A 57671-nucleotide genomic window follows, 5' to 3' on the forward strand; every position below is an offset into this window, starting at 1 on the left:
GCCAGAACGGGCTGGACCAGCGGCCTGCCACGAAGGCGAAGTTGAGCCGCTTCACGCCGCCGTCGAGCAGCAGCATGATCGACATGTGGCCGATCACGAGCACGATCAGCAGCAGCCCGGAGAAGCGCATGAACAGCCAGGCGTACTTCTCGAAGTTGCTGCTCGCCCGGCCGCGCGGCGAGCGCGGCAGATCGAGGCTGGCCGGGCGGTCGTAGGACTTGCCGAGGACGGGTGCAGACATCTCAGTGCTCCGTGAAGAGGTAGAAGAACATCCGGCCGATGGCGCCGCCGGCCAGCACCGCGGTGACGCCGAGGATGATCCAGAGCATCAGCTTCTGGTAGCGCGGCCCCTGCGACCAGAAGTCGACCAGGATGACCCGCACGCCGTTCAGCGCGTGGAAGAGCACGCAGACGACGAGTCCCATCTCCATGAGCGCGACGAGCGGGTTCTTGTAGGTCTCGATCGTGTCGTTGTAGGCCTCGGGGCTCACCCGGACGAGGGCCGTGTCCAGCACGTGGACGAAAAGGAAGAAGAACAGCGTGACGCCGGTGATCCGATGCAGCGCCCAGGACCACATTCCGGGGTCGCCTCGGTACAGCGTCTTCCGCTTCGGCTGAGCCGGAGCTTCGATCGTGGTCATAGCGTGCGGTGCCTCCAACGTCGTTGATGGACCCGGTCACAGATCCGACGCCGGCTGCGTGGAGGGGGCGAATGCCCAGGTGGCTGCGCTCCGGCCCGCCGCCGGGAAACTGAACCGTTCTGCGATCGACTCTAATCCTCCGGGTTTGCCGGAACTAATTCGGCGTGCCGTGCGTTGCGCGACACCCGTTCGAGTTAGGCTTACCTTTGTCGCAGCGGAAAGGGTTGTCGTGCGGCCTCCGCACGCCCGCTTCCGGCCCGCCGGAGTGGGTGCTCCCGCCCCCGTTCCGGGGTCCAAATCCCCTGTACCGCAGGGAAAAATGGGAGTAAACCGGGATCGTTCCCCGAGTTCTCCGCATTCCGTTCCGGAAGCGGGGTGGTGATGCGCTGCTCGGTATTGCGGACCGGCGCAATGTGGAAAATGTCTCACCGCGTTGCCGCGTTCACCCGGAAAGCTACTCGGCGGTAATGGAGAAACCGAAAGTGGGTGCGGATGACGATCGACTGGACGGCCCTGCGCGCGAACGCACGCGACGCCATGGAACGAGCCTACGCGCCCTATTCGCGCTTCCCGGTCGGCGCGGCCGCGCTGGCCGGAGACCGGGTGGTCACCGGCTGCAACGTGGAGAACGTGTCCTACGGCCTCGGGCTGTGCGCGGAGTGCGTGCTGGTCGGCACTGCCGTCGCCACCGGCGCCGGGCGGCTGCGCGCGGTGTCGGTCTGCGACTCCAGGGGCGCGATCCTGATGCCGTGCGGCCGCTGCAGGCAGGTGCTCTACGAGCACGGCGGCGCGGAGCTGCTGATCGATCACCCGTCCGGGCCGAAACGCCTCGGCGAGCTGCTGCCCGACGCCTTCGGACCGGACGATCTCGCCGCGGGCGAGCGGCAGCGCTGAGCCCCGGCACCGGCGGCGCCGCTGTGCCACACTCGGCCGCGTGAGGGCACTCGACGCGGTTTCGATCATCACGGCCAAGCGCGACGGCGGCGAGCTCGCCGACGAGCAGATCGACTGGGTCGTCGACGCCTACACCCGCGGCGCGGTGGCCGACGAGCAGATGGCCGCGCTGGCCATGGCGATCGTCTGGCGCGGGCTCGACCGCAGGGAGACGGCGCGCTGGACCGCCGCCATGATCGCCTCCGGGCAGCGAATGGACTTCACCGACCTGCCCCGGCCGACCGTGGACAAGCACTCCACCGGCGGGGTCGGGGACAAGATCACGCTCCCGCTCACGCCGCTGGTCGCGGCCTGCGGCGCGGCGGTGCCGCAGCTCTCCGGGCGCGGGCTCGGGCACACCGGCGGCACGCTGGACAAGCTGGAGGCGATCCCGGGCTGGCAGGCCGACATCCCGGTCACCCGGATGCGCGAGCTGCTGGCCGACCCGGCGATCGGCGCGGTGATCTGCGCGGCGGGCGCCGGGCTCGCCCCGGCGGACCGCAAGCTGTACGCGCTGCGCGATGTCACCGGGACGGTGGAGTCGGTGCCGCTGCTCGCCAGCTCGATCATGAGCAAGAAGATCGCCGAGGGCACCGCGGCGCTGGTGCTCGATGTCAAGGTCGGGGCGGGCGCCTTCCTGCCCGACCTGGACGACGCGCGGGTACTCGCCCGCACCATGGTCGAGCTCGGCACCGACGCCGGGGTGCGCACCACCGCCCTGCTCACCGACATGGCGGCCCCGCTCGGCCGCACCGCGGGCAATGCGCTCGAGGTCGCCGAATCGGTCGAGGTGCTCGCGGGCGGTGGCCCGGAGGACGTGGTCGCGCTGACCCTCGCGCTCGCCCGCGAGATGGTCGCCGCCGCCGGGCTGGAGGCCGACCCGGCCGAGGTCCTTGCCTCCGGGCGGGCGATGGACCACTGGCGGGCCATGATCGCCGCCCAGGGCGGTGACCCGGACGCCGCGCTGCCGCGCGCGGCGCACACCGAGACCGTCACCGCCGCCGCCGATGGTGTGCTCACCCGGCTCGACGCCCGCGCGGTCGGCGACGCCGCCTGGCGCCTCGGCGCGGGCCGGGCCCGCCAGGGCGATCCGGTGCAGGCGGGCGCGGGCGTGGTCATGCACGCCAAGCCCGGCGAGCGGGTCCGCGCGGGCGCCCCCCTCTTCACCCTGCACACCGACACCCCCGACGCCTTCGCCCGTGCCCGGGCCGCACTGGACAACGCCACCACCATCGACCCCGAAGCGGGCGTCGCCCCCGCGGGTCCCCTGATCCTCGATCGGATCGACTGACGCCGCCCGCCGCCGCCGGACACCCGCCGACCGGGCGGTGCCCATCGCGCTCGCGGGGGGCGGGCGCACCCGCCGGCCGCGGGCGTGGCCGGAGCGCGCTCTGCGCGGTGACGCCGCGGCCAACCGGAACCGGCCCGGGGGCGAGCGCCCGGTGAACCAGCACTGCCACAGCCGGTAACCAGCGGTACGCGGGCGCCGTCGGCGGCTAACGTTGGGTCATGACAGGACCGATGCCGCTCACCCTCGCCTCGATCCGCCGCGCGCCGAAGGCGCTGCTGCACGACCACCTGGACGGTGGCCTGCGCCCCGCAACGGTGCTCGAACTGGCAGGCGAGTGTGGCTACGACGAGCTACCGGCCGCCGACGCGGCGAGCCTCGCCACCTGGTTCCGCGATGCCGCCGACAGCGGTTCGCTGGAGCGCTACCTGGAGACCTTCGCGCACACCGTCGCCGTCATGCAGACCCCGGACGGGCTGCGCCGGGTCGCCCGCGAGTGCGTCGAGGACCTCGCCGCGGACGGCGTGGTCTACGCGGAGGTGCGCTTCGCGCCGGAGCAGCACCTGGCCCGCGGCCTCACCCTGGACGAGGTGGTCGAGCACACCCTGGCCGGCTTCCGCGAGGGCGAGGAGCTGGTCGCGGCGGCCGGCGGCCGGATCACCGTGGTCTGCCTGCTCACCGCCATGCGGCACGCGGCCCGCTCGCGCGAGATCGCCGAGCTCACCGTGCGCTTCCGGGACCGCGGCGTCGGCGGCTTCGACATCGCGGGCGCCGAGGTGGGGTACCCGCCCACCCGGCACCTGGACGCCTTCGAGTACATGCGGGCCAACAGCGCGCACTTCACCATCCACGCGGGCGAGGCATTCGGGCTGCCGTCGATCCACGAGGCGCTGGCCTACTGCGGCTGCGACCGGCTCGGCCACGGGGTGCGGATCACCGACGACATCTCCGTGCCCGGCTCGGTCGCCGACGCCCAGCTGGGGCTGGTGGCGAAGTACGTGCGGGACACGAGGATCCCGTTGGAGCTCTGTCCCTCGTCCAATGTGCAGACCGGCGCCGTCCCCTCGCTGGACAAGCACCCGTTCGACCTGCTCGCCCGGCTCCGCTTCCGGGTCACGGTGAACACCGACAACCGGCTGATGAGCGACACCACCATGAGCAAGGAGATGCTCAAGCTGGTGCAGACCTTCGGCTACGGCTGGAGCGATCTGGAGCGCTTCACCATCAACGCGATGAAGTCGGCGTTCATCCCGTTCCCGGACCGGCTGAAGATCATCGACGACGTGATCAAGCCGGGCTACGCGGTGATGCTCGGCTAGCGGCTCACTTCCGCTGGTCGAGTTTGGTCTCGAACCAGGTCTCCAGCTCGCGCCACGCGGTGGCCTCGGCCTGGAACGGCGGGCTCGGGGCCAGCCGGGTCGGGTCCGGGTTGAGCAGGTAGGAGACGTACCAGCCGAGCGGGGTGGAGGGGGCGAGCGCCTTCTCCACCGCGTCGTCCTCGGCGTAGTCGGCGGCGTCGGTGAAGAGCTCGACGGCGAGGTCGAGCTGGTCGACGTCGACGGTGAGCGGGCCCTCGCCGAGGTCGTCGCCGAGACCGGGGAGCACGTAGACGTTCTCGTCGGTGACCTCGACCTCCAGCGAGCCGTCGGTGGCCGCGGTCTGCACCTCGTCGTAGGTGCTCACCCGGGCCAGGTCGTGCTCGTGGTCGTCGGCGAGGTGCCTGGCCAGGGCGCGCTCCGAGTCGAAGACCGCGATGGAGCCGTCGCGGCCGAGGAAGATCGGCTCGTCGTCGAGGTAGCAGCGCAGGGTGAACCAGGTGCCGTCGGCGGTGATGATCTTGACCGGGTCGATGCCGACCTCGGCCCAGAACGACTCGTCCTCGTCGTCGTCGCTGTCCTCGGCGTCCTCGTCGTCGGCCTTGGTCAGATCGACGGCCTCGAACTCCTCGCTGTCCGCGGCGTCGTCGGCGTCGACCACGTTCTCCTCGGCGGCGAGCAGCTCGGCCTCGGCCACCGCGACCGCGTCGGCATCCACCTCGGGCGACTTCACCACGCCGTCGATGGCGTCGAGCACGCTGTCCCAGCCCTTGGCGATGGCGGCGCCGATCTGGTCCCAGAGCTCCTCGCCGTCGCGCCCGGTGAAGGCGTTCGGCCCGCCGGGCAGCGCGCCGAGCACCGGGTTCCCGCCGAAGAACTTGGTGACGGTGTCCAGCTCGCAGACCTCGCCGATGTTGCGCACCATCTCGAGCGTGTCTTCCAGCTCGGCGACGGTGTCGGAATCCGGGTCGGCCGCGGCCAGCTCGGGCACCCCGACCAGGTCGAAGCTGTGCTCCTCCTCCGGCTCCAGCTCCGCCGCGGACAGCGCGGCCACGACCTTCCAGGCCGGATGCTCGACGAGATCGTTGTCGGAGTCGGTGCGGATGAACGCGGCGAGCTCCGCGACGGACTCGAATCCGTACAGGCTGTCCTCGTGCCCGAGGAACGCCTCCCACTCGTCGTCACCGTCCCGCCAGCGCGGTGCCCAGAGGGTGACGAGATCGCCATCGGTCAGACCGAGCTCGATCGGGACGATGTCTCCAGAAGCCATGGGCGGAAGCCTATCGACCTTCCGGCTCAGGCACTATCCCGCCTGCCCCGCCCCGCCCGCGGCACCGGGAGCCGGCTCGGGGGCGAACGACTCGTTCAGTGTCGCAACGACCTTCGAGCGCTGCCCGCCCGCCTCCTCCGCGGCCTGCCTGCACGCCCAGACGATGAGCCTGCCCACCTCGGCGGGGGAGAGCCCGGTGACGGCCTCGGAGAGCCGCAGCGCGGTGAGCGCGCCGTCGCTGTCCACCTCGACCTCGACCGCGCCGTCCTCGGTGGCGAACCGGCCGCGCACCTGCTTCAGCCCGTGCAGCGCCGCCTCCAACGCCTCCAGCTTGCTGGTCGCCTTCGCGACCAGCGCGTCCATCTCCGCGCTCATACCGGCCTCATCCAGCTCGTCGGGCCGGTGTCCGCGTCGTCCATCCGGTCGAGCTCGTCCACCGCCTGGTTACGGGTGGGCAGGCCGAGCCGGTCCAGGATGTCGGCGGGCATGCCCGCCTCGGTCAGCGCCTCGCGCCGCTTGGCCTTGGCCGCGATGGTGGAGCGCTTGGTGAGCCGCAGGATCTCGTCGGCGAGCGCCTGCGCGCCGTACCGGTACTCGCTGCGCTCGAAGCCGATCTCCACCGGCATGCCCTGATCGGTGGCGCGCACCGTGATGGTGCCCGCGCGATTGCTGCTGGCCGCCACGGTGACCGGCGGGACGCCGGGCCCCTGCTGCTCGCTCACGTGGTCGGCCTGTAGAAGCCGTAGAAGTCCATCCCCGAGTTCTCCGTTCGCACCGAACTGATCTGGACCGGGTCACCGGCCTCGACGAACTGGCCGTTGCCGATCACCATCGCGACGTGCCCGTCCCAGATCGCCAGGTCGCCCGGCATGAGGTCGCCCGCCGAGATCTGGGTGGCGCCGCTGCCCTGCTCGGCCGCGAGCCGGGGCAGCTCGACCCCGGCCTCGCCGTAGGCGTACTTGGTGAGGCCGCTGCAGTCGAGCCCGGCGCCGGGGGAGTTGCCGCCCCAGACGTACGGGGTGCCGACCGTGCCGAGCGCGGCCTGCACCGCGGTGGCGGCCTGCTCGTTCGGCGCCTCGACCTTGCTGCCGTCCGGCAGCGTGATCTCGACGCCGTCGCGGGTCGGCGCCGCGGCGCCCGGCTCCGACGGGGTGGTGCTCGGCGACGGCGTGGTCGCCGACGGCGTCGCCGCCTTGGACGCCTCGGTGACCAGCGGGTTGTTCATCACGGTGCTGAGCAGCGACCCGGCGCTGCTCGCCACCCCGCTGGCCCCGGAGAGCAGCTGCTGCGGAATCCCGGACGAGGCCAGCGTCGAGGCGAGCGAGGTGGACGGCGGCGGCGTCAGCCCGCTCATGCTCGCGGTGTGCGTGTCCAGCTCGCCCTGTACCCGCCCGACCACGCCGACCGCCTGGTTGATGTGGTCGATGGCGGAGCCGATCACCGCGGTGATCCCGGGCGGGGTGGCGATGGCGGGGCCGAGCGCGGTGGCGGTGGAGACGAAGGACTGCAGGATGCCGCTGAGATCCTTCTGCCCGCTCTCCACCTCGGCGGCCGCCTGGTTCACCACGGTCGCCATCTCGGTGTTGCTGTCCGAGATCGTCGCGGCCGAGGTCTGCACCCGGAGCGCCTTGGCGGTGGTGGCGTCGGCGGCGGTGCCGTCCCACGCGGTGTTCACCTGGTTGATGCTGGTGCGGCCGAGCTCGTGGATCCGGTCGACCGCGGCGGAGGTGGCGCGCAGCGCATCGGCCGGGCCGCCCGCGGGCAGCACGCCGGAGCCGAACGAATTCAGCAGGTCGACCAGCGGTTTCGCCAGTGCGTCGATGTCGATCACGCGCTCACCCGTTCGGATCGACGGGCGCGATGGCGGCCGCGCTGCCGAGCTCGGTGTCCGCGATGGCGCCCGCCGCCGCCGTCACCGCCCCGCCCATGCTGGTCAGCACCGCGGAGAGCTGGCCGATGGCGGCGACCTGGCCCGCGTGCGCCGCGGCGTACGCGGCCATGAAGTCGCCGCCGATCAACCCCATGATCGGGCCGAGCAGCGCGGGCCCGGCCCCCGCCGCCGACGCGCCCGCCGCGGCCATCTCCCCGGCCATGACTTGCGCGGACGCACCGTAGGCGACGATGCCATCGGTATCCGCCGACGTCTTGTCCATAACAGCCCCCCATCCGTTTCCCAGGCAGAGTACGTCATTCACTCTCTTCGACGCGCCCGCTCGGCCGCCGGTTCCCTGGCTCGGCGCCGAATTTCCCCGCGGCGACCTTATCGTTCCATCATGCGCACCCACACCGTGGACCATCCGCTGGCCGCCGCACTGCTCACCACGCTGCGCGACGCGCGCACCGTGAACGCCGAGTTCCGCTCCGCGCTGCGCGATCTCACCGGGATCCTCGTCTACGAGGCGCTGCGCGACGCCCCGGTCATCCGGTTCGACGTCACCACCCCGGTCTCGATCGCCGACGGCACCCGGCTCGCCGCGCCGCCGCTGCTGGTCCCGGTGCTGCGCGCCGGGCTCGGCATGGTGCACGCCGCCGCGGGGTTCGTGCCGGACGCCAGGATCGGCTTCGTCGGCATGGCCCGCGACGAGGCGACGCACCAGCCGGTGCCCTACATGGAGTCGCTGCCGGAGGACCTCTCCGACGTGCCGGTCTTCGTGCTCGACCCGATGCTCGCCACCGGCGGCTCCATGCGGCACACGCTGGAACTGCTGGTGGCGCGGAACGCGCGCGACATCACCGCGCTCTGCGTGGTCGCCGCGCCGGAGGGCATCGCCGCGCTCGGCGACTCGGGGCTGCCGGTGCGGCTGGTGACCGCCGCCATCGACACCGGCCTGAACGCCGACGCCTTCATCGTCCCCGGCCTCGGCGACGCCGGCGACCGCCAGTTCGGGCCGCGTTGATTTTGTCGCGCCTCCGCGCGACGGGGTTCGCGCCCTTCGGGGGCTCACGTCCGAGCGGTCGAGACTCGCGCCTTCGGCGCATGCGCTTCGACCGCTCGGACGCGAGCCGGGCGCGAACCCGGTGCGGGGGGGTGTGCGAGGACGGCATCGAGCCCGGTAGTTGCGGTGTTGCGGGGGTGTGGTCAGGTGTTGCGGGGGTGTGGTCAGGTGTTGCGGGGGTGTGGTCAGGTCGGTTGTAGGGCGGTGCAGAAGTCGCGGAGGGCGGCTAGGCGCTCGGCGGCGGCCTTTCTGATGTCGGCTAGGGCGGTGGCGTCGGGGACCGGGCGGACGACCTCGAGGTAGCACTTGAGTTTGGGCTCGGTGCCGGAGGGGCGTATCACGATCCGGTCGCCGGCGCCCTCGAGGACGAGGGCGTCGGTGCGCAGCGGGCCGCGGGTGGCGGCCAGGTCGGTGTAGCGCACCGGCGCGCCCGCGACCCGCTCCGGCGGGGCGGCGCGCAGCGCGGCGACGACGGCCGCCGCGGCCTGCTGGTCGGCTAGGCGGAGCGCGACCTGGTCGCCCGCGTGCACGCCGAACTCGACGGCGAAGCGATCCAGGTCGGCGAGCAGGGTGCTGCCCGCGGCGCGGCGCCTCGCCACCAGGTCGGCGGTGAGCACGGCGGCGGAGACGCCGTCCTTGTCCCGGACGGCGGCCGGGTCGACGCAGTGCCCGATGGCCTCCTCGTAGGCGTAGACCAGCCCGTCCCCGGCCCTGGCCAGCCACTTGAAGCCGGTGAGCGTCTCGGCGTAGCGGGCGCCGCGCGCGGCGGCCACCCGGCCGAGCAGCCGGGAGGAGACCAGGGTGGTCGCGACCAGGGCGTCCGCCGGGGCGGTGCGCAGCACGTCGGCGCCGAGCAGCACGCCGGTCTCGTCGCCGCGCAGCATGCGCCAGCCGTCCGGGCCGGGCAGGCCGACGGCGCAGCGGTCGGCATCCGGGTCGAGCGCGATCGCCAGGTCAGCCCCGACCCGCTCGGCCAGCGAGAGCAGCAGGTCGGCCGCGCCCGGCTCCTCGGGGTTGGGGAAGGCGACGGTGGGGAAGTCCGGGTCCGGCTCGAACTGCTCGGGCACCACGTGCACGTCGTCGAAGCCCGCCGCGGCCAGTGCGCGCAGCGCCACCGCGCCGCCGACGCCGTGCAGCGGGGTCAGCGCGATCCGCACCGGCGCGCGTTCGCCCGGCCCGCCGATCCGCTCCGGGATCCCGGCCACCCGATCCAGGTACGCGGCGAGCGCACTGCCGTCGGCGGGGGATACCGCGGTCCGCGGGATCGGCTCGGTGACGGCCCGGATGGCGCGCTCGATCTCGGCGTCGGCCGGGGCGACCAGCTGGGCGCCGCCCTCCAGGTAGACCTTGTACCCGTTGTCCGCGGGCGGGTTGTGCGAGGCGGTGATCTGCACTCCGGCCACCGCGCCGGTCGCGCGCACCGCGTGCGCGAGCACCGGGGTCGGCAGCGGCTCCGGCAGCAGCGTCACCGGGAATCCGGCCGCGGCGAGGATCTCCGCGGTCACGGTGGCGAACTCCGCCGACCCGTGCCTGGCGTCCCGGCCGACGACGACGCGCCCGCCGCCGAGGCAGCGCTCGCGCAGCCAGGCGGCCAGCCCGGCGGTGGCGCGCGCGACGGTCACCGCGTTCATGCCGTCCGGCCCGTCCCGCAGTGGGCCGCGCAGCCCGGCGGTGCCGAAGCGCAGCATCTAGAGCCGCTCCAGGATGCCGCGCAGCAGCTTGCCGAGCCGCGGTGCGGCGGCATTGCCCTCGGCCAGCACCTCGGCGTGCGAGAGGTTGGCTCCGGTCACCCCGGCGGCCAGGTTGGTGACCAGCGAGATCCCGAGCAGCCGGACGCCGAGCGCGCGCGCCGCGATCGCCTCCAGCACGGTCGACATGCCGACCAGGTCGGCGCCGATGGCGCGCAGCATCCCGATCTCGGCGGGCGTCTCGTACTGCGGGCCGATCAGCCCGGCGTACACCCCCTCGGCGAGGCTCGGGTCGACCTCGCGGGCCAGCGCGCGCAGCTCCGGATCCCAGGCGTTCACCAGGTCGACGAAGGCGGGGCCGGTGAGCGGGGTGCGGGCGGTGAGGTTGAGGTGGTCGGCGATGAGCACCGGCTCGCCGACGGCCATGCCGTCCCTGATCCCGCCCGCGGCATTGGTGAGCAGCACGGTCTCCGCGCCCGCCGCCACGGCGGCGGTCAGCGGGACGACCACCTCGGCGGGGGAGTACCCCTCGTACAGGTGCTGGCGGCCCATCAGCAGCAGCACGTCGGCGCCGCCGACCCGCACGGAGTGCACGGTGCCGACGTGGCCCTGCGCGGTCGGCATGCCGAAGCCGGGTAGCTCCGGCATCGGCACCGACGCGGCCGGCGTTCCGATCTCCGCGGCCGCGTCCTGCCAGCCCGACCCGAGCACCACCGCGACGCGGTGGCGCGCTACCCCTGTCCGCTCGGCGATCACCGCGGCGGCCTCTTCGGCAAGCATGGGGTCACGATAGTCGGGGGCGGTGCGCGCTTCGGCTCCGGTGTGGCGCCGGTCACCGCCCTATCTCGGCTACCCGTCGGTAGGGTCGCCCGGTTACGCTGCGCGCATGCCTTATCTGGAGCGCCGGGGTGACGTGTTCGTGCTGTACCTGGGATCGGAGGAGCAGAACGGGGCGGACGAGGAGAACCGCTTCCACCCGGACGTGCTCGCCCGGCTGAACGCGCTGCTCGACGAGGTCGAGGGCTCCGAGGGGCCCGCGGCGCTTGTCACCACCGCCACCGGCAAGTTCTTCAGCAACGGCCTGCACACCGACTGGCTCTTCGCCAACCCCGGCGAGATGCACGGCTACCTGGACAGCGTGCACGCGCTCTACACGCGGCTGCTCACCTTCCCGCTGCCCACCGTCGCCGCGGTGAACGGCCACGCCTTCGGCGCGGGCGCCATGCTCGCCACGTCGCACGACTTCCGGGTCATGCGCGCCGACCGCGGCTACTGGTCGCTGCCCGAGATCCACCTCGGCATGCCCTTCACCGTCGCGATGAACGCGCTGCTCACGCACCGGCTCACCAACCAGGTCGCGGTCAAGGCGATGACCACCGGGCACCGCTTCGGCGCCGACGAGGCGATCTCGGCGGGGATCGTGGACACCAAGGCCGGGGCGGACAGCGTGCTCGATATCGCGGTCGAGCAGGCCGCGGGGCTCGCGGCCAACCGCAAGCCGAACCTCGCGGTCATCAAGCGCGCCCTGCACGGCGCCGTCCTGGCCGACCTCGCCGCCCCCACCACCCCGGAGAACCTCGCCTTCGGTGTTTGATTGTCGCGCCTTCGGCGCGACGGGTTGCGCGCCCTTCGGGGGCTCACGTCCGAGCGGTCGAGACTCGCGCCTGCGGCGCATGCGCTTCGACCACTCGGACGCGAGCCGGGCGCGCAACCGTTCTGCGCACGCTGGGTTGAACAGGCGGTAACCGCGGGGTTAGTGCCAGACTGGTCGGCATGCCTGTGACCGACGCACCGACGGACGGTGCCGTCGCGCGGGTACACGCGTCGGTCGAGGCCGCGAAGGACCGGCTGGTCGGGCTCTCGCACGCGCTGCACGCCGATCCGGAACTCGCCTTCGACGAGGTGCGCAGCACCGCGCGGACGATCGAACCGCTGCGCGAGCGCGGCTTCGCGGTGCGCACCGGGGTCGCCGGGCTGCCCACCGCCTTCCGCGCGGTCTACGGCAGCGGCGAGCTGACCGTCGGGCTGTGCGCGGAGTACGACGCGCTGCCGGAGATCGGCCACGCCTGCGGGCACAACGTCATCGCGGCCGCCTCGGTCGGCGCCGGGCTCGCGCTCGCCGACGTCGCCGACGAACTCGGGCTCACCGTCGTCGTGCTCGGCACCCCGGCCGAGGAGAGCGGTGGCGGCAAGGTGATCATGCTCGACCACGGCCTCTTCGACGACCTGGCGCTGGCCATGATGGTGCACCCGGGCCCGTTCGACGTGGTCGGCGCGCGCTCGCTGGCGCTCAGCGACATCTCGGTGCTCTTCCACGGCCGCACGGCGCACGCCAGCGCGGCGCCGGAGCGCGGCCGCAACGCGGGCGACGCCGCCACCATCGCCCAGGTGGCGCTCGGGCTGCTGCGCCAGCACCTCGGCCCCGGCCAGCAACTGCACGGTATAGTCAACGACGGTGGCGTGGCCCCCAATATCGTGCCCGGACGTGCGGAATTGCTGTATTACCTCCGCGCGGCCGATTCCGCGTCACTCGACGATCTGACGCGCCGGGCGTCGGATTGCTTCGCGGCGGGCGCCCTCGCGACCGGCTGCACCCACGAGATCCGGACGCTCGCGCCGACCTACACCGAGCTCACGCCCGATCCGGCCCTGCTCGCCGTGTACCGCGAGCAGATCACCGGCCTCGGCCGTACGCCGCTTCCGCCGGAGTTCGAGGCGCAGCGGCCGCTCGGCAGTACCGACATGGGCAACGTCACCAATATCGTCCCCGGCATCCACCCGGTGATCGGCATCGAGGCGGGTGGCGCCGTGACGCACCAGCCGGAGTTCGCCGCGGCGAGCGTCACGGCCTCCGCGGATCTCGCGGTGCTCGACGGTGCGGTCGCGCTGGCCTGTACCGCCGTGGCCGTTGCCCGCGATGAGCAACACAGGAGCAGTCTGTTGCAACGACTCGTTCGACGACAGGAGGACATTCGGTGAGCACGAGCGGTCATCTGGTGCGATCGGGCCGGAACGTGGTGGACACGTGGCTGGCCGAGCACCAGGTGGACCTGGTCCAGTGGCGCAGGCACATCCACGCGAACCCGGAGCTGTCGAGGACCGAGTTCGCGACCACGGAGTTCGTCGCCACGTGGCTGACCAAGGCGGGGCTGGCGCCGCGCGTCCTCCCCGGCGGCACCGGCCTGCTCTGCGACATCGGCCCGGACGGCCCGCGGATCGGGCTGCGCGCCGACATGGACGCGCTTCCGCTGCAGGAGTTCACCGGTCTCCCGTTCTCCTCCACCGTGCCCGGCGTCTCGCACGCCTGCGGGCACGACGCGCACACCAGCATCCTGCTCGGCACCGCGCTGGCGCTGGCCGAGGCCGAGCTGCCGGTCGGCGTGCGGTTCGTCTTCCAGCCCGCCGAGGAGGTCATGCCGGGCGGCGCGATCGATGTCGTCGCCACCGGGGCCATGCAGGGCGTGGAGCGGATCTTCGCGCTGCACTGCGATCCGCGGCTGGAGGCGGGCCGGGTCGGGGTCAGGGTCGGGGCGATCACCTCGGCCGCCGACACCGTCGAGCTGGTGCTCGACTCGCCCGGCGGGCACACCTCGCGCCCGCATCTGACCAGCGACCTGGTCTATGCCATCGGCACCGTCATCACCGGGCTGCCCGGGCTGCTCAGCCGCCGGATCGACCCGCGCACCAGCACCGTCATGGTCTGGGGTGCGGTGAGCGCGGGCAAGGCGCCGAACGCCATCCCGCAGACCGGCATGCTCACCGGCACCGTGCGCACCGGCGACCATGCCACCTGGGAGCTGCTGGAGCCGCTGGTCCGCGAGATCGTCGACGCGCTGCTCGCCCCGACCGGCGTGCGCTACCAGCTCAACTACCGGCGCGGCGTGCCGCCGGTGGTGAACGACGAGCGCTCCACCCGAATGTTCGAGGCCGCGATCAACGACCTCGGGCCGGGCGCGCTCGCCGACACCATGCAGTCCGGCGGCGGCGAGGACTTCTCCTGGTACCTGGAGGAGGTGCCCGGCGCCATGGCGCGGCTCGGCGTCTGGTCCGGCCAGGGCGACCCGCTCGACCTGCACCAGCCCACCTTCGACATCGATGAGCGCGCGCTCGCCGTCGGCGTGCGCGTGCTCACCGGTCTCGTGCTGCGGGCCGGGCGCTAGACCGAGAAGTTGCCCGGCCCGACGTTGCGGCTGTTCCTTGTCCGCAGCGCGTGTACGTAGTCGGCGGGGGCGCCCGACTTCTCCGCCGCGTCGGCCATCACGCCGATGTAGCGCGCGGAAGGCAGGCCGCCCTCGTACGCGTCGAGTACGTAGAGCCAGGCCAGCACCGGCTCGGAGCCGCTGCCGGTGCTCGGGGTGACCCGCAGCCGGATCTTCCGGTGGATGCCGAAGTCCGAGCCCTCCCAGCGGTCCAGCCGCTCCTCGTCCTCCGGGGAGACGTCGTAGAGCACGACGAAGACCCGTGAACCCGGCTCCTCGACGACGGTTGCCAGCGGGCCCTCCCAGCCGATGTCGTCACCGGCGAAGGTCAGCCGCCACCCCTCCAACCAGCCCGTTCCCGACAGCGGGGAGTGCGGACAGCGCTCTTGCATCTGTGTGGAGTCCATGTTGGATCCGTAGGCGGCGTATATCGGCACCCGGAGAGCGTATCCAATGTCGCCGCCGAGGCCACCGGGTCCCGCCGGACCGGCTCGACATCCGGCGCGGCGGGGTCGCCGCGCGGGCTGGCGCGCCGGTCCGAGCTCGGCCGATTACGGTTGTCCACGGAGCTCCGGAGATCCCGGGACCAGCAGCAGCGAGAGGTGACCCATGACCCGCATCGCGATCATCGGCGGCGGCCCGGCCGGCTACGAGGCCGCGTTGGTGGCGGCGCAGCACGGCGCGGCGGTGACGCTGATCGACTCGGACGGCATCGGCGGCGCCTGCGTGCTCTGGGACTGCGTTCCGTCGAAGACCTTCATCGCCTCCACCGGCATCCGCACCGATCTGCGCCGGGCCCGCGATCTCGGCATCACGCTCGACCCGAAGCAGGCCGGGGTGCGGTTGCCCGAGGTGAACCAGCGCGTCAAGGCGCTGGCGCTGGCGCAGTCGTCGGACATCCGCTCCAAGCTGCAGGCCGCCGGGGTCACCCTGCTGCCCGGGTACGGTTCGCTGCAGGAGCCGGTCGGCCGGGCCGAGCACCGGGTACTGGTGCGTGACGCCGCCGACGCGGACGCCGCCGGTGCCGAACGAACCGTCGACGCCGAGGTGGTGCTGATCGCCACCGGCGCGAGCCCGCGGGTGCTGCCCGGCGCGGAGCCGGACGGCGAGCGCATCCTGACCTGGCGGCAGCTCTACGACCTGGCCGAGCTGCCGGAGACCCTGGTCGTGGTCGGCTCCGGCGTCACCGGCGCCGAATTCGTCTCCGCCTACACCGAACTCGGCGTCCGGGTGAAGCTGGTCTCCAGCCGCGACCGGGTGCTGCCCGGCGAGGACGCGGATGCCGCGCTGGTGCTGGAGGACGCGCTCGCCGAGCGCGGGGTCGAGCTGGTCAAGCACGCGCGGGCGGACGCCGTGCAGCGCACCGCCGACGGCATCGTGGTCACGCTCTCGGACGGGCGCACGGTCACCGGGTCGCACGCGCTGATGACCGTCGGCTCCACCCCGAACACCGACGGGCTCGGGCTGGAGAAGGTCGGGATCGAGCTGGACCGCGCCGGCTACCTGCGGGTGGACCGGGTCTCCCGCACGCCGGTCACCGGGATCTACGCGGCGGGCGACTGCACCGGGCTGCTGCCGCTGGCCTCGGTCGCGGCCATGCAGGGGCGGATCGCGATGTACCACGCGCTCGGCGAGGGCGTCAGCCCGATCCGGTTGAAGACGGTCTCCTCGGCGGTCTTCACCCGGCCGGAGATCGCCACCGTCGGCGTCAGCCAGACCGCGATCGACAACGGCGAGACGCCGGCCCGCACCGTCATGCTGCCGCTGAACACCAACCCGCGCGCCAAGATGTCCGGGCTGCGCCGCGGTTTCGTGAAGATCTTCTGCCGCCCGGCCACCGGCGTGGTGATCGGCGGCGTCGTGGTGGCGCCGATCGCCTCCGAGCTGATCCTGCCGATCGCGCTCGCGGTGCAGAACAACCTGACCGTGAACGACCTGGCCCAGACCTTCTCGGTCTATCCTTCGCTCACCGGATCGGTCATCGAGGCCGCGCGACAGCTCATGCGGCACGACGATCTGGACTGAGCCTCGCGCGAAAAGCAGGTATCACCTGTGTGAACACTGTTGTGCGGCAGGGCGGTTGACAGGGCGGGGGCGCTACGCTCCACATTGCCCCTGTCGGACAACTGTGGTTCACTCCGTTACGGAGACGTGATCGGCGGGTTGGTCGCGGCGTTTCGGGGTTTGGGGGGTTTCCTCCGGGAACGGCCGTGTGCCTCCCGCACGGAAAGGGATAAGCGAAAAGTGAAACATCGTAAGCCGAGCCGGGCGCAGCGAGCGATGGCGAGCACCTCGCTGCCGTTGGCGACAGCGGCAGCCGTGGCCACCTTCTTCGCGGCGCCGGCGGGGGCAGTGCCGAACGATCAGCCGAGCACGCCGGCGACGCCCGCACCGGTCCAGCCGGGCACCAACGCGACACCCGAGCAGCAGCCGCAGACGCAGCAGCAGGGCCCCACCCAGCCGGGCACCGGCCCGCAGAGCCAGCAGCCGCAGACGCCGGAGAGCAAGCCGACGCCGAGCCAGCCGGGTGTGACCACGCCCGAGCAGGATCAGGCGCTGCCGGAGAAGACCGACCCCAAGCTCAACCGGCCCACCCAGCCCGGTGTGACGACGCCGCGCGTGGCGCCGCTGCCGGTGCCCGGCCAGGAGGGCCAGCCCGCGCCGGGGCAGCCCGCGCCCGGCGCCGCCGCACCGGATCAGGCGCCCGGTGCGCAGGATCAGCCAGCCGGCACCCCGTCCGCGCCTGGCGCGGCGCCGCAGGCGAGCCCGGGCACCGCACCGCAGAGCGGCGGCCAGGCCGACTCCGCGCCCTCGCAGACCCTGGTGCAGCCGCGCTACGAGGCGCCGCGGGTGGACGCCGCCCCGGCCGCGCCGGTGGTCGAGATGACCGGCCCGCACGCCGAGATCGGCGCCGCGATCGACGGCGGCGCGCTGCTCCCCGGCTACGTGGCCAACACCCACCACTTCAGCAACGAGGCCGGCTACGTCGGCACCGTCGGCTACAACACGCCCACCGGCTCCGGCGAGGCCGGTGTGTCGGTGGAGTTCGTGGACAGCAACACGATCCACGTCTCCAGCTTCACCGGTGGGGAGGGGCTGGCGGACGCGAAATCCAGCGTCGTCCTCGACACCACGCAGGTGAACCTGGCCAAGGCGGCGGTCGAGGACTGGATCAAGGCCCAGCCGGGCGGCGCCGCCGCGCTCGATGCGGCCGCGCAGGTTAAGCTTCCGCCGATCGTGCCGCCGGGCGACACCGCGCCCACGACGGTCGACGTGGGTGGCGTCACCACGCAGTGGGGTGGTTCACTCCAGTACTGACACGTACCGATTGACGGGGTGGGGCGGTCGTTCGCGGCCGCCCCATTTCGTGCGTTCGAGAGGATTGGTGTGGGCTCCGAGGGTGATGCCAGAGGCAACGAGTCCGGCCGTGTGCCCGGCTTCGGCCCGCCGGTGCACGGGAGCGCGGGTGCCGACGAGAACGGCGCGGGCGCTTCCGGTTTCGGGCCTCCGGTGGACGGCGGCAAGGACGAGCCGGCCACCGGGTCGGGCAGCGCCTTCGGCGCGCCGATCGGGCCGGGGCACATCCCGGGCTGGCAGCCGCCAGCCGGGTCGCGGCCGGAGGTCGGCTGGCGCCCTGCGGGCGGGCTGCTACCCGCGGGCGGGAGCGCCGAGAGCGCCCCGCGGCCCGCGGCCCCGTCCACGCCGTTCGGCGAGGGCGTCACCGGCGCCGGGGATCGGCCCGCGGGCCCGTCCGCGCCGTTCGGCACGGGCGGCGCCGGTGCGGACGGAGACGATTCGGCTGCCCCGACCGTGCGACACCAGGTGGCCCCCGCCCCCGCCGCGCAGCCGGACGCCGAGCCGCCGCAGTGGTGGAACCAGTCGGACGAAGGGGGCGGCGTGCCCAAGCCGCCGCCGGTCGCCGCGGACGGCCTGGCCTGGTCCGACGACCCCATCGCGCGCAGGCTCGCGCCCGGCGGCTCGGCCGTGGTCGAGCGGGCCCCCACCACCAACCGCGGCACCCTGTACGGCGCGCTCGCGGCGGCGCTGGCGCTGCTGGTCGCGGTGGTCGTGATCGTGGTGACGGTGCGCGGCGGCGGCGACTCCGATCCGGCGGTGGCCGCCCCGGTGCCGAGCACCGCCGCGCTGAGCTGCCCGGCCGCCGAGGACGGCACGGTGACGGTCGGCAACGGCACCGGAACCACCGAGTCCGGCGCGGGCGCCGTGCTCGGCTTCCAGTACGCCTTCTACGTGGAGCGCAACGGCGAGCGGGCGCGCAGGTACGTCGACCCGGACGCGGCCAACATCTCCTCCGCGCAGGTCATCCAGAGCGCCATCGACGAGCAGATCCCGGTCGGCACCACGCACTGCCTGCGCGTCACCGAGCTCGCCACCGACACCTTCGAGGTCGACCTCACCGAGCACCGCCCGGACGGCGTGACCACCGTCTACCAGCAGACCGTCACCACCGTCGTCAAGGAGGGCAGGCATCTGGTGCACTCCATCGACAACCGGCCCTGATTCTCGCTATCTGAGACGCAGTTTCATATCCTGGTAATCCGTGCGACAGTGGAAAGCACATCGCACGGAGGTATCGCCATGTCGCCAACCGCTCCGCCGCTGGCCGGGAAGCTCGCCGGGCTGCGCAGCTCCGCCATTCGTGACCTGCTGGAACTCACCGAGCGGCCGGACGTGCTCAGCCTGGCGGGCGGGCTGCCGGACGCCGCGCTGATGCCGAGGCAGCGGATCGCGGCCGCGACCGAGGCGGCGCTCACCGACGCGCGCAGCCTGCAGTACACCGGCTCGCCGGGCTGGGGCCCGCTGCGCGAGGTGCTCGCCGCGCGCGAGTCGGCCAAGCTGGGGCGGGCCGTGCCGACGGCCGAGGTCTTCGTGACGCACGGCTCGCAGCAGGCGCTCGCGCTGCTGGCCGATGTCCTGCTCGACCCCGGCGCGCTGGTCGTGGTCGAGGACCCGGCCTACGTCGGGGCGCTCCAGGTGTTCCGCGCGGCCGGTGCCAGGATCGCGGCGATCCCGCTGGACGACCAGGGCATGCGGCTCGACCTGCTCACCGAGTTGCTGGCCCGCGGCGAGCGCCCGGCCCTGGTGCACACGGTGAGCACCTTCCACAACCCCGGCGGGGTCACCATGAGCGCCGCGCGCCGCGCCGAGCTCGCCGAACTCTCTGCCGCGCACGGCTTCTGGGTGATCGAGGACGACCCGTACGGTGAGCTCTGGTTCGACGGCCCGCCGCCGGCGCCGGTGGCCGCGCACGGGGGGAACGTCATCCGGCTCTCCAGCGCCTCCAAGATCCTCGCGCCCGCGCTGCGGGTGGGCTGGATGGTGGCCCCGGTCCGGGTCGCCCGCGCGGTGGAGCTGCTCAAGCAGGGCGCCGACCTCTGCGGTTCGGCGCTCACCCAGCAGGTCGCCGCCGAGCTGCTCGCCGACGAGCCCTGGCTGGCCGGGCACGTGGACCGGGTGCGCGCGGCCTACGGGCAGCGGGCGAAGGCGCTGGTCGGGGCGGTGCGCGCGGAGTTCGGCGCCCGGCTGCGCTGCACCGACGCGGCGGGCGGGATGTTCGTCTGGGGCGAGTTCACCGACGGCACCGACACCGCGGCGCTGCTGCCCGCCGCGGTCGAGCAGGGCGTGGCGTTCGTGCCCGGCGCGGCCTTCGCGGTCGAGGCGGGGTACCGCTCCGCGCTGCGCATGTGCTTCACCACCTCGGACGCGGCGTCGCTCACCGAGGCCGTCGCCCGGCTCGGCCGCGCGGCTCAGTCGGCCCAGCTGTAGGTGCGCTCGACCGCCTTGTTCCAGGCGGCCAGGTGCCCGGCCCGCTCGTCTTCGCCCATCTCCGGGTGCCAGGTGGTGTCGGCGGACCAGTTCGCCCTGATCTCGTCGGTGCCGGACCAGTACCCGACCGCGAGCCCGGCCGCGTAGGCGGCGCCGAGCGCGGTGGTCTCGTTCACCACCGGGCGCACCACCGGCACGCCGAGAATGTCGGACTGGAACTGCATGAGCAGGTCGTTGCGCACCATGCCGCCGTCCACCTTCAGCGTCGTGAGCTCCAGCCCGAGCCGCTGTGATTCGGCGTCGGCGCGCATGGCGTCGACCACCTCCCTGGTCTGGAAGGCGGTGGACTCCAGCACCGCCCGCGCCAGGTGCGCCCGGTTGACGAAGCGGGTGAGCCCGGCGATCACGCCGCGCGCGTCCGGCCGCCAGCGTGGCGCGAAGAGCCCGGAGAAGGCGGGCACGATGTAGGCGCCGCCGTTGTCGGCGACGCTGCGCGCCAGCGGCTCGATCTCGTCGGCGGAGGCGATGATGCCGAGGTTGTCCCGGAACCACTGCACCAACGAGCCGGTGACCGCGATAGACCCCTCCAGCGCGTACACCGCGTCCTGCTCGCCGAGCCGGTAGCAGACCGTGGTGAGCAGCCCGTGGTTGCTCACCACCGGCACCGTCCCGGTGTTCAGCAGCATGAAATTGCCGGTGCCGTAGGTGTTCTTGGCCTCGCCCGGCTCCAGGCAGGCCTGGCCGAAGGTGGCCGCCTGCTGGTCGCCGAGGATGCCTGCGATCGGCACCCCGGCCAGCGGGCCGGACTCCGGCACCGCGTACACCTCGGACGAGCTGCGGATGGCGGGCAGCACGGCGGTCGGGATGCCGAAGTCGGCGCAGATCTCCCGGTCCCAGTCCAGCGTGCGCAGATCCATGAGCATGGTGCGCGAGGCATTGGTGACGTCGGTGATGTGCTCGCCGGTCAGGTTCCACAGCACCCAGCTGTCGATGGTGCCGAAGCAGAGCTCGCCCGCCTCGGCGCGGGCCCGCGCGCCCTCGACGTGGTCCAGGATCCAGCGCAGCTTGGGGCCGGCGAAGTAGGTGGAGAGCGGCAGCCCGGTGCGCTCCTGGTAACGGTTCGGCCCGTCCGCGCCGCCGAGCTCGACGCAGAGCTTGTCGGTGCGGGTGTCCTGCCAGACGATGGCGTTGTGGATCGGCTTCCCGGTCGCGCGCTCCCAGACGACGGTGGTCTCGCGCTGGTTGGTGATGCCGGCGGCGGCCAGGTCGTCCGGGCCGAGCTCCAGGTCGCGCAGCACCTCGGTGACCACGGCTTCGGTATTGCGCCACAGGGTTTCGGCATCGTGCTCGACCCAGCCCGGCCGCGGGAAGATCTGCTCGTGCTCGCGCTGGGCGACGCCGATCACCGCGCCGCCGCGGTCGAAGACGATGCACCGGCTCGACGTCGTTCCCTGATCGATGGCGGCCACGTAGCGACGCATCCCCGCAGGCTACTGGATGCCCGGCGCGCCGGGCGTCACATCGCGGGGGTCGGCGGAGATGGCTAGGGTGGGTCTTGTTACCGGCGGGTAGCGGAGGCTGGGGCGGCACACCGCCGCCTCGGGGGTGGCGCGAAAGTCCGGCGCCGCTCGCATAGCCTGAACCCGCAGGCAGCGGGTAACACGCCCGCAGGACGACGCCGGCCGAAGGAGTCGAGCATGACCATCACCCCGGATTCGCAGTTCCTCGGCCCGGACCAGCGCCGGGACGCCTGGGAGCGGCTGGGCAAGGACCACTTCGACATCGTCGTGATCGGCGGCGGCATCGTCGGCGCCGGCATCGCGCTCGACGCCGCGACCCGCGGCCTGCGGGTGGCGCTGGTGGAGGCGCGCGACCTGGCCTCCGGCACGTCGAGCCGCTCCTCCAAGATGTTCCACGGCGGGCTGCGCTACCTGGAGCAGCTGGAGTTCGGGCTGGTGCGCGAGGCGCTGCGGGAGCGTGAGCTCTCGCTCGCCACCCTGGCCCCGCACCTGGTCAAGCCGCTGCGCTTCCTCTACCCGCTCACCAACCGCGGCTGGGAGCGGCCGTACGTGGCCGCGGGGCTCATGCTCTACGACTCCATGGGCGGCGCGAAATCCGTTCCCGGGCAGCGGCACCTGACCCGCGCCGGGGCGCTGCGGCTGGCGCCGGGGCTGCGCCGCTCCTCGCTGATCGGCGGGGTCAGCTACTACGACACCGTGGTCGACGACGCCAGGCACACCATGACCGTCGCCCGCACCGCCGCGCACTACGGCGCCGTGCTCCGCACCTCCACCCAGGTGGTCGGCTTCCTGCGCGAGGCCGACCGGGTGGTCGGGGTGCGGGTGCGCGACACCGAGGACGGCCGCACCGCCGAGATCCACGCGCACGTGGTGATCAACGCGACCGGGGTGTGGACCGACGAGGTGCAGGCGCTCTCCCGCAACCGCGGCCGGTTCCACGTGCGGGCCTCCAAGGGCGTGCACATCGTGGTGCCGAGGGACCGGATCGTCAGCGACACCGCGATCATCCTGCGCACCGCCACCTCGGTGCTCTTCATCATCCCGTGGGGCGCGCACTGGATCGTCGGCACCACCGACTCCGACTGGAACCTCGACCTCGCGCACCCGTCGGCGACCAAGGCCGATATCGACTACCTGCTGGCGCGGGTGAACGAGGTGCTGGTCACCGAGCTCACGCACGCCGACATCGACGGCGTCTACGCCGGGCTGCGCCCGCTGCTGGCAGGCGAGAGCGACGAGACCTCCAAGCTCTCCCGCGAGCACGCGGTGGCCCGCACGGCGCCCGGGCTGGTCGGCATCGCGGGCGGCAAGTACACCACCTACCGGGTGATGGCCGCCGACGCCGTCGACGAGGCGGCGGCGGACATCCCGGCCCGGGTCTCGCCATCGATCACCGAGAAGGTGCCGCTGCTCGGCGCCGACGGCTACTTCGCGCTGGTCAACCAGACCGTGCAGCTGGCCGAGGCGTACGGCGTGCACCCGTACCGGGTCAAGCACCTGCTCGACCGCTACGGCTCGCTCATCGACGAGGTGCTCGCGCTCGCCGACGGCAAACCCGAGCTGCTGCAGCCGATCACCGACGCCCCCGCCTACCTCCAGGTCGAGGCGGTCTACGCGGTGGTCGCCGAGGGCGCCCTGCACCTCGACGACATCCTGGCCCGCCGCACCCGCATCTCCATCGAGTACCCGCACCGCGGCGCCGCCTGCGCCGAACAGGTCGCCCGCCTGGTCGCCCCGATCCTCGGCTGGGACGAGGCCGACATCGACCGGGAGATCAGCACCTACCAGGCCAGGGTCGACGCCGAGATCCGCTCCCAGACCCAGCCCGACGACGGCTCTGCCGACGCCCTGCGCGCCGCCGCCCCCGAGCCGCGCGGGGAGATCCTGGAGCCGGTGCCGAGCGAGGGGTGACCTACCGCTCGTCCCGCGCCAGCAGCAGATCGACGGCTATGGCCGCGCTCTGGACGGCGCTCTCCATGGTCGCGGACCAGTCGGTAGCGGTCCAGTCACCGGCCAGGACCAGGCCGGGGATCGAGGTGCGCTGGGCGGGGCGCAGGTCGTGGGTGCCGAGGACCTGGGAGAAGGTGGCTCTTGGCATGCGCACCACGTGGCCATGGACCACCTTCGCGGCGCGGGCGGCAGGGTAGTAGCGGCGCAGCAGCTCCAGCTGCTCGGCGACGATCTCCTCGTTGGTCTTGTGGATCTGCTCGTAGGCGCCGCTGGTGGTGAGGCAGTAGAGCCATGCCCTTTCGGTGCTGCGGCCGGTCATGAGCTGGCGGTCGAAGACCTCGTCGATCACGCCGGTGCCGCCGATCAGTGCCTCGAATTCGGAGCGGGTGCCGAGCGGGCGGTCCAGGTACAGGTTGGTGCTGACGATGGGGGTGTAGCCGAGTTTGTCCGCGCGGGCGTAGATGTCGGCGTGCTCGGGCAGATCGTCGAGGAGGCCGCCGATATTGCCGTTCGGCACCGCGCAGAGCACGGCGTCGGCGGGGACGGTGCTGCCGTCGGCCAGCGTGACGCCGGTGACCGTGCCGTCCTCGATGACGATGCGCCGCGCGACCGCCCGGTGCCGCACCTGCACGCCGTGCTCGCGGAAGTACTTCTCCGCCCCGGTGATGTAGAGCGTGTCCAGGTCGGTGGTCGGGTAGCCGATGGTGACGGCCTGCCGGTGCGCGATGCTGTGCCGGATACCGGTCGCGAGCACCCGGGCGAAGACCGCCGCCGACTCCTGGTGCACCGGCTCGGCGGCGATGCCGAGCGCCAGCCAGTCCCAGATGGCCTCGCGCGCCTTGGCGGGCATGCCGACCCGGTCGAACCACTGCGCGGTGGTGAGGTCGGCGAGGTCGGCGGGCGGGCGCAGCGCCTGCCGGCCGAGCCGCGCGGTGGCGAGGGCGGCGCGCGCCCGCTCCAGCGGGCTCGCGTCCGGATGCCCGCCGAAGAGCGTGCCGAGCGCGCGGACGCCGCGGGTGTACATGTCGACGCTGCGCCCGTCCGGCCAGCGCAGCGTGCCGCGCTTCGGGAAGGCGACGTACTCGCGGGTACCGATGGTGCGCAGGTACCGGAAGAGGTGCTCGTAGCCGCTGGCGATCACGTGCTGGCCGTTGTCCGGCAGGTCGTCGACGGCGTCGACCTGCATGGCGTGCGTGCGGCCGCCGAGCCTGCCGCGGCGCTCGAGCAGGGTGACCTGCTTGCCCGCCTCGGCCAGCCAGACCGCGCCTGCGAGGCCGGCCAGGCCGCCGCCGATGACTACGTACTTCCGGGGATCGCCCTGTTGTCCGGCCACCATCGCCCGCCCTCCGCGCTTATTGACAGACTGCCAGTAAAGGTGGGGCGGTGGTATTCGTCAAGGCTCGGGCTGGCAGCGCGGGCAGAACCAGATGCCGCGCTCGCGCTGGGTGATTCGGTCGTGCTCCGGGCCGGTGTCGCCGAGCACCCGGCGCACGATGCGGGTGCCGCAGCGGCGGCAGCCCCAGTTGTGCCGCATGTAGGCGAGCGGCACATAGCGGTCGTGCGCGGCTCTGCTCAGGATGCGCTGGGCCTCGTTCACCAGGGCGAGCAGGTCGCCCGCCGCGCGCACCGGGGTCGCCGGGTGCACCTTGCGCAGATAGCAGACCTCGCTGCGGTAGATGTTGCCGATGCCGGCCAGATTGCGCTGGTCGAGCAGGGCGACGCCGATGGTCTGCTCGGGGTACCGCTCCAGCCTGCGCACCGCCTCGGCGGGGTCCCAGTTCGGGCCGAGCAGGTCGGGGCCGAGGTGGTCGATCACGGTGTGCTCGTCGGCGAGCGGGAACACCTCGACCTTGCCGAGCGAGAAGCCGACGGCCTCCACGTCCTCGGTGCCGAGGACCAGCCTTGCGGTCGCCCGCGGCTGGGTCCAGCGCTGGCCGCAGCGGTAGGTGCGCCACAGCCCCTCCATCTTGAGGTGGGTGTGGATGGAGGCGGTCGGGGTGCGCACGAACAGGTGCTTGCCGTAGGAGCCGACGCTCTCCACTTGCTGGCCGCGCAGGTCGACGGTGGCGTACCGCGGGACCCGGAAATCGCTGCGGGTGAGGATCTTGCCCGCGAGCGCCGTGCGCAGCCGTGCGGCTGCGCGATAGACGGTGTCACCTTCGGGCACAGCAGCGCTCCTTCACGCGATCCGAGATACCCGGGTTGCGGCGAGCGAAGCGGAGCCGGCGCACGCCGGGGCCACGGCGGTGTGGCTGCCACGCGATGCCGGTGTCCGGATCGCGTAGCCGTCGTGGCGCGCGGTTACCTCGCCCGCCCGGGCCGATAATTTCCCGATCGCGGCACCTCGGCGCGACCCTCACCGGCCGAACTCGGGGCGGCGCACGGCGCGCTGGGGGCGCTCCTCCCTGCGTACCGCGCCGCGGCGCAGCCGCACCCCGCGCGGGGTGGCGGAGAAGCCGGCGGCGGTGAGGAAACCGGCGAAGGTGTGGCCGTGCACGGTCTCGCCGTCGACCCGGTCGATCACCAGCGCCTCAACCCCGCCCTCGTGCACCAGCTCGGCCAGCGCGTTCGCCGCCGCCTGCCTGGCGTCGGGGTCCTCGGTGAAGGTGAGCAGCGTCTTCCCGCCGCGCTCCAGGTAGGCCACCAGCTCGCCGTCGAGCAGCACCACCATGGCGCCCGCCTTGCGGCCCGGCCGGTGCCCGCCGTCTACCTCGCCCTTGGGCCAGGGCAGCGCCGCGCCGTACGGATTGGCCGGGTCGGTGGCGGCGAGGGCGAGCGCGGTGGCGGTGCTGCGCTGCCCGTCGTGCGGTTCGTGCGCGCGCAGCCGGTCGACCACGTCGGTGGTGGAGAACTGCGCGCCGCCCAGCGAGTCGACGAAGTAGCCGCGGCGGCAGCGCCCGCGGTCCTCGAACTCGGTGAGCACCCGGTACATGAGCGCGAACCCGCCTGGCACGCCCTCGTTCTGCACCGAGCCGCGGGTGAGCACGCCGTACCGCTCCAGCAGCTGATCGGCGGTGGCGTGCGCGCGCACGGTGTTGTCGGCGGCGCGTTCGGGCAGCAGCGACCAGCGCCCCGCCACCGTCGGCGGGCCGCTGCGGGTCGGCAGCGCGGGCCGCGGCAGGTAGGCGCGTGCCCGCGGGGCCCGGCGCGGGCTGCGGTGCGCGGTGGTGGCGCGGGTGGTGCCGCCGAGCAGCGCGCGGACCGGGGCGAAGGTGTCGCCGGAGATCAGCCCGGCCCAGACCAGGTCCCAGAGCGCGGCGGCGACGGCGGTGTCGTCCAGCAGCCCGGTGGCATCGGAGAGCTGCCGGAAGAAGTAGGCGCCGCCGCTCTGCGGCATCGCCCCGTCCACCGCGCCGAGCGCGGTGAGCAGCCGCAGGTGGGTCTCGGTGAACTCCGGTTCGTCGGCGGGGGGCAGGGTGAGCGGCGCCTGCTCGGCCAGGTGCAGCGCGATCCAGCCGTCCTTGCCGGTGATCGAGCCGTGCCCGGACCACAGCACCTCGCCGGTGGCGGTGAGCTCGTCCAGCATGGCGGGCGAGTAGTCGCGCACCCGCGCGGGCAGGACCAGCGATTCCCACGCCGAGGCCGGAATCGGCACCCCCGCGAGCTGCTCCACCACGGTGGCGACGCCGTCGACGCCGCGCAGCGTGCGGGTGCGCACGTGCTGCCAGGCGGGCAGGAAGCGGCCGAAGGCGGCGGTCGGCACCGGCTCGACCTCGTGCCGCGCGGCGGCCAGCGAGCGCCGCCGGATTCGCCGCAGCACCTGGGTGTCACACCACTCCGAGCCGGACGCCGCCGGCGTGAACTCGCCCTCCACCACCCGCTTCTCGGTGCCGAGGCGGTGCAGCGCGGCGGCGGCCACCGCGGTGCCGAGGCCGAACCTGGCCGCCACCGCCGCGGTGTCGAAGGGGCCGTGCGTGCGGGCGAAGCGGCCGACCAGATCGCCGAGCGGGTCCGGCACCGGCTCGACGAAGGCGGCGGGGGTGCCGATCGGCAGCGGCACGCCGAGCGCGTCGCGCAGCCGCGCCGCGTCCTCCACCGCGACCCACCAGGAGCGCCCGGCGAAGCTGACCTCCAGCGCCCGCCTCGCCACCCGCAGCTCGGCGAACCAGTCGACGGGGTCGGCGGTGCAGCGCGCGGCCGCCTCCTCGGCGGTGAGCGGCCCGAGCAGCCGGAGCAGGTCGGCCAGCCCCTCCATATCCCGCGCGTGCCGCTCGGGGGTGAGCCGCTGCAGCTCCAGCTCGGTCTGCTCCAGCACCGCGGCGTCCAGCAGCTCGCGCAGCTCGACCCGGCCGAGCAGCTCGGCGAGCAACCCGGAGTCCAGCGAGAGCGCGGCGGCCCTGCGCTCGGCCAGCGGGTTGTCGCCCTCGTACATGAACTGGCCGATGTAGTCGAAGAGCAGCGCGTTGGCGAACGGCGACGGGGTCGGCGTCTCCACCTCGACCAGCCGGACCTGCCTGCGCGCCACCCGCCCGAGCAGCTCGGTGAGCGCGGGCAGGTCGTAGACGTCGCGCAGGCACTCCCGCGCGGTCTCCAACAGGATCGGGAAGTCCGGGAACTTCCGCGCCACGTCCAGCAGCTGCGCCGAGCGCTGGCGCTGCTGCCAGAGCGGGGCGCGCTTGCCCGGATCGCGGCGCGGAAGCAGCAGCGCGCGGGCGGCGCACTCGCGGAAGCGGGAGGCGAAGAGCGCCGAGGTGCCGACCTGCTCGGTGACGATCTGGTCGATCTCGTCCGGCTCGAAGACGAAGAGCTCGCTGCCGGGCGGCTCGTCGGTGGTGTCCGGCAGCCGGACCACGATGCCGTCGTCCGAGGCGGTCGGCGCGGCGTCCACCTCGAAGCGCTCGCGCAGCCGGGCCCCGATGGCCAGCGCCCAGGCCGCGTGCACCGGCGTGCCGTACGGCGAGTGCAGCACCAGCCGCCAGTCGCCCAGCTCGTCCCGGAAGCGCTCCACCACCAGCGTCTTGTCGGTGGGGAGGCGACCGGTGGCGGTGCGCTGCTCGGTGAGCAGCGCGGCCAGGTTGTCCCTGGCGAAGTCGTCCAGCCCGGCCGCGGCGGTGAGCTTCTCGATGCCGCCGTCGTCCAGGTGCCTGCCCGCGTTGCGCACGAACTCGCCGACCGCCTCGCCCAGCTCGGCCGGGCGGCCGAGCCCGTCGCCGTGCCAGAACGGCAGCCTGCCCGGCTGGCCGAAGGCGGGCGTGACCAGCACCCGGTCGTAGGTGATCTCCTCGATCCGCCAGCTGGTGGCGCCGAGCGCGAAGACATCGCCGACCCGGGACTCGTAGACCATCTCCTCGTCCAGCTCGCCCACCCGGGAGGCCTTCTCGCCGACCATGTACACCGCGAACATGCCGCGGTCCGGGATCGCGCCACCGGAGGTGACCGCGAGCCGCTGCGCGCCGGGGCGGCCGGTGAGCGTGCCCGCGTCCCGATCCCAGACCAGCCGCGGCCGCAGCTCGGCGAACTCGTCCGAGGGGTAGCGCCCGGCCAGCAGGTCGAGCACCGCCTCGTAGGCGGAGCGCGGCAGCCCGCTGTAACTGCCGGTGCCGCGCACCAGCTCGAACCAGCCGTCCACGTCGATGGGCTCGAGCGCGCAGGCGGCGACCGTCTGCTGGGCCAGGATGTCCAACGGGTGCGCGGGCATGCGCAGCGCCTCGATCTGCCCGGAGAGCATCCGGTGCGCGGTGACCGCGGTGTGCACCACGTCGGTGCGGTGCTTGGGAAAGAGCACGCCGCGCGAGATCTCACCCACCTGGTGCCCGGCCCGCCCGACCCGCTGCAGCCCGCTCGCCACCGACGGCGGCGCCTCCACCTGGACGACGAGGTCGACCGCGCCCATGTCGATGCCGAGCTCCAGGCTGCTGGTGGCGACCACGCAGCGCAGCCGCCCGCTCTTGAGGTCGTCCTCGATGAGCGCGCGCTGCTCCTTGCTCACCGAGCCGTGGTGCGCCCGCGCCAGCAGCTGTCCGGCACCGTGCACCACGTCGGTCGAGGCGCCGATCTGGGCGGGCGGGCCGTGCGCGGTGTCGACGGGCTCGCCCATCCGCTCGGCGTAGGTCTCGTTCAGCCGGGCGGTGAGCCGCTCGGCCAGCCGCCGCGAATTGGCGAAGACGATGGAGCTGCGGTGCTCGAGCACCAGGTCGACGATGGCCGCGTCGACGTGCGGCCAGATCGAGCCGGGCTGGTCGGACTCGCCGCCGGAATCCGGCTCGGTCATGTCCGCCACCGGGACCCGCACCGAGAGGTCGAAGGTCTTCGCCGCGGGCGGCGCCACGATGGTGATCGGCGCGGGGCCGACCAGGAAGCGCCCCACCTCCTCCGGCGGGCGCACGGTGGCGGAGAGCCCGATGCGCTGGGCCGGGTGCTCGGCCAGCGCGTCCAGCGCGTCCAGCCGGGCCAGCGAGAGCGCGAGGTGCGCGCCGCGCTTACCGCCCGCGATGGCGTGCACCTCGTCGACGATCACGGTGTGCACCTCGCGCAGCGTCTCCCGCGCCGCCGAGGTGAGCATGAGGAACAGCGACTCCGGGGTGGTGATCAGGATGTCCGGCGGGGTGCGCTGCATGGCTCTGCGCTCGCCCGCCGGGGTGTCGCCGGAGCGCACGCCGACGGTGATCTCCGGCGGCTCCAGCCCCAGCCTGGCCGCGGTGCGCGCGACCCCGGCGAGCGGGGCGCGCAGGTTGCGCTCGACATCCACCGCCAGCGCCTTGAGCGGGGAGACGTAGAGCACCGAGGTGCCGGCCTGCGGCTCGCCGCGCGCGCGGACCTTGGCCGCTGGGTCGCGGGTGGCCAGCCGGTCGATGGCCCACAGGAAGGCGGAGAGCGTCTTGCCGGAGCCGGTCGGCGCGATGACCAGGGTGTGCGCGCCCGCGGCGATCGCCTCCCAGGCGCCGAGCTGCGCGGACGTCGGCGCCGGGAAGGCGCCGTCGAACCACTGCCTGGTCGCTGGGGAGAACCGGTCCATGGCCCCAGTGTGCACCTGGGTACCGACAGCGCGGTTAACCTGCCGGTATGGCGGGGATGGTGCGGCTCGATCTGGTGAGCCACGGGATTACCGGTGCGTTGCGGGCCGGGCGGTTCCCGGACGACGAGCCGCTGCTCGACACCTGGGCCGCGGCACCGGTCGCGCGGCCGCCCGCGGTGGTGCTGACCGGGCCGGAGCGGCGGGCGGTGCGGACCGCGGCGGTGCTCGGCGTGCGGGCCGAGGTCGATCCGGCGCTGCGGGATCTGGACGCCGGGCGGTGGCGTGGTCTCGGCATGGCCGAGCTGCCGCCGGAGCAGTTGCACGCATGGCTGACCGACCCGGCGTTCGATGGGCACGGGGGCGAGTCGGTGGTGGCCGTGGTCGCCCGGGTCGGGGCGTGGCTGGCCGAGGTCGCTGCCCGCGGGGCGGCGGTCCTGGCCGTGACGCACCCGGCGGTGGTGCGAGCCGCCGTGGTCACCACGCTGGACGCGCCGCCGAGCGCGTTCTGGCGGGTGGACGTCCCACCCGGCTCCCGCACCCGGCTGCACTTCCGCAGCGCCTGGACCCTGCGTCTCCCGGCCTGAACCCCTACTCGAACCGAATTCCCTGCGCCAGCGGCAACTCCGTCGAGTAGTTCACCGTGTTGGTGGCCCGCCGCATGTACGCCTTCCAGGAGTCCGACCCCGACTCCCGCCCGCCCCCGGTCTGCTTCTCCCCGCCGAAGGCCCCGCCGATCTCCGCCCCCGACGTGCCGATATTCACATTGGCGATCCCGCAGTCCGACCCGTCGGCGGCGAGGAACCGCTCCGCCTCGCGCTGATTCCCGGTGAAGATCGCCGACGACAGCCCCTGCGGCACGGCGTTGTGCAGCTCGATGGCGGTGTCGAGGTCGTCGTAGGTGAGCAGGTAGAGGATCGGCGCGAAGGTCTCCTCCCGGACGATCGCGGTCTGCGCGGGCATCCGCACCAGCGCGGGCCGCACGTAGTAGGCGTCCGGCCCGAAGCCGTCCACCCTGGTACCCCCGGCGACGATCTCGCCGCCGTCGGCCACCGCGCGCTCCAGCGCCGCCGTCATGGCGTGGTACCCGCGCTCGTGGATCAGCGGCCCGACCAGCACGCCCGGCTCGGTGGGGTCGCCCACCCGCAGCTGACCGTAGGCGGCCGCCAGCCTGTCTGACAGCTCGTCCGCGATCGAGCGGTGCACGATCAACCTGCGCAGCGTGGTGCAGCGCTGCCCTGCGGTCCCCGCCGCCGCGAAGACGATGCCGCGCACCGCGAGCTCCAGATCGGCCGACGGCGTGACGACGGCGGCGTTGTTGCCACCCAGCTCCAGCAGGCAGCGGCCGAACCGCGCGGCCACCCGCGGCGCCACCGCGCGCCCCATCGGCACCGACCCGGTGGCGCTGAGCAGCGCGACCCGCGGATCGTCCACCAGCGCCGCCCCGTTCTCCGCGCCGCCGAGCACCAGCTGGTGCACCTCGGGATCCGCGCCGACGTCAAGCGCTGCCCGGCGCAGCAGGGTGTGGCAGGCCAGCGCGGTGAGCGGCGTCAGCTCGGAGGGCTTCCAGACCACGGTGTCCCCGCAGACCAGCGCGATCGCGGTGTTCCACGCCCACACCGCGACCGGGAAGTTGAACGCCGAGATCACCCCGACCACCCCGAGCGGGTGCCAGGTCTCCAGCAGCCGGTGCCCCGGCCGCTCGGACGGCATGGTGCGCCCGTACAGCTGCCGGGAGAGCCCGACCGCGAACTCGCAGACGTCGACCATCTCCTGCACCTCGCCGACCGCCTCCGCCGGAATCTTCCCCGCCTCCAGCGTGACCAGCCCGCCCAGCTCCTCCCGATGGGTCACCAGGAGTTCGCCGAGCCTGCGCACCACGGCCGCGCGCACCGGCGCGGGCACCGTGCGCCAGCCGCGGAAGGCGTGCGCGGCGCGCTCGATCGCGGACTCGGCATCGGCGGGCGAGTCGGTGCGGATCGGGAAGAGCACGGCGCCGGTGATCGGGGTGCGGGCGCCGAGCTCGCCGGGCTCCGGCGGCGGGACGCCGAGCGCCGCGAGCAGGCCGAGCGCGCGGGCGGCGATCGGATCGGTGGTGACGGTATCGGTCACGGGGTCCTCCCTGGAGAGCGCGGAAACGCGAACATCGTTGGGTCCGAACGCAGCACGATCGGCGGAGCGGATGTGAACCGGCCGAACTTCCCGCACCTGCGCGGTTCCGCTGAGTTAGCCTTCGGTGATGGCGGATTCACCTGCACGACCCGTTCTCGACGACATCGATCGTCTGCTGATCCGGGAGCTGATGGCCGACGGGCGGGCGACGCTGTCGAACCTCGCGGAGAAGGCGAGCCTCTCGGTGTCGGCGGTGCAGTCGCGGGTGCGCAGGCTGGAGGCGCGCGGCGTGATCCGCGGGTACACCGCCAAGGTCGACCCGGAGGCACTCGGGCAGCTGCTCTCCGCATTCGTCGCCATCACCCCTCTCGATCCGTCGCAGCCCGACGAGGCGCCCGCACTGCTGCAGGGCATCGCCGGAATCGAGGCGTGCCACTCGGTTGCCGGTGACGAGAGTTACGTCCTCACCGTCCGGGTGGCCTCGCCGCGGCACCTGGAGCAGCTGCTGCAGGAGATCCGGGCGACCGCCAACGTCCGTACCCGCAGCACCATCATTCTGCAGACATTCTATGACAAGTAGCCTTGCGCAGTAATTTATACGGATCCAGGTAGAGATTCCGCAAATTTTCCTTACGATTGGGGGTGTGACCCTCGAACTCGAACGCCCCGGGATCGCCCCGGCCGATGTCCGCGAGCTCCTCGCGGGCAGCATCCTCGCCGACGGTTTCGACCTGGTGCTCGACCTGCGGCGCTCCGCGGGCAGGCGGCTCGTCGACGAACGGGACGGCACCGCCTACCTCGACATGTTCGGCTTCTTCGCCTCCAACGCGCTCGGCATGAACCCCCCCGCGCTCGCCGCCGACCCGGCCTTCCGCGCCGAGCTGCTGGAGGCGGCGCTGCACAAGCCGAGCAACTCCGACATCTACACCGTCGCCATGGCCCGCTTCGTGCGCACCTTCGTCCGGGTGCTCGGTGACCCGCGGCTCCCGCACCTGTTCTTCGTCGACGGCGGCGCGCTCGCCGTCGAGAACGCGCTGAAGACCGCGTTCGACTGGAAGAGCAGGCACAACGAGGCGCGCGGGCGCCCGGCGCCAGGCTCGCGGGTGCTGCACCTGACCGGCGCCTTCCACGGCCGCTCCGGCTACACGCTCTCGCTCACCAACACCGATCCGGTGAAGACCGAGCGCTTCCCCCAGTTCGACTGGCCGCGCATCGAGGCGCCGTACCTGCGCGCGGGCCACGATGTGCGCGCCGCCGAGGAGCGGGCGCTCGCCGCCGCGCGCCGCGCCTTCGCCGAGCATCCGCACGACATCGCCTGCTTCCTCGCCGAGCCCATCCAGGGCGAGGGCGGGGACCGGCACTTCCGTGCCGAGTTTCTGGCGGCCGTGCAGGAGCTGTGCCTCGAGCACGACGCGCTGTTCGTGCTCGACGAGGTGCAGACCGGGGTGGGGATCACCGGAAGCACCTGGGCGTACCAGCAATTGGGGTTGGCGCCGGATGTGGTGGCGTTCGGGAAGAAGACCCAGGTCTGCGGGATCATGGCCGGTGGGCGGGTGGACGAGGTGCCGGACAACGTGTTCCATGTCGGCTCGCGGCTGAACTCCACCTGGGGCGGGAATCTCGGCGACATGGTGCGGGCGCGGCGGATTCTCGAGGTGATCGAGGCCGACGGGCTGGTCGAGCGGGCCGGGGTGCTCGGGGCGCACCTGCTGGAGCGGCTGCGCGGGCTCGTCCCGCTGGTGCGCGAGCCGCGCGGGCGCGGGCTGTTCTGCGCGGTGGACGTGCGGTCCGGTGCTTTCCGGGACGAGGTGGTACGGGTGCTGCGCGAGCGGGAACACGTGCTCGTCCTCGGGACCGGGGAGCGCGGGATCCGCTTCCGGGCGCCGCTCACGGTGACCGTGGCGGAGCTGGACGAGGCGGTGGACGCACTGGGGCGGGTGCTGGTGGAGCTGGGCTGAGGGCCGCGGTCACGAGCGCCGGATCGTGGTGCAGCCCGCCCATAGCCGTGGTTCAGTGCAGGCCAAAAACTTCGATCCGAGCGGCGTCCGGCGGTTCCTCGCGGCTGTGGGGCGCCGGGGCCGTGCCCCGGCGACCGGTGCGGGCTCGTCAGCCGATCCGCAGGCCGAGCGCGCCCTCGGTGAAGCGGACCACCGCGCCGCGGGCCGCGTCGAGCGCCTCCTCGAACCCGTCCCGCGCCCAGCCGGTGACGGTGGCCGTCCCGTCCGCGCCGGGCGTGACGCCGATCTCGGCGACCAGCTCGGCGGTCGTCGGCTCGCACACGGCCCAGGAGAGGTGTGTGCCCTCGGCCCGCTGCGCGGTGCGCTCGCGCACATGGACGGGGTCGGTGATGCCGCCCGCGATCAGGGCGGGGCGGTCGTCGATCCGCTCGTCGGCGCGGAGTACGCGCAGGTACCAGGAGCCCGCGTTGATCTTGATGGGGTCCATGTAGCTCCTTCCGCTTCGCTCGACGCAGAGCGAACTTCTGACAATTTACTCAGTTTCTTCGGAATCGTCATGAGTGATTTGTTTCAGAAGTGCGCGCCCATTGGGCGGAAGGCGGTCCACGCCGACCTGCTCGAGCAGTTCACGGGCCGCGGCGATCCGATGATCGCCGTCCGGATGGAAGTCTGCGGAGAGGAACTGCGCGAGAGCCAGGTCTACGACGTGATTGACGACCGTGGGGGCCATGAGCCACGTGATTTTCGCGAAGTTGAGGTGCTCGTCGAACGCTGCCTTTGCGTTATCGAGATGGCCGAGTTCGCGGTGAAGGTTTCCGAGGCGCTGGTAGGAGACGGAGAGGTCGCGTTGGTAGTCGGCGCGGCCGGGTTCGTCGGTGGCGAGTTTTTGTCGGATGGTGAGGCTGTTCTGGTAGGCGTTCATGGCGTCGTCGCCGCGTCCGAGGGCCTGGTAGAGGTCGCCGACTTTGTTGTAGGAGACGGAGAGGTCGCGTTGGTAGTCGGTGCGGCCGGGTTCGTCGGTGGCGAGTTTCTGGGCGATGGTGAGGCTGTTCTGGTGGGCGTTCATGGCGTCGTCGCCGCGTCCGAGGGCCTGGTAGAGGTCGCCGACTCTGTTGTAGGAGATCGAGAGGTCGCGTTGGTAGTCGGTGCGGCCGGGTTCGTCGGTGGCGAGTTTCTGGGCGATGGTGAGGCTGTTCTGGTGGGCGTTCATGGCGTCGTCGCCGCGTCCGAGGGCCTGGTAGAGGTCGCCGACTCTGTTGTAGGAGATCGAGAGGTCGCGTTGGTAGTCGGTGCGGCCGGGTTCGTCGGTGGCGAGTTTCTGGGCGATGGTGAGGCTGTTCTGGTAGGCGTTCATGGCGTCGTCGCCGCGTCCGAGGGCTCGGTAGAGGTCGCCGACGTTGTCGTAGGAGATCGAGAGGTCGCGTTGGTAGTCGGTGCGGCCGGGTTCGTCGGTGGCGAGTTTTTGTCGGATGGTGAGGCTGTTCTGGTAGGCGTTCATGGCGTCGTCGCCGCGTCCGAGGGCCTGGTAGAGGTCGCCGACTCTGTTGTAGGAGATCGAGAGGTCGCGTTGGTAGTCGGTGCGGCCGGGTTCGTCGGTGGCGAGTTTCTGGGCGATGGTGAGGCTGTTCTGGTGGGCGTTCATGGCGTCGTCGCCGCGTCCGAGGGCTCGGTAGAGGTCGCCGACGTTGTCGTAGGAGATCGAGAGGTCGCGTTGGTAGTCGGTGCGGCCGGGTTCGTCGGTGGCGAGTTTTTGTCGGATGGTGAGGCTGTTCTGGTAGGCGTTCATGGCGTCGTCGCCGCGTCCGAGGGCCTGGTAGAGGTCGCCGACTTTGTTGTAGGAGATCGAGAGGTCGCGTTGGTAGTCGGTGCGGCCGGGTTCGTCGGTGGCGAGTTTCTGGGCGATGGTGAGGCTGTTCTGGTGGGCGTTCATGGCGTCGTCGCCGCGTCCGAGGGCCTGGTAGAGGTCGCCGACTCTGTTGTAGGAGATCGAGAGGTCGCGTTGGTAGTCGGTGCGGCCGGGTTCGTCGGTGGCGAGTTTCTGGGCGATGGTGAGGCTGTTCTGGTGGGCGTTCATGGCGTCGTCGCCGCGTCCGAGGGCTCGGTAGAGGTCGCCGACGTTGTCGTAGGAGATCGAGAGGTCGCGTTGGTAGTCGGTGCGGCCGGGTTCGTCGGTGGCGAGTTTTTGTCGGATGGTGAGGCTGTTCTGGTAGGCGTTCATGGCGTCGTCGCCGCGTCCGAGGGCCTGGTAGAGGTCGCCGACTCTGTTGTAGGAGACGGAGAGGTCGCGTTGGTAGTCGGCGCGGCCGGGTTCGTCGGTGGCGAGTTTTTGTCGGATGGTGAGGCTGTTCTGGTAGGCGTTCATGGCGTCGTCGCCGCGTCCGAGGGCTCGGTAGAGGTCGCCGACGTTGTCGTAGGAGATCGAGAGGTCGCGTTGGTAGTCGGTGCGGCCGGGTTCGTCGGTGGCGAGTTTCTGGGCGATGGTGAGGCTGTTCTGGTAGGCGTTCATGGCGTCGTCGCCGCGTCCGAGGGCTCGGTAGAGGTCGCCGACTTTGTTGTAGGAGACGGAGAGGTCGCGTTGGTAGTCGGTGCGGCCGGGTTCGTCGGTGGCGCGGGCATCCAACCCGGTGAGGTTGGACTGAGCCCGGTCGAGTGCCAACTCGGTGAAACCGAGAGCTTCCAGTGCCTGGGTTTCCAAGTCTGTGAAGAAGTGAATACCGGGGTGTTCGGTTGGCAGCGCATGGGCGACGAGCCCGGTGAACGAGAGCCGTTGATGAATCGCGGGGTGTTTCGGGTCGCTGAGAAATTTCGCAACGGAGACTCCGATACCGACCGCATCGTCCCAGCTCTCGGCCTTGAGAAAGTTCTCCGTCGCCTCGATGCCGTCCGCGACATGCTTACTGCGAAGAAGTTGCTTGAGACGAATTTGACCCGCTTGATGGCAGCGGCGACGCCAGTCACCGGCCTCCACATGAACCTCGAATGCACCAGCGGTCCATCGGTGCATCCACAGCCCGTGTTCGGTCTCAGCGAGTAGGGAGAGGTCGAGAAGGCGCCGGATCGCCCCCGGCATCGCTTCGTGCGGGCAGGCTCCGACCTCGTCCAGCAGGGTGCTGAGCAGGTCGACGGGGACGGGCAGATTGGCCGCCGCGACCTGGAGCAGCACCTCCGATTCCACCTCGGAGAGCTGCTCGAGCAGGGTATCGAGCGCGATGTCGGCGGCGCCGAGGGCGATCGTGGCGTCGATGCCTGCCTCCACCGTCCGCGGCGCGTCGAGATCGATGCCGGACTTCTGCGCGAGGTCGAGCAGTTTGGCGGTGATGCGCGCGGCGACGGCGGTCGCGGCGCTGTTCGACGCGGCGCGCAGCAGAACCGCGTCGAGAAGTTCGAGGGCACGGGGGTGGCCGCCGATGAGGCGATGCACGAGGGCGCGGTCGGCGCTGGCGAGGGCGTCCAAGCCGCTCAGGCGCATGATGAGGCGCCGGGTCTCGTTGGCCGAGAGCGGGCCGATGGGGATGTGCTGGATCAGGTCGCGCAGACCGGGGAGTGGGTAGCGGCTGGTGATCAGCAGCGTCCCGGTGCCGCAGGAGATCACAAGCTGCCGCAGCACACTCTCGATGCCGGGGTCGGTGAAATCTGTGCCGTCAGCAGTGAGGTTGGTCTCGAAGTTGTCGATCACCAGGAGAATCCGAGCGCTGCGCAGCAGGGTGGTGAGCAGTAAAATCCGGGACTGGTCATCGATGCGGGGGCGGGTCGCACGAGCAACGGCCAGGGCGACCCAGGAGTCAGGCTGCACCACGGCGGCATCGGCAAGGGCGTCCGCGAGGTTAGCGCAGATCCGTTCCAGATTCCACGCCCCGGAGACGACCGCGCACACGTAGTCTTCCGCGAGCGCCCGCGCGGCCGCCCGGCCGGCGATGCTGCTCTTTCCGGTGCCGCCGATTCCGGTGAGCACCGCTCCGGACGACTGCGGTGCGCGGAGCGCGCGCATGGTGTCGCGCAGTTCGCGGCGGCGGCCGATCAGCTCGCCGGGACCGAGCAGCGGCATCTCGCCGAGCAGCGCCATCCGAGGTTGGCCGCGCAGCGGATCGCGGCGCAGTTCGGGGTCGATGAGCGGGCCGTCGTCGTTGGCCCATAGGGCTGGTACCGGCCACTCGGGGGTCGCCCGCCGGGGCCGTGTCTCGTCCGCTTCGACGGCTCGGCGGGCGGTGGCGAGCGCAGCACCCGTGCGCGGAGAGACGTGGGTGGCGAGCTGCCGGTAGAAGTGCATTGCCAGCAGCGTCGCGTAGTCGTCGGACACCGGCGCCTGCATTGTGATCACCTGTGGAATTCCGAGGTGGTGCAGCTGCGCGGCGAAGCTGTCGCCAGATTGCGGTATGTCGCAGGCGGAGACGAAGACCAGCGGGATCGCGGTGGACGCGCCCTGCATCGCGGCGAAGAAATCGCCCGGAGTGAGCCACACGGGGGCGCCGTCCTCGTTGTGCATCTCGATCCCGGCCGGTCCGCCGTGCCCGGATAGGTGGACGACGTGGTAAGCATCTTGCTCAAGGGCGCGTTCGATGGCGGTGGGGGTGGTGACCTCCAGAATGCGCACCTGTGCGGCGCGGGTATCGACGGCCGCTCCGACGGCGCCGATCAGCACCCCCATCTCTTGCTCCACCCGTAGCGGCGCCGAACCGGTGCGGGTCTCGTCCGGAGCGCCGACGACGGCGAGAATCTTCAGCGGCCCCGCCGTGGTGCGCACCACGGGATCCGCTGCGGAACTACTGCGCCGCAGCCGGATCCCCGGTGCGACGGCCGGAACGAGCCCGGAGGGCAGCACGGTTGCCTCGACGGCGGCGTGTTGGAGTTCGCCGGGCAACTCGAACACCAGATCCGCCACCGCGCCGAGTCCACCGAGTCCGCCGAGTTCGGCATCGAGCCGGGTGCCGGTGGCTGCGGGGAGCAGGGAGGCAGTCAGCCGACCACCGAACTCGGTCAGGTCGCGCGCCGAGTCGAGGGTGAGCGCCGCGGTCGGCAGGCCGCTGTCCGATGCGAGTTCGGTGGTGCCGTCGAGAAGTGTGGTCGTGAGCTCCGCCGCGCCGAGGTGTACTCGGATGCGCAGGTCGCGGGTGACGGCTCGCTGCGTCGAGCCGAGCCCGGGGCGACGTTCACGGTCGAGCAGAGTATCCCGAACAGCGCTGAAATCGGTGATAAGCGCGGGTTTGAGTTTGGCCAGATCAGCCGGCAAATCCAGGATCTCCTCGACCATGATCGGGATTACGCGAATGCCCTTCTCTACCCGGTTGTAGATCAGCGAGGTGAACTGATCCTGAACCCAGGCTCCGTCGAACCAGTTCCTGGAGACGAAGATGAGCGCCGCCCTGGAGCTATCGATGCTCCGGCCGATGATCGCGACGACATCGTCACCCGGCCGAACCTCCCACTCCTCCAGTCGGGCGTCGACACCGGCGGCGCGCAGGCGCTCCACGAATGGTTTGACCACGTCGAGGTCGGGGCGGGCGCAGCTGCAGAAGACCTGGGACTGCGGCCGGGGGTCGGCTGTGGTCATGCGGCCATCCTAAATGCTCGCGATCGATGAGCAGCCGTTGAAAACCCTGCCGCACAATGTATTTTTCAGTCGTTCGAGGGATACCGAGCGGTAGGTCCGGGGTGCTATATCGCGAGGCTCGACCCACCCGCTGTGGTGCTGAGGGGCTAGTCTGGCGTAGTGAATTCGCCGTCGAGTGCCCGGCTGTGGACCGGAATTGATTCCACGCATTACGAATCCAAGGCGCAGTACCGCGCTGCCATCCTCGAGCAGTACAAGCTGTACGTCGAGATGGCCGACCGAATGAGTCAGCGCCGGGGCCTGGCAAATACCTTCTTCCTCACCTTGAACACCGCGCTGCTCGCTGCCGCGGGTGCGACGGGCACGCTGATGAACGCTCCGCTGTGGCAGCTCTCCTTCGCACTGCTCGGTGTCCTCGCGCAGAGCGCCGTGTGGTTCTATCTGCTGCGCTCGTATCGGCAGCTGAGCGCGGCCAAGTACCAGGTGATCGGGTGGCTGGAGGAGCAATTGCCGTCATCGCCATATTGGCGCGCTGAGTGGGACTTGCTCGGTGCGGGGAAAGATCGCGGACTGTTCCTGCGATTGACGGACGTGGAGAAGTGGATTCCCGTGATCTTCGCGGTTGCTTATGCAGGGGTATTCGTGGCGATCGCCGTTGGCTGACGTGATCGGTGGTGATCGTCGAAATACCGTTCTTTTCGCGGTAATCCAGAAACCGTGGGTGAGCATTCAGGGGCGGAGTGTCGCGCGAACCTGGTCGTAGTCATCCAGCGTCCGATGGGCGAGTTTGGCGATCGCGGCGGGGAGTTTGAGGTCTCGCTCGAGCAGGATGGGAATCACGCGCAGGCGATCGGTGACGCGGCGGAAGATGAGCGAGGTGAACTCGTCCATTACCCAGGTGCCCTTCGCCCAGTTCTGCGAGACGAAGATCAGCGCGGCGCTGCTCCGGTCGATACCCGCTGACATCCACGCCACGATGTCGTCGCCCGGCTGCACTTCCCAGTAGTCGAATGTCGCGTCGACGCCGTCCGCGCGCAGCCGCTCGATGAAGGGGAGTACCCGGTCCCGGTCAGGTGCGGCGTAGCTGCAGAAGACGCTGTACGAGGTGGTCACGGGGTGAGTGTATCGACCACCGCGGAGGAAGAGCGGGTTCCGCCCTGCCTGTCCGCTGTTCGACCGATAGGTGGCGGCGCGGTCGTCGGGGACGATCTCCGGGAGACGGGAAGGGGGCCGCGGTGCTTCGGGTGATGCTGTGCGGTGCGGGAGATACTGACGAAATCCTGGACCAATTCGCGGAGACGATCGGACAGATCGGCGGTGAACCACTGGACTTCCGCTCCGGGACAATTCGCTATCTGAACTCGGAGGGCTCGAGCTGGTCCGGCAATTCGCGCCTCACCGTGCAGGAAGCGGATCTCTGCGTCTTCGTCATCGTGGAGCAATTCGGAAAGATCACCTGGGAGCACGAGATTCGCGAGGCCAGGCGATCGGGGAAGCCGTTTATCATCATGTGCCTGACACGCACCTACACCCGCTATCTGAATCTGCGCGACGCGCTGACCGATACCGGTGCCATTCGCGATGAGCACGATCGCCGACTGCTCGACCTGCTGCGCGAGCTCGAGTTCGCCGAGTACACCGTTGTCACCTTCACCCACGCCAACTTCGTGCAGCGGCTGAAGGGGCAGTTGGCGACACACTTTCACGTGCTGCTCCAGGATCAGCAGCAGCGAAATCGCCGCGCGGCGATCGGGCGATCGATCGCACAGGGGCTGCCGCTCGGTGCGGAGGAGCGGCTGCTCGCGACCAGGATCGCGGCCGACGAGTTCGAGGACAAGAACCTGCGGAAGCGTGCGGTATCGGCACTGGCCGCGGCCGGGGTAGACGCGGATACCGCGCTCGAACTCGCAGCGGCCGAGGAACAGGGGGTGCAGCGAACCGCCATCTCATCTTTCGCCGAGTTGTACCGGGAACGACCGCCTGATCCGGATGTACTGCTCCAATGCGTGCAGATCGCGAACGCCTCGGACGACGTCGGAGTCGGACGGCGGTTCGTGCCGGTGCTGTTGGATATCGATCTCGCTGCTGGCGTCACTGCCCTCGGGCAACTCGACATCAGTGAAATCGGCGTTCGGCGGCGGATCGCGGAGAACCTCGAGCGCTACGAGCAGGGCATCGTGGACCCGTTGGTGCGGGCCGAAGCGTTGGCCCTGCTCGCGCGCTGCCTTGAGGACACCGCGGAGACCGGGTGGAAGGCACGGTGCAGGCAACTGCGGGATCGGCTCTCGGCCAGCTGAACGGGGACGTCGGCCGGGTCACAGGAATCGGCACTGGGCGGCGCGACGGTCCGGGGTTACGCTGCGTTCGGGGGTGGGGATCGGAATCCCGAGCTCCGATGCCGGCCACTCGACGGCGACGGGAGGTACGTGATGGGGTCCGTTCGAGCGGGCTGTGCCCGGCTGCCAGGCGGGCACCGCTGATGGCGGCCGCGCGCTTCGGCCGCTACCGGCTGGACCGGCTGCTCGGCAGCGGCGGGATGGGCCAGGTCTGGCTCGCGCACGACACCGAGGCGGGCAGGCGGGTGGCGCTGAAGCTGCTCTCCGCCGAGCTCACCGCCGACGAGACCTACCGCCGCCGCTTCGAGCGCGAGGCGCGGGTGATCGCCGGGCTGGACAGCCCGCACATCGTGCCCATCCACTCGCACGGCGCCGTCGACGGGCGGCTCTACATCGAGATGGCCTACGTCGACGGCACCGATCTCGGTGCCCGGCTCGCGTCCGGCGGTCCGCTGCCCCCCGGAGTAGCCGTCGCGGTGATCACGCAGGTGGCGCGGGCGCTGGACTGCGCGCACACCGCCGGGCTCGTGCACCGCGACGTCAAGCCGTCCAATATCGTCGTCCGCCCGGACGGGTTCGCCGTGCTCATCGACTTCGGCATCGCGCACGGGGTCGGGCACACGCAGATGACCACCGCCGGAATGGCGATCGGCACCTGGGCGTACATGGCGCCCGAGCGGTTCTCCGGCAGCGCCGACGCCCGCGCGGACGTGTACTCGCTGGCCTGCGTCTTCTACGAATGCCTCACCGGGAGGCGGCCTTTCGGCGACACCGATCCGGCGCGGCAGATGCACGGGCACCTGATGACCGTGCCGCCGAGCGTCGCCGGGGTGCCCGGCGTGCCCGCCGCGTTCGACGCGGTGATCGCGCGCGGGCTGGCCAAGGAGCCGGGGGATCGCTACCCCTCCGCCGGGGAGTTCGCCGCCGATGCCGTTCGCCTGCTGCCCGGGTCGGGCGGGCCCATGCCGACGCTGTCCATGCCCGTCCCCGGGCCGACGCCGACCCTGGTCGCCACGCGGTACGAACCGCCGCGGGTAGGGGCGGCCGGGGCTGCACCGGCCGTGGCTGCACCGGCCGTGGCTGCACCGGTCGTGGCCGGGCCGGTCGTGGCCGGGCCGGTCGTGGCCGGGCCGGTCGTGGCCGGGCCGGTCGTGGCCGGGCCGGTCGTGGCCGGGCCGCCGAGTCGTGGTGCCGCGAATGCGGCGCCGCGAGCTGCGGGCCGGGCTGTGGTCGCCCCGCCGAGACCCGTTCCGGCGATCACGCCCCGGCCCGCCGCATCGGGGTATCCGGTGCCCGGCCGTGCGGTGGCGCCCGGCGGCAACGGGGGCGCCGGGAACCCCGCGCCGGAGCGCAAGTGGTACCTGCGCCGCCCGCCGGCCGGTCCGGCGCAACCACCGGCGAACTGGGCCCGTCCGCTCCAGGACTACGCCCGCTCGTTCCGCCCGGCGGGCTGGAACGCGGTGCGCCCGCGCCGCCCGGCGCACGGCCCGTCCTGGCCGTCCCGCGGCGGCAGCGCCCCGGCGTACCCGGCGGCACCCCCGGCCCAGGCGCCGCGGCGCAGGCGCAAGCGCGGGGGCCTGCTGCGCCGCCTGATCCTGGCGACGATCGTGATCGTCATCGCCCCGTTCGCGGTCGCCGCGGGCTGCCTGGCGCTGATCGCGGCCGGTACCCCGGACGAGGCCGAGCGCACCCCGCCGACGGTGCAGGAATCGCTGGGCCCGGCCAGGGACGGCAAGTTCGAGTTCCTGGTCACGAAGGTCGAGTCCGGGGTCGCGCGGATCGGGCTGGAGACGGCGTCCGGTGCGTACACCGTGGTCCGCATGGACATCCGCAACATCTCGGACGAGCCCAAGTGGTACACCCCGTTCGGGCAGAAGCTGATCGACAGCACCGGGCAGGCGCACGACCAGGACACCACCGCCACCGCCTGGCACAGCACCCAGCAGGGCTACGGCTACTCCTTCGAGCTGGCGCCCGCCGGCTCGGGCTCGACGATTCTGGTGTTCGACCTGCCGAGCGGCACCGCCCCCGCCTACCTGGAGCTGCACGACTTCGCCTTCTCCGACGGCGTCACCGTCGGGCTCTGATCAGGCGTCCACGCTCGCGAACGCGGTGTACACCGCGCGCCGCCCGATCTCCAGCGCCGCGGCCAGCAATTCGGTGTCGCGCGCGCTGCTCCCGACCTCCGGCGCCCCCGCGGGCGGGTGCAGCTGCAGTGCGGCGGCGCCGAGCCCGGCGAGGAGCGGTTCCACGGTCTCCTGCCGCGCCTCGCGCGCGAGCCAGGTGCGGTAGGCGCCGGGGGCCCGCAGCCGCAGGTAGTTGCCGCCGATCACGCGGTGGGTGCGCGAGGTGGGCGGGCGGAGTTCGTCGGCGCGGCGGGTGCGCAGGACCAGCAGGTGCGTCGGGTTCGAGCGCAGCGCGGTGCGGATCGGAACCGGCTCGGCGATGCCGCCGTCGAAGTACGGGACGCCGTCGAGGAGCACCGGGCCGCCGGCCAGGATCGGCAGGTTCGCGCTGGCGCGCAGCGCGAGCAGCAGGCTCGGCTTGTCCACGATGTGCGGACGCAGGTCGATGGCGTTGCCGGTGCGGGCGTCGGTGGCGATGGGGTGGAAGGTGGTGCTGTTGTTCAGGATGGCGGGGAAGTCCATCGGCTCCAGGCCGTCGTAGACGCGGTGCACCAGGTAGTGCACGTCGAAGGCGGCGCCGCCGCGGAGCAGGCGCCTCGGGTCGATGACGCGGTTCATGATCGTGCGGTCGGTCCAGGAGCGCATGCCGGGGATCGCGCGGCCGCACAGGAGCCAGGCGCCGTTCACCGCGCCCGCCGATGTCCCGTACACCGCGTCGAAGACGCCCGCCAGCCCCAGCTCCTCCAGGCCCTTGACCATGCCGCTGGAGTACACCCCGCGGCTGCCCCCGCCCTCGATCACCAGCGCCAGCCGGTGCCCGTCCGCGCGCGACCCCAGCGCGCGCCTGGCCCGGATCACCTCGGCGAGGGTGGGGGATCTGGTCATCCGACCGACATTACGCCCGCGGTCGGCGGGCGCTGTCGCGCCCACCATCCGGTGGAAGGGGTTGTTTTATGGGGGCTGCGCCCCCAAGCCCCGCGGGCGGTGGGGGACCAGCCGTCGAGCTACGCGGGGGGATTCGGGGCGCACGCTGCGATCCCACGCACAAAACGCCGGAGGGCGGTGGCGCGTAAGCGCTCACCGCCCTCCGGGGGTTCGGGGGCGAAGCCCCCGGGAAACTTCTACTTGATCTCCGCCAGGACAGTGCCCTGGGTGATGGCGGCCCCGGCTGCGACGGAAAGCCCGGTAACGACCCCCGCCTTGTGCGCGTTGACGGGGTTCTCCATCTTCATCGCCTCGAGCACGGCGATCAGATCCCCGACCTCGACCGACTGGCCTTCTTCGACGGCGACCTTGACCACGGTGCCCTGCATGGGCGCGGTGACCGCGTCACCGGAGGCGGCGCCACCGGCGGCCCCGCCGCGCTTGCGCGGCTTGGGCTTCTTCCGGACCACACCGTTCCCGGCGGACGCGTTGCCGCCGAGGGAGAAGCTACCGGGCAGTGAGACCTCGACCCGGCGTCCGCCGACCTCGACGACCACCTTCTGCCGCGGCTCCTCGTCCTCTTCCTCGGCGGGTGCGCCGGGGGTGTAGGGCTCGACGGTGTTGTTCCACTCGTTCTCGATCCACTTGGTGTAGACGTCGAAGGAGGTGCCGTCGCCGATGAAGGCGGGGTCGTCGATGACCGCGCGGTGGAACGGGATGACCGTGGCCAGCCCCTCGACCTGGTACTCCGCCAGCGCCCGGCGCGCCCGTTCGAGGGCCTGGGTGCGGTTCTCGCCGGTGACGATGAGCTTGGCCAGCATGGAGTCGAACTGACCGCCGATCACGCTGCCCTGCACTACGCCGGAGTCCACGCGGACACCGGGGCCGGTGGGCTCTTTGTAGACCGCGACCGGGCCGGGGGCGGGCAGGAAGCCGCGCCCGGCGTCCTCGCCGTTGATCCGGAACTCGATGGCGTGCCCGCGCGGGGTGGGGTCCTCGGTGATCTCGAGGGCGTCGCCGTTGGCGATGCGGAACTGCTGGCGCACCAGGTCGATGCCGGCGGTCTCCTCGGTGACGGGGTGCTCGACCTGCAGGCGGGTGTTGACCTCGAGGAAGGACACGGTCTCGCCCTGGACCAGGTACTCCACGGTGCCAGCACCGTAGTAGCCGGCCTCCTTGCAGATCCGTTTGGCGGACTCGTGGATCTGGGCGCGCACCGCGTCGGACAGGAACGGCGCGGGAGCCTCTTCGACCAGCTTCTGGAAGCGCCGCTGCAGCGAGCAGTCGCGGGTGCCCGCGACCACGACGTTGCCGTGGGTGTCGGCGATGACCTGCGCCTCGACGTGGCGCGCCTTGTCCAGGTACTGCTCGACGAAGCACTCACCGCGCCCGAAGGCCGCGATCGCCTCGCGGGTCGCGGACTCGAACAGCTCCGGGATCTCCTCGATGGTGTGGGCGACCTTCATGCCGCGCCCGCCACCGCCGTAGGCGGCCTTGATCGCCACCGGCACGCCGTACTGCTTGGCGAATTCGACGACCTCGTCGGCGTTCTTGACCGGGTCCTTGGTGCCCGCGGCCATCGGGGCCTTCGCGCGCTCGGCGATGTGGCGAGCGGTGACCTTGTCACCGAGGTCGCGGATCGACTGCGGGGACGGCCCGATCCAGATCAGCCCGGCATCGAGGACGGCCTGGGCGAAGTCGGCGTTCTCCGAGAGGAAGCCGTAGCCGGGGTGGATGGCATCGGCGCCGGAGCGGGCCGCGGCGTCGAGGATCTTGTCGAACACCAGGTACGACTCGGCCGAGGTCTGGCCACCGAGGGCGAACGCCTCGTCGGCGAGCTTCACGAAGGGCGCGTCGGCATCGGGTTCCGCGTAGACAGCGACGCTGCCGAGCCCGGCATCCTTGGCCGCCCGGATAACGCGCACCGCGATCTCGCCTCGATTGGCGACGAGTACCTTCGAGATCCGCGCGCTGGCATGGCTGGGCACTGAGCCTCCTGTGTACATTCTTCCGGTCGCTTCGCCGGGTAGGGTTTCGCTTCGCTCCCGTGGGTCGCAACCTACGTTCTCGGCGAGTGTAGGCAGTCTGCCAACACGGGCGGAACACCGGCCAGCCCTACTGGGGAGTAGGCCGCAGATCACAATTCCCGCGTTTTCCCCGCCGCGGCGCGCCGTTCGTGCACGCGGCGGGGTTTCGAGTGCCAGCGCCCGGCGGCGGCACGGTGTCCGGATCGCCGCTGATCGGTGGCTGGAAGGGTATGCGTCAGCGCCGATTTCGGCGGGTACCGGCGAGCGGGGCCCGCCCCGGCTCGGCACCGCGTGCCACCGGCATCCGGACCGCGCTGCCCCACTCCAGCCAGGAGCCGTCGTAGTTGCGCACCGCCGGGATGCCGAGCAGGTGCGCCAGCACGAACCAGGTGTGCCCGGCGCGCTCGCCGACCCGGCTGTAGACGACGACGTCGTCGGCGCCCGCCACCGCGGCGTAGGCGCGGTCCAGGTCGGCGCGCGGCCGGAAGCGGCCGTCGAGCCCGATCGCCTCGGTCCACGGGATGTTGACCGCGGTGGGGATGTGGCCGCCGCGCAGCGCGGTCTCCCCGGAGCGGTCCGGCTCGTGCGTCTCCGCGCCCGCGTACTCGGCGGGGGAGCGCACGTCGACCAGCGGGCGGCCGAGGTGGCGCAGCACGTCGTCGCGGAAGGCGCGGGCGGTGCCGTCGTCGCGCTCGACCGCCGGGTAGCCGACAGCGGGGATGCTCGGTGCGTCGAAGGTGGTGTCCCGCGCCTCGGAGATCCAGGCGTCCCTGCCGCCGTCGAGCAGCCGGACGTCCGGGTGGCCGAAGAGCCCGAAGATCCAGGCGGCGTGCGCGGCCAGGGAGTTGCCGCGGTCGCCGTAGAGCACGACGGTGTCGTCGCGCGCGATGCCCTTGGCGCGCATGAGCTCGGTGAAGCGGGCGCCGTCGAGGTAGTCGCGGCACAGCTCGTCACCGAGCTCGGCGCGCCCGTCGATCTTGACCGCGCCCGGGATGTGCCCGATGTCGTAGAGCCGGGGCTCCTCGTTCGCCTCGACGATGCGCAGGCCGCCGGCCCCGAGGTTTGCCGACAGCCATTCGGTGGTTACCAAGTGGTTCGGGTGTGCGTAGGAACCGAACGCCGGGTTCGGATCCGGGGCGAGTGGCACGATCTATTTCCTCCACACTCGATCGAGAAGTGGTAACGGTGGTGTGGTCGCGCGCGGTGAAATGCGTGTGGGCGGTGAACGCGTTTCAGATCACGATCGGATGAACGGTGATTTCGCCGCACCCCCATCCGATAAAGTCTCCCGGGAGGAGGGGTCAGCTATGTCCGATTCTTGGCCGCGGCGGCGACTGCTCGCGATCCTACGTGGCGCGGAGGAGCCCCTCGACGCCCAGGAGCTGGCCAGGATCACGGGCCAGCACGTGACAACGGTTCGTTTCCACCTGGATGTGCTCACCCGCGAATCCCTGGTCCGCCAGTTCCAGCAGCCGCCGCGCGGCCGCGGCAGGCCGCGGATCGGCTACTCCGCGGTGCAGCGATCCGTGGGTTACCAGGATCTCGCGCAGGCGCTGGCCGATCAGCTCGGCCCGGACCGCCGGGCCCGCACCGAGGCCGGGATCGCCGCCGGGCGGGCCTGGGGCGCCAAGCTGGACGCCGGCGAGGAGCGGGTGGAGACGCTGGACGGCGCCAAGGACCTATCCATGACGCTCTCGTCCGAGCTGGGCTTCGCGCCGGAGCGCGACCCGGGTGCCGACACCTCGGAGCAGGTGCAGATCCGGCTCACCGCCTGCCCGCTGCGCGAGCTCGCGCGCACCCACTCCGATGTCGTCTGCGGCGTGCACGTCGGGCTGCTGCAGGAGGTGCTCGACCGCAGCGGCGCGCGCGACCGGGTGAAGGTGCGGATGCGGCCGTTCGTCGAGCCGGAGCTGTGCCTGGCCCGGCTGGAGCTGGTGCGCGGCCGCCCGGAGCCGGGCGCGCGCTCGGAGGAGCCGCGCGAGGTGCCGACGCTGCCCATCGTGGACAGCCCGGTGGCGGCCGAGCCGCTGATCGCCCCGCCCTCAGCCGGGCGGATCCCCCCACAGCTGCGCAATGGAGAGACCGACGTCGTGAAGGAGTCGGCGAAGCAGTGGTAGCCCGATCCCGATGACGCTGGAGGGGTCGCCCTCCAGCCGCTCCACGAACCAGCCGCCGCGGCCGTCGAGGGTGAAGGCCCCCGCCACCTGCAGCGGCTCGCCGGTGGCGATGTAGGCATCCAGGTCGGCCGGGTCCGGGTCGGCGAAGTACACCGTCGTCGTGCTGGTGTCGACCGCCGACGCGGTCACCGCGCCGTCGGCCAGCCGCAGCACGCAGTGCCCGGTGAGCAGGTCGGCGCTGCGCCCGGCGACCGCCTTCCAGCGCTCGCGGGCCACCTCGGGGGTGTACGGCTTGCCCTGGAGTTCGCCGTCGACCAGCAGCATGGAGTCGCAGCCGACCACGACGCAATCGGCGGGCAGCTCACCGGCGGCGGCGACCGCACGGGCCTTGGCCTTCGCCAGCTCCTCGACCACCGTGCGCGGCGCGAAGTCCGGCGGCAGCGCGGCGGCCACCGCGTCCTCGTCGACATCGGAGATCCGGACGACGGGCTCGATGCCCGCCGCGCGCAGCACCGCCCGGCGGGCGGGCGACGCCGAGGCCAGGACCAGAACGGGCACGGTCAGTCGCGGCCGTACGCCAGCGCGGGGAAGGCGTAGGGCGAGAACGGCGCGGCGCCGCGGTGCAGCAGGGCGGGCCTGCCCCACAGGTCCAGCGGCCCCCGCTCGCCCGGCGCGGCCGAACCGGCCGCCGCGGTGAACACGCAGACCAGCGCGGCGATCTCCTCGTCCGACGGGTTGCCCCGCTCGACCCGGAGCAGCGGGGCGATGCCCGCCTCGGCCGCGGCGGGCTCTGCGCTCGCCGCTTCGGCCTGCTCCGCGCCCGGATCGGCCGTGAGGTCCAGTTCGACGGCGGACAACACCTCGTCTTCTGCCACGGTCGTCACAGTGCAGATCCTCTCTCTACCTCGGGCGGGTGCACCCTCGTGGGGTATACCCGCTCCGAGCGCCAGCGGCACCGGTGAATGTGAAGGCAGCTGCCCCCGCATTCACCAGTGTGCGGTCTCATCGTTACCAGTGTGCGCGGCCTATGGAGGGTATCGCGCGATCAGAGCGGGATGTTGCCGTGCTTCTTCGGCGGGAGGCTGACCATCTTGCGCTCGAGCAGCCGCAGCGCGGAGACGATCTGGCCGCGGGTATGCGAGGGCGGGATGACCGCGTCCACATAACCGCGCTCGGCCGCCACGTACGGGTTCACGAGGGTGTCCTCGTACTCGTTCTGCAGCTCGAGCCGCAGCGCATCGACGTCGGAGCCGTCGGCGGCGGCGTCGGCGAGCTTCTTGCGGTAGACGAAGCCGATGGCGCCCGAGGCGCCCATGACGGCGATCTGGGCGGTGGGCCAGGCCAGGTTCACGTCGGCGCCGAGGTGCTTGGAGCCCATGACGTCGTAGGCCCCGCCGTAGGCCTTGCGGGTGATGACCGTGATCTTGCCCACAGTAGCCTCGCCGTAGGCGTAGAGCAGCTTCGCCCCGCGCCGGATGATGCCGTTGTACTCCTGGCCGGTACCGGGCAGGAACCCGGGCACATCGACCAGGGTGACGATCGGGACGTTGAACGCATCGCAGGTCCGCACGAACCGCGCGGCCTTCTCCGAGGCGTCGATATCGAGGCAGCCGGCGAACTGGGTGGGCTGATTCGCCACGATCCCGACGCTGCGCCCGTCGATGCGGCCGAAGCCGACGATGATGTTCATCGCGCGCTCGGCCTGGACCTCGAGGAACTCGTCGTCGTCGAGCAGCCGGCGGATGACCTCATGCATGTCGTAGGGCTGGTTCGGCGAGTCCGGGATCAGCGAGTCGAGCTCGAGATCCTCCTCGGTGAGCGAGTCCTCGATGGCCCCGGTGACCGGGTCGGTCGCGGGGAAGCGCGGGGCCTCGGCGCGGTTGTTGCTCGGCAGGTAGGACAGCAGGTCCTTGACGTAATCGAGGGCGTCCTGCTCGCCGGAGGCGACGTAGTGCGCGACGCCGGACTTGACCATGTGGGTGTGGGCGCCGCCCAGATCCTCCATGGTGACGTCCTCGCCGGTGACGGTCTTGATGACGTCGGGGCCGGTGACGAACATCTGGCTGGTCTGATCGACCATGACCACGAAGTCGGTGAGCGCGGGGGAGTAGACGTGCCCGCCCGCGGCCGGGCCCATGATCAGCGAGATCTGCGGGATCACCCCGGAGGCCTGGATATTGCGGTGGAAGATCTCGCCGTAGAGCCCGAGCGAGACCACACCCTCCTGGATCCGCGCGCCCGCGCCCTCGTTGATCCCGACCAGCGGGCGCCCGGTCTTGAGCGCGAGATCCATGACCTTGACGATCTTCTCGCCGTAGACCTCGCCCAGGCTGCCACCGAAGACGGTCACGTCCTGGCTGAAGATGCAGACATCACGCCCGTCGACGGTGCCGTAGCCGGTGACCACGCCGTCACCGAGCGGGCGGTTCTTGTCCAGCCCGAAGTTCACGCTCCGATGCCTGGCCAGCGCGTCGAGCTCGACGAACGAGCCCTCGTCCAGCAGGGCCAGGATCCGCTCACGGGCCGTCATCTTGCCCTTGGCGTGCACCCTGTCGACGGCGGCCTCACCCATCGGGTGCTTGGCCTCGTCCAGCCGGTTGCGCAGGTCAGCGAGCTTCCCGGCGGTGGTGTGGATATCGGGTTCGCCCGCCGATCCGGATGCGGGTTGCTGCTGGACACTCGTCATGGGTTCGGAGTGTAGCCAGTGCCGCCGGTACCGGGTAACACCAAGTCGGCTACTCGCGGGTAGAAAAGCCCTGGTCGTCGTCGGATTCGCGGAGTTGTGCACAGCTGGCGCAAGGGGTCTGCCCACCCCGGAATCGCAGGTCGCGGGGGGCCGCCGAGTAGCCTGCCCAGGTGCAGCGGACACCCCTTGACGCCGAGCGGCTGCGCCGCGAGCGCGTGCCCTTCTTCACTCGGCTCGACGTGGTCGAGACCACCGGCTCCACCAATGCCGACCTGATCGCGCGGGCCGTCGCCGACCCCGCCGCCGACCGCGAGGTGCTGCTCGCCGAGCTGCAGGAGAGTGGCCGCGGCAGGCACGCCCGGGCCTGGGGCAGCCCGCCGCGCGCTCAGATCTCGGTATCGGTGCTGGTCCGGCTCGACGGGGTCGACCCGGCGGTGCTCGGCTGGCTGCCGCTGCTCACCGGGGTCGCCGTTGTCGACGCCGTGCGCGCGGCCTCCGGGGTGCCCGCGGAGCTCAAGTGGCCGAACGACGTTCTGGTCGGCGGCCGCAAGCTGGCGGGCATCCTGGCCGAGGTCGCGATCGCGGGCCCCGACCCGGCGGTGGTGGTCGGCGTCGGGCTGAACGCCGAACTCACGGCCGAAGAACTGCCGGTGCCGCACGCCACCTCGCTGCTGCTGGAGGGCGCCACCGTCGACCGCACCACCATGGCCGCGGCCCTGCTCACCGCCTTCGCCGAGCGCTTCGCCGCCTGGCGGGGCGCGGGCTGGGCGACCGCCGAACTCGCGGCGGCCTACCGCGAGCGCTGCGGCACCATCGGCGCCCGGGTGCGCGCCGAGCTGCCCGGCGGCCGGGAGCTGGTCGGGATCGCCACCGGCATCGATGCCGCGGGCAGGCTGCTGGTCGACTCCGAGGCGGTCTCCGCGGGCGACGTCACCCATCTGCGCCCGGCGGGCTGACCGCCCGATCGGCGAATCGCGCTGCGGCCGTTCCGTCCCCGGTGCGCGGTAGGGTGCGGCCATGGGTTATCCGGAGGACGTGCTGGCCCCCGACGAGCACCTGCTGCTGCATCGCCACCCGCACTGGAAGATGCTGTTCTGGCCGATCGTCATCCTGGTGGCAGGCACCGCGCTGGCCGGCTTCGGCGGCGGCGTGATCTCGCGCAACGTCACCGACGAGACGCTCGCCATCGGGCTCCTCGTCGTGGTGCTGGTGGTCTGGGTCGCGCTGCTCGCCTGGCGGGTGATCGGGCCGGTGGTGAGCTGGAAGTCGACGCACTTCATCGTCACCGACCGGCGGGTGCTGGTTAGGCAGGGCGTGCTCACGCACTCCGGCATCGACATCCCGATGAGCCGGATCTCCAGCGTGCAGTTCCGGCACGGGCTCTTCGACCGGCTGCTCGGCACCGGGACCCTGATCATCGGCTCCTCCTCCGACGAGCCGCTGGAGTACGACGACATCCCCGCGGTGCAGCAGGTGCACTCGCTCCTCTACCACCAGGTCTTCGAGGTGGAGCACCGGCACGAGCGCTGGGACCACTGACCCGCGCTCCCGCCCGTAATCTGGGCGCATGACGGCGGTACTGCTCGGCGAGGACGACGAAGCGATCGCGGCACCGCTCTCGCGCGCGCTCGGCCGCGAGGGCTACACGGTGACGGTGGAGAGTTTCGGCCCTGCGGTGCTGCGCCGCGCCCTCGAGGGCGGCCACGACCTGCTCATCCTGGATCTCGGGCTGCCCGGGATGGACGGGCTCGAGGTGTGCAGGCAGGTGCGGGCCAGCGGCGCCGAGCTGGCCGTGCTCATGCTCACCGCGCGCACCGACGAGGTGGACTTCGTCGTCGGGCTGGACGCCGGCGCCGACGACTACGTCGGCAAGCCGTTCCGGCTGGCCGAGCTGCTGGCCAGGGTGCGCGCGCTGCTGCGCCGCAGCGGCCTCGGCGACGACATCGTCGAGGTCGGCGGCATCCGGCTGGAGCCTGCCGCGCGCCGGGTGCTGGTGAACGGCGTCGAGGTCGGGCTGGCGAACAAGGAGTACGAGCTGCTCAAGGTGCTGATCGACCGGGCCGGGCAGGTGGTGCCGCGGGAGACGATCCTGCGCGAGGTCTGGGGCGATGCCGAGCTGCGCGGCTCCAAGACGCTCGACATGCACATGTCCTGGCTGCGCCGGAAGATCGGCGACGAGGGGCCGATGGCCGAGCGCCGGATCGTCACCGTCCGCGGTGTCGGATTCCGGCTGAACACCGACTGACGTGCGCCGCCGCATCCTGCGCTCGATGCTCACCGTGCTGACGCTCACCACGGTGGTGCTCGGGTTGCCGCTGGTCTACACCGCCTGGCTCTGGGTGGAGGACATCACCCGCAACGACCTGCGCGACCGGCTGGACCGGATGGCCGTCGAGATCATCGCCCAGGAGCAGGAGACCGGGACCGTCCCCGGCGAGCTGGACGCCAGGGCGGTCGGCACGCTCGTCCCGGACGGCGGCAAGCTCACCATCGTCTACCCGGCGCCGCTGGACAGCGCCGTGCGGATGGACATCGGGGTGGACCGGGTGAACGATCCGCTGGTCGAGTCGCTCTCCCTGGGTGAGCGCGGCTCGCTGCGGCTGGAGGTGCCGTCCGGGCCGATGCACTCCATGCAGCGGCAGGCGGTCGGCGCGGTGGCGCTGGCGGTGCTGGCCTCGCTGACCGCGGCGGTGACCGTCGCCGTGGTCACCGCGCGCCGGGTCGCCGACCCGCTCAGCGATGTCGCCGCGCGCGCCGCCCGGCTCGCCGAGGGCGACTTCCGCCCGGACAACCGGCGGCACGGCATCGCCGAGCTGGACCGGGTCTCGGACGTGCTCGACGCCGCGACCGTGGAGATCGCGGGCCGGCTGCAGCGTGAGCACGCGCTGGTCGCCGACGTCTCGCACCAGCTGCGCAGCCGCCTCACCGCGGTCCGGCTGCGGCTGGACGAGCTCTCCGTGCACGCCGACCCGGACGTGGTGCAGGAGGCCGAGGCGGCGATGGCCCAGGTGGACCGGCTCACCGGCGCCATCGACGACCTGGTCCGCGCCGCCAGGGACGACGACGCCGCCGACCGCGACCCGGTGCCGGTGATGGACGAGCTGCGCGGCGTCATCGCGGAGTGGGCGCACCCGTTCCGGGACGCCGGGCGGGTGCTCACCCTGCTCGGCGACGAATCGCTGCGCGCCCCGATCACCGGCTCCCGGCTGCGCGAGGCGCTCGCCGTGCTGCTGGACAACGCGCTGCACCACGGCGACGGCACCTGCACCGTCTCGGTGCGGCTGGTGCACGGCGGCAGGGCGCGGGTGCCGCTGGTCTGCGTCGAGGTGGCCGATCAGGGCGACGGGGTCAGCGACGAGCTGGCGCCGCACATCTTCGACCGCGGCTTCTCCGGGGCCGGCTCGACCGGGGTCGGGCTGGCGCTGGCGCGGGCGCTGGTGGAGGCCGACGGCGGGCGGCTGGAATTGCAACGCAGGCGCCCCGCGCTGTTCGCGCTCTTTCTCGGCGCCCTGACGCCGATTCGCGTGGCAGCCGGAGTGGGCGCCGAACCGCGCTGAGAAAAGTCAGGGACGCACGGTCGGCGGCTCGGTGCCGAGATTCTCGACCTCGATGAGCTCCTCCAGCTCCTCGATGATCACGTCCATTTCGTCCGGAAAAACCCAGCGCCGCATGGCCCAGAAACGGAACGCCATCTGCAGCAGATTGCCGATCACGAACGCGCTCACGAAGTCGGCGATGTTCTCGGTGGCGAAGCTCACGGCGGGCTGGCGCAGGTCGAAGACGTAACTGGAAATCCACAGCGGGATATTGCTCAGCGCCACGCCGATGCCGCTGACCACGAAGAACAGCAGCGCCTCGTGGTGCTTCTCCCGGCCGCCGCGGTTCTTGAACGACCACTCGCGGTTCAGAATGTAGGAGGCGATCACCGCGACCACGCCGGAAATGATCTTGGCCGTGACCGGCTTGTCCGCGAGGACCGTCCACTTCAGCAGGTAGAAAATGCCGCTGTCGATCACGAAGGTGGTGGCGCCGACGATCGCGAACTTGATCAGTTCACGATTACGGAGCGCCAGCTCCCGTGCTGTGGGCGGGAGTGCGCGGACCACCTCGTCGACGATTGACACAAGGCCCGAGTGTAGCGCCGGGTCGCGCGCACCGATTTTGCGCTCCATGACAACATTGACCGACGTGAGCGCACGTTCCTTCGATCCAGCGGCGATGCCGACCGTCACCATGGTCGGTGGTGGGCAACTCGCGCGGATGACGCACCAGGCCGCGATCGCCCTCGGGCAGCGGCTCCGGGTACTGGCCGAGCGGCCCGACGACCCGGCCGCACAGGTCAGCCCGGATGTGGTCTTCGGCAGCCATACCGACCCGGTGGCGCTGCGGAAGGCCGCCGTCGGGTCGCACGCCCTGACCTTCGACCACGAGCACGTGCCGACCGAGCACCTGGAGGCGCTGGTCGCCGAGGGCGTCAACGTGCAGCCGCCGCCGTCGGCGCTGCGCTACGCCCAGGACAAGCTGGCCATGCGGATCAAGCTGAGCGAGCTCGGCCTCCCGGTGCCGGCCTTCACCGCGGTGGAGACGGCGGCGGACGCCGAGCGGTTCGGCGCCGAGCACGGCTGGCCAGTGGTGCTCAAGGCGATCCGCGGCGGTTACGACGGGCGCGGGGTCTGGATGCCCGCCGATGCCGCCGAGGCGCGCGCGATCGTCGGCGAGCAGCGCGCCCGCGGGGTTCCGCTGCTGGCCGAGGCCAGGGTGGCGTGGGTGCGCGAGCTCTCCGCCATGGTGGCGCGCTCGCCGTTCGGGCAGGCCGCCACCTGGCCGGTGGTCGAGACGGTGCAGCGCAACGGGCAGTGCGCGGTGGTGCTCGCGCCCGCGCCCGGGCTCTCCGAGGAGCTCGCCGCCACGGCCGAGACGCTGGCGCTGCACCTGGCCGCCGAGCTCGGCGTGGTCGGCGTGATGGCGGTCGAGCTGTTCGAGACCGCGGACGGCGCGCTGCTGGTGAACGAGCTCGCCATGCGCCCGCACAACAGCGGCCACTGGGGGATGGACGGCGCCCGCACCGGCCAGTTCGAGCAGCACCTGCGCGCCGTGCTGGATTATCCGCTCGGCGACACCACCCCGCTGGCGCCGGTCACCGTGATGGCGAACATCCTCGGCGCGCCCGAGGCGCCCGCCATGGCGATGGACGAGCGGCTGCACCACCTCTTCGCCCGGCTGCCGGAGGCGAAGGTGCACCTCTACGGCAAGGGCGAGCGGCCGGATCGCAAGATCGGCCACGTCAACATCCTCGGCGACGACGTCGCCGCGGTGCGGGAGAAGGCGGAGCGGGCGGCGCACTGGATGTCGCACGCGGT

General features: G+C 72.0%; 49 protein-coding genes (2 of these 49 running past the window's edge). 24 read left to right on the top strand and 25 right to left on the bottom strand.

The genetic code is table 11. The features are described 5' to 3' along the window. Positions 1 to 241, bottom strand: partial view of a succinate dehydrogenase hydrophobic membrane anchor subunit gene (locus LTT61_RS23295; RefSeq protein WP_233016181.1) — the 5' portion only. The gene continues 191 nt to the left of window position 1, outside the view; the window shows 241 of its 432 coding nt (coding positions 1–241); it begins with the start codon at positions 239 to 241; the stop codon falls past the left edge of the window. A gap of 1 nt (position 242) precedes the next feature. Then, on the bottom strand, positions 243 to 641 hold the full coding sequence (gene sdhC / locus LTT61_RS23300) for a succinate dehydrogenase, cytochrome b556 subunit (protein ID WP_233016182.1): 399 nt from the start codon (positions 639 to 641) through the stop codon (positions 243 to 245). Between the two features lie 492 nt (positions 642 to 1133). Here sdhC and LTT61_RS23305 point away from each other — a divergent pair, with 492 nt between their 5' ends. From LTT61_RS23305 to LTT61_RS23315, 3 genes are all read left to right on the top strand, one after another. Beyond that, positions 1134 to 1535 carry a cytidine deaminase gene (locus LTT61_RS23305; RefSeq protein ID WP_233016183.1) on the top strand — a complete coding sequence of 134 codons (402 nt, stop codon included), beginning with the start codon at positions 1134 to 1136 and terminating at the stop codon, positions 1533 to 1535. A gap of 40 nt (positions 1536 to 1575) precedes the next feature. Continuing rightward, the gene (locus LTT61_RS23310; RefSeq protein WP_233016184.1) at positions 1576 to 2865 is read left to right on the top strand and encodes a thymidine phosphorylase; all 1290 of its coding nucleotides are present in this window, start codon (positions 1576 to 1578) and stop codon (positions 2863 to 2865) included. Positions 2866 to 3083: 218 nt separating this feature from the next. Continuing rightward, positions 3084 to 4181, top strand: coding sequence for an adenosine deaminase (locus tag LTT61_RS23315; protein WP_233016185.1), 1098 nt, complete (start codon positions 3084 to 3086; stop codon positions 4179 to 4181). Between the two features lie 4 nt (positions 4182 to 4185). Here LTT61_RS23315 and LTT61_RS23320 read toward each other — a convergent pair whose 3' ends face one another. From LTT61_RS23320 to LTT61_RS23340, 5 genes are read right to left on the bottom strand one after another with little or no spacing between them, the layout of a single operon-like run. Beyond that, positions 4186 to 5448: a primosomal protein gene (locus LTT61_RS23320; RefSeq protein WP_233016186.1), complete on the bottom strand. Its 1263-nt coding sequence runs from the start codon at positions 5446 to 5448 to the stop codon at positions 4186 to 4188. A 33-nt stretch (positions 5449 to 5481) separates the two neighbouring features. Then, entirely contained in the window at positions 5482 to 5823 is a 342-nt protein-coding gene (locus LTT61_RS23325; protein WP_233016187.1) for a YbaB/EbfC family nucleoid-associated protein, read from the bottom strand. Then, a complete protein-coding gene (locus LTT61_RS23330) occupies positions 5820 to 6170 on the bottom strand; it encodes a hypothetical protein (RefSeq protein ID WP_233016188.1) in 351 nt (116 codons plus the stop codon). The genes LTT61_RS23325 and LTT61_RS23330 overlap by 4 nt, the downstream gene beginning before the upstream one ends. Beyond that, positions 6167 to 7279, bottom strand: coding sequence for a C40 family peptidase (locus tag LTT61_RS23335; protein ID WP_233016189.1), 1113 nt, complete (start codon positions 7277 to 7279; stop codon positions 6167 to 6169). The genes LTT61_RS23330 and LTT61_RS23335 overlap by 4 nt, the downstream gene beginning before the upstream one ends. Before the next feature lie 4 nt (positions 7280 to 7283). Continuing rightward, the gene (locus tag LTT61_RS23340) at positions 7284 to 7601 is read right to left on the bottom strand and encodes a hypothetical protein (RefSeq protein WP_233016190.1); all 318 of its coding nucleotides are present in this window, start codon (positions 7599 to 7601) and stop codon (positions 7284 to 7286) included. 120 nt (positions 7602 to 7721) lie between these two features. Here LTT61_RS23340 and upp point away from each other — a divergent pair, with 120 nt between their 5' ends. Further along, positions 7722 to 8345 carry a uracil phosphoribosyltransferase gene (gene upp, locus LTT61_RS23345; protein ID WP_233016191.1) on the top strand — a complete coding sequence of 208 codons (624 nt, stop codon included), beginning with the start codon at positions 7722 to 7724 and terminating at the stop codon, positions 8343 to 8345. Between the two features lie 224 nt (positions 8346 to 8569). On the opposite strand, the gene LTT61_RS23350 is transcribed toward upp, so the two are convergent. Both LTT61_RS23350 and LTT61_RS23355 read right to left on the bottom strand, forming a co-directional pair. After that, positions 8570 to 10072: a phospho-sugar mutase gene (locus tag LTT61_RS23350; protein WP_233016192.1), complete on the bottom strand. Its 1503-nt coding sequence runs from the start codon at positions 10070 to 10072 to the stop codon at positions 8570 to 8572. Next, complete coding sequence (locus LTT61_RS23355) at positions 10073 to 10852, bottom strand: purine-nucleoside phosphorylase (protein WP_233016193.1); 780 nt, start codon at positions 10850 to 10852, stop codon at positions 10073 to 10075. 106 nt (positions 10853 to 10958) lie between these two features. Between LTT61_RS23355 and LTT61_RS23360 the strand changes: the two genes are divergently transcribed. From LTT61_RS23360 to LTT61_RS23370, 3 genes are all read left to right on the top strand, one after another. Then, positions 10959 to 11666: an enoyl-CoA hydratase-related protein gene (locus LTT61_RS23360; protein ID WP_233016194.1), complete on the top strand. Its 708-nt coding sequence runs from the start codon at positions 10959 to 10961 to the stop codon at positions 11664 to 11666. A 179-nt stretch (positions 11667 to 11845) separates the two neighbouring features. Continuing rightward, complete coding sequence (locus tag LTT61_RS23365) at positions 11846 to 13051, top strand: M20 family metallopeptidase (RefSeq protein WP_233016195.1); 1206 nt, start codon at positions 11846 to 11848, stop codon at positions 13049 to 13051. 17 nt (positions 13052 to 13068) lie between these two features. Continuing rightward, positions 13069 to 14232 carry a M20 family metallopeptidase gene (locus LTT61_RS23370; RefSeq protein ID WP_420094827.1) on the top strand — a complete coding sequence of 388 codons (1164 nt, stop codon included), beginning with the start codon at positions 13069 to 13071 and terminating at the stop codon, positions 14230 to 14232. Here LTT61_RS23370 and LTT61_RS23375 read toward each other — a convergent pair. After that, positions 14229 to 14708, bottom strand: coding sequence for a gamma-glutamylcyclotransferase (locus LTT61_RS23375; RefSeq protein ID WP_233016197.1), 480 nt, complete (start codon positions 14706 to 14708; stop codon positions 14229 to 14231). The two genes, LTT61_RS23370 and LTT61_RS23375, sit on opposite strands and share 4 nt — an antisense overlap. A gap of 172 nt (positions 14709 to 14880) precedes the next feature. On the opposite strand from LTT61_RS23375, the gene LTT61_RS23380 reads away from it, so the two are divergent. From LTT61_RS23380 to LTT61_RS23395, 4 genes are all read left to right on the top strand, one after another. Beyond that, positions 14881 to 16296 carry an NAD(P)H-quinone dehydrogenase gene (locus LTT61_RS23380; protein ID WP_233016198.1) on the top strand — a complete coding sequence of 472 codons (1416 nt, stop codon included), beginning with the start codon at positions 14881 to 14883 and terminating at the stop codon, positions 16294 to 16296. A gap of 255 nt (positions 16297 to 16551) precedes the next feature. Further along, on the top strand, positions 16552 to 17589 hold the full coding sequence (locus LTT61_RS23385) for a hypothetical protein (RefSeq protein ID WP_233016199.1): 1038 nt from the start codon (positions 16552 to 16554) through the stop codon (positions 17587 to 17589). A 69-nt stretch (positions 17590 to 17658) separates the two neighbouring features. Then, complete coding sequence (locus tag LTT61_RS23390; protein WP_233016200.1) at positions 17659 to 18789, top strand: hypothetical protein; 1131 nt, start codon at positions 17659 to 17661, stop codon at positions 18787 to 18789. A 78-nt stretch (positions 18790 to 18867) separates the two neighbouring features. After that, the gene (locus LTT61_RS23395) at positions 18868 to 20055 is read left to right on the top strand and encodes a PLP-dependent aminotransferase family protein (protein ID WP_233016201.1); all 1188 of its coding nucleotides are present in this window, start codon (positions 18868 to 18870) and stop codon (positions 20053 to 20055) included. Here the strand turns inward: LTT61_RS23395 and glpK are convergent. Then, on the bottom strand, positions 20037 to 21536 hold the full coding sequence (glpK, locus tag LTT61_RS23400) for a glycerol kinase GlpK (RefSeq protein ID WP_233016202.1): 1500 nt from the start codon (positions 21534 to 21536) through the stop codon (positions 20037 to 20039). The two genes, LTT61_RS23395 and glpK, sit on opposite strands and share 19 nt — an antisense overlap. Before the next feature lie 216 nt (positions 21537 to 21752). Here glpK and LTT61_RS23405 point away from each other — a divergent pair, with 216 nt between their 5' ends. Continuing rightward, positions 21753 to 23486 (top strand): glycerol-3-phosphate dehydrogenase/oxidase, encoded by a 1734-nt coding sequence (locus LTT61_RS23405; protein ID WP_233016203.1) that lies wholly within the window; start codon positions 21753 to 21755, stop codon positions 23484 to 23486. 1 nt (position 23487) lies between these two features. Here LTT61_RS23405 and hpnE read toward each other — a convergent pair whose 3' ends face one another. The 3 genes from hpnE to LTT61_RS23420 all read right to left on the bottom strand — a co-directional run bounded on the left by hpnE (position 23488) and on the right by LTT61_RS23420 (position 30480). After that, positions 23488 to 24861, bottom strand: a complete 1374-nt coding sequence (gene hpnE / locus LTT61_RS23410) for a hydroxysqualene dehydroxylase HpnE (RefSeq protein ID WP_233016204.1) — start codon at positions 24859 to 24861, stop codon at positions 23488 to 23490. Positions 24862 to 24918: 57 nt separating this feature from the next. Then, entirely contained in the window at positions 24919 to 25692 is a 774-nt protein-coding gene (locus LTT61_RS23415; protein ID WP_233016205.1) for a DNA-formamidopyrimidine glycosylase family protein, read from the bottom strand. Positions 25693 to 25881: 189 nt separating this feature from the next. After that, the gene (locus LTT61_RS23420; RefSeq protein WP_233016206.1) at positions 25882 to 30480 is read right to left on the bottom strand and encodes an ATP-dependent helicase; all 4599 of its coding nucleotides are present in this window, start codon (positions 30478 to 30480) and stop codon (positions 25882 to 25884) included. 47 nt (positions 30481 to 30527) lie between these two features. On the opposite strand from LTT61_RS23420, the gene LTT61_RS23425 reads away from it, so the two are divergent. Continuing rightward, positions 30528 to 31064 (top strand): histidine phosphatase family protein, encoded by a 537-nt coding sequence (locus LTT61_RS23425; RefSeq protein ID WP_233016207.1) that lies wholly within the window; start codon positions 30528 to 30530, stop codon positions 31062 to 31064. Between the two features lie 4 nt (positions 31065 to 31068). Here the strand turns inward: LTT61_RS23425 and LTT61_RS23430 are convergent, their stop codons facing one another. Then, positions 31069 to 32589, bottom strand: coding sequence for an aldehyde dehydrogenase family protein (locus tag LTT61_RS23430; protein WP_420094688.1), 1521 nt, complete (start codon positions 32587 to 32589; stop codon positions 31069 to 31071). 127 nt (positions 32590 to 32716) lie between these two features. Between LTT61_RS23430 and LTT61_RS23435 the strand changes: the two genes are divergently transcribed. Next, on the top strand, positions 32717 to 33169 hold the full coding sequence (locus LTT61_RS23435; RefSeq protein WP_233016208.1) for an Lrp/AsnC family transcriptional regulator: 453 nt from the start codon (positions 32717 to 32719) through the stop codon (positions 33167 to 33169). A gap of 64 nt (positions 33170 to 33233) precedes the next feature. Beyond that, positions 33234 to 34547 carry an L-lysine 6-transaminase gene (gene lat, locus LTT61_RS23440; RefSeq protein ID WP_233016209.1) on the top strand — a complete coding sequence of 438 codons (1314 nt, stop codon included), beginning with the start codon at positions 33234 to 33236 and terminating at the stop codon, positions 34545 to 34547. A 148-nt stretch (positions 34548 to 34695) separates the two neighbouring features. On the opposite strand, the gene LTT61_RS23445 is transcribed toward lat, so the two are convergent. Continuing rightward, positions 34696 to 35034 carry a hypothetical protein gene (locus LTT61_RS23445; protein ID WP_233016210.1) on the bottom strand — a complete coding sequence of 113 codons (339 nt, stop codon included), beginning with the start codon at positions 35032 to 35034 and terminating at the stop codon, positions 34696 to 34698. Positions 35035 to 35079: 45 nt separating this feature from the next. Then, positions 35080 to 40095: a tetratricopeptide repeat protein gene (locus LTT61_RS23450; protein WP_233016211.1), complete on the bottom strand. Its 5016-nt coding sequence runs from the start codon at positions 40093 to 40095 to the stop codon at positions 35080 to 35082. A gap of 159 nt (positions 40096 to 40254) precedes the next feature. On the opposite strand from LTT61_RS23450, the gene LTT61_RS23455 reads away from it, so the two are divergent. Continuing rightward, positions 40255 to 40758 carry a RipA family octameric membrane protein gene (locus LTT61_RS23455; protein ID WP_233016212.1) on the top strand — a complete coding sequence of 168 codons (504 nt, stop codon included), beginning with the start codon at positions 40255 to 40257 and terminating at the stop codon, positions 40756 to 40758. Positions 40759 to 40824: 66 nt separating this feature from the next. Here the strand turns inward: LTT61_RS23455 and LTT61_RS23460 are convergent, their stop codons facing one another. Continuing rightward, positions 40825 to 41208 carry a toll/interleukin-1 receptor domain-containing protein gene (locus LTT61_RS23460; RefSeq protein WP_233016213.1) on the bottom strand — a complete coding sequence of 128 codons (384 nt, stop codon included), beginning with the start codon at positions 41206 to 41208 and terminating at the stop codon, positions 40825 to 40827. Between the two features lie 122 nt (positions 41209 to 41330). Between LTT61_RS23460 and LTT61_RS23465 the strand changes: the two genes are divergently transcribed. Both LTT61_RS23465 and LTT61_RS23470 read left to right on the top strand, forming a co-directional pair. Then, positions 41331 to 42392: a hypothetical protein gene (locus LTT61_RS23465; protein WP_233016214.1), complete on the top strand. Its 1062-nt coding sequence runs from the start codon at positions 41331 to 41333 to the stop codon at positions 42390 to 42392. Positions 42393 to 42574: 182 nt separating this feature from the next. After that, entirely contained in the window at positions 42575 to 44518 is a 1944-nt protein-coding gene (locus tag LTT61_RS23470; RefSeq protein ID WP_233016215.1) for a serine/threonine-protein kinase, read from the top strand. Here LTT61_RS23470 and LTT61_RS23475 read toward each other — a convergent pair whose 3' ends face one another. From LTT61_RS23475 to LTT61_RS23485, 3 genes are all read right to left on the bottom strand, one after another. Then, positions 44519 to 45442, bottom strand: coding sequence for a patatin-like phospholipase family protein (locus LTT61_RS23475; RefSeq protein ID WP_233016216.1), 924 nt, complete (start codon positions 45440 to 45442; stop codon positions 44519 to 44521). A 236-nt stretch (positions 45443 to 45678) separates the two neighbouring features. Continuing rightward, complete coding sequence (locus LTT61_RS23480) at positions 45679 to 47469, bottom strand: acetyl/propionyl/methylcrotonyl-CoA carboxylase subunit alpha (RefSeq protein ID WP_233016217.1); 1791 nt, start codon at positions 47467 to 47469, stop codon at positions 45679 to 45681. Positions 47470 to 47743: 274 nt separating this feature from the next. Next, on the bottom strand, positions 47744 to 48655 hold the full coding sequence (locus LTT61_RS23485) for a sulfurtransferase (protein WP_233016218.1): 912 nt from the start codon (positions 48653 to 48655) through the stop codon (positions 47744 to 47746). Positions 48656 to 48815: 160 nt separating this feature from the next. Here LTT61_RS23485 and LTT61_RS23490 point away from each other — a divergent pair, with 160 nt between their 5' ends. Further along, positions 48816 to 49625, top strand: a complete 810-nt coding sequence (locus LTT61_RS23490) for a helix-turn-helix transcriptional regulator (RefSeq protein ID WP_233016219.1) — start codon at positions 48816 to 48818, stop codon at positions 49623 to 49625. On the opposite strand, the gene LTT61_RS23495 is transcribed toward LTT61_RS23490, so the two are convergent. The 3 genes from LTT61_RS23495 to LTT61_RS23505 form a co-directional block, all read right to left on the bottom strand. Then, a complete protein-coding gene (locus LTT61_RS23495; RefSeq protein ID WP_233016220.1) occupies positions 49551 to 50183 on the bottom strand; it encodes a nucleoside triphosphate pyrophosphatase in 633 nt (210 codons plus the stop codon). The two genes, LTT61_RS23490 and LTT61_RS23495, sit on opposite strands and share 75 nt — an antisense overlap. 2 nt (positions 50184 to 50185) lie before the next feature. Continuing rightward, positions 50186 to 50509, bottom strand: coding sequence for an acyl-CoA carboxylase subunit epsilon (locus LTT61_RS23500; protein WP_233016221.1), 324 nt, complete (start codon positions 50507 to 50509; stop codon positions 50186 to 50188). 161 nt (positions 50510 to 50670) lie between these two features. Then, complete coding sequence (locus LTT61_RS23505; RefSeq protein ID WP_233016222.1) at positions 50671 to 52311, bottom strand: acyl-CoA carboxylase subunit beta; 1641 nt, start codon at positions 52309 to 52311, stop codon at positions 50671 to 50673. 170 nt (positions 52312 to 52481) lie between these two features. Here LTT61_RS23505 and LTT61_RS23510 point away from each other — a divergent pair, with 170 nt between their 5' ends. From LTT61_RS23510 to LTT61_RS23525, 4 genes are all read left to right on the top strand, one after another. Further along, positions 52482 to 53267, top strand: coding sequence for a biotin--[acetyl-CoA-carboxylase] ligase (locus LTT61_RS23510; RefSeq protein ID WP_233016223.1), 786 nt, complete (start codon positions 52482 to 52484; stop codon positions 53265 to 53267). A gap of 61 nt (positions 53268 to 53328) precedes the next feature. Continuing rightward, positions 53329 to 53850 (top strand): PH domain-containing protein, encoded by a 522-nt coding sequence (locus tag LTT61_RS23515; RefSeq protein WP_233016224.1) that lies wholly within the window; start codon positions 53329 to 53331, stop codon positions 53848 to 53850. A gap of 28 nt (positions 53851 to 53878) precedes the next feature. Further along, positions 53879 to 54556 carry a response regulator transcription factor gene (locus LTT61_RS23520; RefSeq protein ID WP_233016225.1) on the top strand — a complete coding sequence of 226 codons (678 nt, stop codon included), beginning with the start codon at positions 53879 to 53881 and terminating at the stop codon, positions 54554 to 54556. A 1-nt stretch (position 54557) separates the two neighbouring features. After that, the gene (locus tag LTT61_RS23525) at positions 54558 to 55868 is read left to right on the top strand and encodes a sensor histidine kinase (protein WP_233016226.1); all 1311 of its coding nucleotides are present in this window, start codon (positions 54558 to 54560) and stop codon (positions 55866 to 55868) included. A 6-nt stretch (positions 55869 to 55874) separates the two neighbouring features. Here the strand turns inward: LTT61_RS23525 and LTT61_RS23530 are convergent, their stop codons facing one another. Beyond that, positions 55875 to 56435, bottom strand: a complete 561-nt coding sequence (locus LTT61_RS23530; RefSeq protein WP_233021158.1) for a GtrA family protein — start codon at positions 56433 to 56435, stop codon at positions 55875 to 55877. Between the two features lie 46 nt (positions 56436 to 56481). On the opposite strand from LTT61_RS23530, the gene LTT61_RS23535 reads away from it, so the two are divergent. Then, positions 56482 to 57671, top strand: partial view of a 5-(carboxyamino)imidazole ribonucleotide synthase gene (locus LTT61_RS23535; RefSeq protein ID WP_332909201.1) — the 5' portion only. The gene runs 31 nt beyond the window's last position; the window shows 1190 of its 1221 coding nt (coding positions 1–1190); it begins with the start codon at positions 56482 to 56484; its stop codon lies off the right edge, out of view.

It is taken from the genome of Nocardia asteroides (assembly GCF_021183625.1).
In the GTDB taxonomy this organism is placed as follows: Bacteria; Actinomycetota; Actinomycetes; order Mycobacteriales; family Mycobacteriaceae; genus Nocardia; species Nocardia asteroides_A.

Coding starts and splice junctions, on each gene's coding strand:
- LTT61_RS23340 (WP_233016190.1), bottom strand. CDS start 7,601: ATGGACAAGACGTCGGCGGATACCGATGGCATCGTCGCCTACGGTGCG.
- LTT61_RS23420 (WP_233016206.1), bottom strand. CDS start 30,480: ATGGACCGGTTCTCCCCAGCGACCAGGCAGTGGTTCGACGGCGCCTTC.
- LTT61_RS23380 (WP_233016198.1), top strand. CDS start 14,881: ATGACCCGCATCGCGATCATCGGCGGCGGCCCGGCCGGCTACGAGGCC.
- LTT61_RS23385 (WP_233016199.1), top strand. CDS start 16,552: ATGGCGAGCACCTCGCTGCCGTTGGCGACAGCGGCAGCCGTGGCCACC.
- LTT61_RS23520 (WP_233016225.1), top strand. CDS start 53,879: ATGACGGCGGTACTGCTCGGCGAGGACGACGAAGCGATCGCGGCACCG.
- LTT61_RS23320 (WP_233016186.1), bottom strand. CDS start 5,448: ATGGCTTCTGGAGACATCGTCCCGATCGAGCTCGGTCTGACCGATGGC.
- glpK (WP_233016202.1), bottom strand. CDS start 21,536: ATGCGTCGCTACGTGGCCGCCATCGATCAGGGAACGACGTCGAGCCGG.
- LTT61_RS23395 (WP_233016201.1), top strand. CDS start 18,868: ATGTCGCCAACCGCTCCGCCGCTGGCCGGGAAGCTCGCCGGGCTGCGC.
- LTT61_RS23350 (WP_233016192.1), bottom strand. CDS start 10,072: ATGCTGCGCTTCGGCACCGCCGGGCTGCGCGGCCCACTGCGGGACGGG.
- LTT61_RS23490 (WP_233016219.1), top strand. CDS start 48,816: ATGTCCGATTCTTGGCCGCGGCGGCGACTGCTCGCGATCCTACGTGGC.
- LTT61_RS23405 (WP_233016203.1), top strand. CDS start 21,753: ATGACCATCACCCCGGATTCGCAGTTCCTCGGCCCGGACCAGCGCCGG.
- LTT61_RS23435 (WP_233016208.1), top strand. CDS start 32,717: ATGGCGGATTCACCTGCACGACCCGTTCTCGACGACATCGATCGTCTG.
- LTT61_RS23505 (WP_233016222.1), bottom strand. CDS start 52,311: ATGACGAGTGTCCAGCAGCAACCCGCATCCGGATCGGCGGGCGAACCC.
- LTT61_RS23475 (WP_233016216.1), bottom strand. CDS start 45,442: ATGACCAGATCCCCCACCCTCGCCGAGGTGATCCGGGCCAGGCGCGCG.
- LTT61_RS23470 (WP_233016215.1), top strand. CDS start 42,575: ATGGCGGCCGCGCGCTTCGGCCGCTACCGGCTGGACCGGCTGCTCGGC.
- LTT61_RS23355 (WP_233016193.1), bottom strand. CDS start 10,852: ATGCTTGCCGAAGAGGCCGCCGCGGTGATCGCCGAGCGGACAGGGGTA.
- LTT61_RS23360 (WP_233016194.1), top strand. CDS start 10,959: ATGCCTTATCTGGAGCGCCGGGGTGACGTGTTCGTGCTGTACCTGGGA.
- LTT61_RS23445 (WP_233016210.1), bottom strand. CDS start 35,034: ATGGACCCCATCAAGATCAACGCGGGCTCCTGGTACCTGCGCGTACTC.
- upp (WP_233016191.1), top strand. CDS start 7,722: ATGCGCACCCACACCGTGGACCATCCGCTGGCCGCCGCACTGCTCACC.
- LTT61_RS23450 (WP_233016211.1), bottom strand. CDS start 40,095: ATGACCACAGCCGACCCCCGGCCGCAGTCCCAGGTCTTCTGCAGCTGC.
- hpnE (WP_233016204.1), bottom strand. CDS start 24,861: ATGGTGGCCGGACAACAGGGCGATCCCCGGAAGTACGTAGTCATCGGC.
- LTT61_RS23365 (WP_233016195.1), top strand. CDS start 11,846: ATGCCTGTGACCGACGCACCGACGGACGGTGCCGTCGCGCGGGTACAC.
- LTT61_RS23305 (WP_233016183.1), top strand. CDS start 1,134: ATGACGATCGACTGGACGGCCCTGCGCGCGAACGCACGCGACGCCATG.
- LTT61_RS23515 (WP_233016224.1), top strand. CDS start 53,329: ATGGGTTATCCGGAGGACGTGCTGGCCCCCGACGAGCACCTGCTGCTG.
- LTT61_RS23325 (WP_233016187.1), bottom strand. CDS start 5,823: ATGAGCGCGGAGATGGACGCGCTGGTCGCGAAGGCGACCAGCAAGCTG.
- LTT61_RS23425 (WP_233016207.1), top strand. CDS start 30,528: ATGGCGGGGATGGTGCGGCTCGATCTGGTGAGCCACGGGATTACCGGT.
- LTT61_RS23315 (WP_233016185.1), top strand. CDS start 3,084: ATGACAGGACCGATGCCGCTCACCCTCGCCTCGATCCGCCGCGCGCCG.
- sdhC (WP_233016182.1), bottom strand. CDS start 641: ATGACCACGATCGAAGCTCCGGCTCAGCCGAAGCGGAAGACGCTGTAC.